This window comes from Avibacterium sp. 20-126 (genome assembly GCF_044358625.1).
Classification (GTDB): Bacteria; Pseudomonadota; Gammaproteobacteria; order Enterobacterales; family Pasteurellaceae; genus Avibacterium.
In genome coordinates, this window is sequence record NZ_CP091457.1 from 438701 (window position 1) to 496371 (window position 57671).

Sequence of the window (57671 nt, forward strand, 5' to 3'; positions counted from 1 at the left end):
AGTAGATGAAATTGCAGAGCGTATCCTTACTTTAGGCTACACCCCAAGCAATGCTTTCAGCGAATATTTAACAAAATCGTTAATTAAAGAACATACTGGTGTAAGCGTGGCGCAAGAATGCTTAAGCGGTACCTTATCTGGCTTTAAAACATTACTCAAACAACAGCGTGAAATCTTGGCGTTAGCCGCTGATGCTGATGATGAAGGTACAGCTTCACAAATGAGTGATTACATTAAAGAGCAAGAAAAATTAGTTTGGATGTTTACTGCTGCTTGTGAAACCTGCAACAGCTAATTTTCCAATAAAAAAGCTAACAAAAACCACCGCTCTTTTAAAGTGCGGTGGTTTTTTCATTGATTTTGCTGATTAATACAGATTTACGTCAATCAGCGTTATAGTCAATTAATATTGGCTTGGATCGTAACCGTAGTAGGCATTGGTTAAAATCACTTCCATATCTTCCACTAATGGCAAGCGTGGGTTAGCTGGCGAGCATTGATCTTCAAAGGCAAGCAATGCCACATCGCGACGTGCATCGAGCCAAGTTTGTTCATCAATACCCTGTTCTTTGAAAGACATTTGAATGCCCACGCTAGCTGCTAAATCATAACAAGCTTGCGCGAAAGATTTCACGCCTTCTTCTGGCGTGGCACAAGGTAAGCCTAGCATACGTGCGATTTCTTGGTATTTCACATCGGCTTTATAATGATTATATTTCGGCCAAGTTGCCACTTTTTGCGGACGTGTACCGTTATAACGGATAACGTGCGGCATTAAAATGGCGTTGGTGCGTCCGTGAGGCGTATGGAAACGGCCACCAATTTTATGGGCAAGAGAGTGGTTCATTCCTAAGAACGCATTGGCGAATGCCATTCCTGCCATCGTTGAGGCGTTGTGCATTTTCTCTCTGGCTTCAGGATCTTTTTCTTTTACGGAACGTTCAAGATTTTCAAACACTAATTTAATCGCTTGCAACGCTAAGCCGTCTGTAAAATCGTTGGCTAGTACCGAAACATAGGCTTCCGTTGCGTGAGTTAGCACATCTAACCCTGTATCCGCGGCAACGTGAGCGGGTACGGTCATTACCAGCGCCGGATCGACAATAGCGACCGTTGGGGTGAGTGAATAGTCGGCGATTGGGTATTTTTTATCACCTTCGGTGATCACGGCAAATGGCGTAACTTCAGAACCTGTTCCTGAAGTAGTTGGGATACCGATAAAGCGTGCTTTGCGTCCTAATTGTGGGAATTTAAAGGCGCGTTTACGAATATCCATAAATTTTTGGACGAGATCACGGAAATCTACTTCAGGTTGTTCATAGAATAACCACATTACTTTTGCTGCATCCATTGATGAGCCACCACCTAAGGCAATAATGGTGTCTGGTTTATAGCTACGGATCAATTCAACTCCACGACGTACAGTTTCAATACTTGGATCTGGCTCAACGTCCGCAAATAATTGATAGGTAACGTGGTTGCCACGTGCAGTGATTTGTTTCGCAATTTTTTCTACAAAGCCTAAATCTACCATTGTGCGGTCGGTGATAATTACCACACGTTCCATACCTTTCATTGATTGTAGATATTGGATTGAATCCCGTTCAAAATAGATTTTTGAAGGTACTTTAAACCATTGCATATTATTTCTCCGTCTGCCCACTCGTTTAATATTTAATAAATTCACCGCACTTACGTTGTTACCTACGGAATTTTTACCGTAAGAACCACAACCTAAGGTTAACGATGGCAAGAAGGAGTTATACACATCACCAATCCCCCCAAAGGTAGAAGGTGAGTTCCAAATTACACGAATGGCTTTTACGCATTCACCAAATTCTTTGGCAAGCTCAGTATCTTTTGTGTGAATTGCAGCGGAATGCCCTAATCCGTTAAATTCCACCATTTGCTCAGCTAATTTCACCCCTTCTTCACGAGAATGAGACTTAAGTAAAGCAAGTACAGGAGAAAGTTTCTCGCGCGTGAGCGGTTCTTTTGGCCCAACTTCTTTACATTCAGCTAAAAGAATATTGGTTTTTTCTGGCACTTCAAAACCTGCTTGTTGCGCGATCCAATAGGCGGGTTTACCCACCACATTGGCGTTTAATTTTGCCCCTGCACAGTTTGCACTGTTGGCTTTTGCGCCGAACATAAATTCTTCCAACATTGCTTTTTCTTTTTTATTGACAAGGTAAACGCCGTAAGATTTCATTTCTTTGATGAAGTCATCATAGATTTCAGCATCAACAATCGCCGCTTGTTCAGAGGCACAAATCATTCCATTATCAAAGGCTTTGGACATCACAATATCGTGTACGGCTTGTTGTAGGTCAGCACTTTTTTCGACATAAGCTGGCACATTCCCCGCTCCTACACCAAGGGCTGGTTTACCACAAGAATAAGCGGCTTCAACCATCGCATTCCCACCTGTTGCTAAAATAGTGGCAATACCGGGGTGTTTCATTAGTGCTGATGTGCCTTCCATTGAGGGCGTTTCTATCCATTGCACACAATTTTTAGGCGCACCAGCCGCCACTGCCGCATCATAAACAATACGCGCAGCGTGAGCAGAAGATTGCTGTGCAGAAGGGTGGAAAGCAAAAATAATTGGGTTACGTGTTTTAAGGGCAATGAGGGCTTTAAAAATGGTGGTGGAAGTCGGATTTGTGGTTGGTGTTATCCCACATATCACGCCAACGGGATCAGCAATTTCAGTGATGCCCGTTACATCATCTTCACTAATCACCCCAACGGTTTTCAGATTTCGCATATTATTTACCACATACTCACAGGCAAATAAATTTTTCGTTGCTTTGTCTTCAAACACACCACGCCCTGTTTCTTCATAAGCGTGCATAGCAAGCACACCGTGCTGATCGAGCGCCGCTACCGAGGCTTTCGCCACAATGTAATCAACCTGTTCTTGGTTGAGCTGGAGGAATTCTTCTAAGGCAACTAAGCCTTTTTCCACCAAGGCGTTCACTTCTGCTTGAGCTGGGCTACTTGTGTTTTCAACCACGTTACTCATAATGATTTCTCCTAAAGTTTATAAATTGATAATTTTTTTCTGTGAAAAATTATACCTACTTGGAGGGATAAGTGCTTAAACAATTTTGCATTAAAGACGGAAACGCTGATCTAGATCAAATACTCAAAATACGCTTGTTTTACAATGATTTAACGCTATTTTAACAAATAAAAAATTGCCTTGTTTTTTATAGAGATCCAACCATTCGCAAAGCAAAGTGAAATTAATTTAAAAGATGAAAAAAATAGCTTAAAATTTTAACGCTTGATAATCATTCCTATTTGAGAGAGGTTATGAACGAACGTATTTCTTTTACTAAATTACTCAATTCTTCTATTTTATTCGGCTTTCTAGTATTAGTAGGCTGGTCTGTGGCTTATTGTTATAACTGGGGGTTAGCTTGGTATTATGGTTATCCTTGGGATATCGTTGAAGTGGGCAGAGCAGATATTGCACGCAGCTTATTTCACGTTCTCGGCGTGTCTGCTTTTATGCTTCTTACCTATATTTTAGGTATTAGACTATTGATTTTATTGAAAGATAAGCTCTCTTCATCCCCTTTTAATTTTGTTCGCACCTTATTAACCTGCTTTATTTTAACCTTTCCATTATTTTTGGAAATTACGGTGCTGATCAAAGTGTTTACGCTTTATAGCTTATTAATTTATGTCGCTGGATTGCTTGTAATCAGCCTTCTATTATGCCGTTTTTTCACGCGTTATAATATTTGTATGCTATGGCAATCTCTTGCGAAAAAACAACTCAATATCGTGCCGACCGCAGTGGTGATTTATTTTTACTTTGTGATTCTTGCCTGCCTTGTGGGCTATTTACGCCCTTTCAATAAAGATATGTATCACAAGTTAGAAATTAACGCTGAGCAGTATTTTATTCTGGCTAAAAATTGTAATAGTTTGATCTTAGGTAAAAGCTATGAAAAGGGTGGCAAGGATTTCTATTTAATGCCTTGTCATTATGGTAGCAAAGGTAGCATTTGCCATATTGTTGCAGGAAGTGCAGAAAAATAGCTGATTTCGCTAAAAGCAAAGTGCGGTGGAAAATATCGCACTTTTTTTACTATTTTATGTGTAAAAGTGAGTCTTTTCCTCTTATTATTTACCAATGGTAAAAGAAGTATTCACAGAATTGCGATTTATCTTCTAATTCAGCGGCGTAAAATGCATTTTATAACATAAGTGAATTAAACAGAATTAGGAGCTTCAATATGAATACTGTATTTCATTCAGCAAATAGCCGTGGTAATGCTAATCACGGTTGGTTAAAAAGCCGTCATACTTTTAGCTTTGCGAATTATTACGATCCTAATCGCATACATTTCGGCGCTTTACGTGTAATCAATGATGATTATGTTGAGGGGGCAATGGGGTTTGGCACGCATCCGCACGATAATATGGAAATCATTTCCATTCCATTAAGCGGTGATTTAGCTCACAAAGATAGTATGGGGAACGGCGGTGTTATTCGCCAAGGTGATATTCAAGTGATGTTTGCGGGAACAGGCATTACACATAGAGAAATGAACCCAAATGCGGATATGCCAGTGCAATTTTTGCAAATTTGGGTATTTCCTAATCAACGTAATGTAGCACCTCGTTATCAGCAAATGCGTATTGTGGAAGGGGAAAGACGCAACGATTTCCAACAAATTCTTTCACCAAATGCGGATGATGAAGGCGTATGGATTCACCAAGATGCGTGGTTCTCTCTTGCAAAATTTGATCAGGGTACAAGCAAAATCTATGACCTACATAAAGCAGGCAATGGTGTGTATGCTTTTGTACTAAAAGGTAATGCAACGATTGCTGGAAAACAGCTATCAAGCCGTGATGGTTTAGGTATTTGGGATACCGCAAGTTTTGATGTGGTGGCTGATTCTGATACAGAAATTTTATTAATGGAAGTACCAATGGTATTGCCACAATAAGGGCTTAAAAAATTGCTTATCCCAAAAGATAAGCAATTTTTTTATAAAACATAAGTGCGGTGTAAAATGTTTAATTTTTCTACCGCACTTAATCTCTCTTCATTCGCCCATTAATTAAACGTGTTACATTGACTTGGTTCACCCGTTTGTAAACCGCGTTTAAACCACGTTAAACGCTGAGCTGAGGTGCCGTGGGTAAAGCTGTCTGGTACGGCATAGCCTTGTGAGCGTTTTTGTAAGCGATCGTCCCCTACTGCCTCAGCGGCACGGAAGGCTTTTTCTAAGTCACCTGCTTCAAATAACCCCGTTTTTGCTGCTTGATTAGCCCATACACCAGCAAAACAGTCTGCCTGTAATTCTAATTTAACCGAAAGCTGATTCGCTTGCGCTTGGCTAAGGCTTTGTTGCGCTCGATGTACTTTCGGCAAAATGCCAAGTAAGTTTTGGATATGATGTCCGACTTCGTGTGCGATGACATAGGCGAAAGCGGATTCTCCTTCCGCCCCGAGTTGATGTTTCATATCACGATAAAACGACAAATCCAAATAAACACGCTGATCGTTAGGACAATAAAATGGTCCCATTGCAGATTGCCCTGTACCGCAAGCGGTGGACGTTGCACCGTTATACAGCACCATAATAGGTGGGGCATAACGCTGATTTTTTTGCGCGAAATAATTACTCCACACCGTTTCTGTATCCGCTAATACCACGCGAGAAAGGCTGTTTAGCTCTTGCTCTTCTTGGCTGTTCACTGTCATTTGGTGAGTTTGGCTGCCAAAATCAGGTGTGCCAACAAGCCCTGATAAATCAACACCATAATAAGCACCAACCAGTAAAATAATAAAGCCGAGTACGCCCGTTTTTTTACCACCGCCGAAACTGCCCCTTGCACTTCTTCTGTCTTCCACATTAGAACTTTCTCTACGACCTTGCCAACGCATAATTTTTCCTTAATAACTAAAATTGGCGGCTATTTTAGTATAAAAGAAAGAAAAGTGCGGTGCTTTTTTTGCGAAGAATTTTCAATTAATGTAAAGATCAAGATTATTTATAGAAGGTATATAGACTTATGAAGGTGAATTGGGTAAGGTTAGCAGCCGAACTCAATGTTTTATAAATAAGGAGCAAAAAATGGGTTTATTTGATTTTGTTGGTGACATCGGTCGAAAACTTTTCTCAAAAGAAGAAGATGCCTCTGAAGCCGTGGAAAAACACATTGCAGAAGATAATCCGGGCGTGGAAAATCTTTCTGTCAAAGTCGAAGAGGGGGTGGCGAAAATTGAAGGCAATGCCACATCAGCAGAAGCATTGGAAAAAGCCATTTTAATGGCGGGCAACGTGGTAGGCATTAATTCGGTGAATGTCGAGGGGGTAGCGATTGAGAACGGTGAGCATTTAGCTACTGATGAAGAGTTTTATGTGATCCAAAAAGGCGATACCCTTTGGAAAATTGCAGAAAAAACCTATGGGAATGGTGCAAAATACACCGCGATTGTTGAGGCAAACAAAGAAGTGATCAAAGATGCGGATAAGATCTTTCCGGGACAGAAAATTCGTTTACCAAAATCACTTTAATAACACTAACGCAAAAGCCTTATTTTGTAAGGCTTTTCTTTTTTAGTGTAAAAAATAGCCAGTTGTGGTTTTTTATTTCTCAATATCTCGACGGGCGAGCGTTGTATCGCTATAATTTGATGTCTTTTTAACTTTTATTTACTAACGTGTTCGGTGTTAGTATTCGCCGAGTGCAAATTCATTTTGAGGTAACATAATGTCATTTAATATTGAAACAACTCAAGGTCTTGAGCGTCGTGTCGCTATCACCGTTCCTGCTGAAACCGTAGATCAAGCGGTGCGTGAAGAATTAAAACGTGTAGCAAAAAATGCACGCGTAGATGGTTTCCGTAAAGGTAAAGTTCCCCCACATATTATTGAAAAACGTTTTGGGGCATCTGTGCGTCAAGATGTATTAGGTGATTTATTACAGAAACACTTCTTCAATGTACTTGTTGATAGCAAAGTAAATCTTGCTGGTCGTCCAAGTTTCAACGTTGAACAGTTTGAAGCGGGTAAAGATCTTGTTTTCACAGCAACCTTTGAAGTATATCCAGAAGTGGAGTTGAAAGGTTTAGATCAAATTAAAGTAGAAAAACCGGTTGTTGAAATCAATGAAGCAGACATTGATAAAATGGTTGATGTGTTACGCAAACAGCAAGCAACTTGGGAAGAAACCCAAGAGCCAGCAAAAGCAGATGATCGTGTCACAATCGACTTTGTTGGTACCGTTGATGGTGAAGAATTTGAGGGCGGAAAAGCCACTGATTTCGTATTAGCAATGGGACAAGGTCGAATGATCCCGGGCTTTGAAGAAGGCATTATTGGTCATAAAGCGGGTGATCAATTTGATATTGATGTCACCTTCCCAGAAGAATATCACGCTGAAAACTTAAAAGGTAAAGCGGCAAAATTTGCTATTACGTTGAAAAAAGTAGAAGTGATGGTATTACCAGAATTAACGGATGAATTTGTAGCGAAATTTGGTCCAAATACCAAAACTGTGGCAGATTTACGCACAGAGATTGCCAAAAATATGCAACGTGAGTTGAAAAACGCCTTAACTGCACGCGTGAAAAACCAAGTTATTGAAGGGTTAATTGAACAAAACCCAATTGATGTTCCTGCGGCTGCGGTTGAGCAAGAGATTGAGGTTTTACGTCAGCAAGCGGCACAACGTTTTGGTGGAAATCAGCAACAAGCGGCACAATTACCACGTGAATTATTTGAAGAGCAAGCAAAACGTCGCGTTCAAGTTGGTTTATTACTTTCTGAAGTGATTGCATCAAATGAATTAAAAGCAGACGAAGCGCGCGCTGACGCAATGATTCAAGATATTGCATCTGCTTACGAACAACCATCAGAAGTGGTGGAATATTATAAAAACAACAAAGAATTAATGAACAATATTCGTAACGTTGTTTTAGAAGATCAAGCGATTGATGCCGTGTTAGCGAAATCACAGGTAACTGAAAAACCAGCATCATTTGATGAAGTAATGAATCCACAAGCATAATTTGCTGTAACTCATTGATTTCAAAGTGCGGTCGTTTTTTTTCACAAAAATGACCGCACTTTTGTTATATAATTTATCACAATCAAGTGGATTGAACTTAATTCAGTGTAAGCCAATGGGTTAAATTCAATTTGCTATAATTTTTATAACTTTTTGATAAAAAAGGAAAACCGATGGAGAATACGATGGCTTTAATTCCTATGGTGGTTGAACAAACCGCGCGTGGCGAACGTTCTTACGATATTTACTCACGTTTATTAAAAGAGCGTATTATTTTTCTAAGCGGTCAAGTTGAAGACAATATGGCCAATTTAATCGTGGCCCAACTGCTGTTTTTAGAATCAGAAAACCCAGATAAAGATATTAGTCTTTATATCAACTCACCCGGCGGCGTAGTGACGGCAGGAATGGCAATTTATGACACTATGCAATTTATTAAACCGGATGTGCGTACCCTATGTATTGGACAAGCTTGCTCAATGGGCGCATTTTTATTAGCTGGGGGCGCACCGGGGAAACGTGCCGCATTGCCAAATGCCCGCGTGATGATTCACCAACCTTTAGGCGGATACCGTGGACAAGCTTCTGACATTCACATCCACGCACAAGAAATCTTAAAAATTAAGCGTACGCTGAATGAAAGATTAGCATTCCACACAGGACAGCCTTTTGAGAAAGTAGAACAAGATACGGATCGTGATAATTTTATGTCAGCAGAACAGGCAAAATTATACGGTTTAATTGATGAAGTACTAGTAAAAAGAGAAACGGAATAAGCGATGACAACAGAAAAACAGCCACATTGCTCAATGTGTGGCAAAGAACGCAGTGAAGTACAAAAATTGATCGCAGGAGAAGACGGCGCAATTTGTAATGAATGTATTGAGCTTTGTCATAATTTGCTTGTTGATGCAGAAAAGCAAGAGCAAGCTGAAGCGAATAAAACCACAGAATTACCAACTCCACACCAAATTCGCGCGCACTTGGACGATTATGTGATCGGGCAAGATTATGCGAAAAAAGTGCTTGCGGTAGCGGTATATAATCATTATAAACGCCAACAAGTTGGGTATAAATCTGATGAAGTTGAATTAGGTAAAAGTAACATTTTGCTGATTGGACCAACAGGAAGCGGCAAAACGTTGCTCGCGGAAACGTTAGCAAGAACCTTGAATGTGCCTTTTGCAATGGCTGATGCCACCACCTTAACTGAGGCTGGATATGTGGGAGAAGATGTCGAAAACGTGTTGCAAAAATTATTGCAAAACTGTGATTATGACATCGAAAAAGCAGAAAAAGGCATCATTTACATTGATGAAATTGATAAAATTACCCGTAAATCAGAAAATGCCTCAATCACCCGCGACGTATCTGGCGAAGGCGTGCAACAAGCCTTGCTTAAATTAATTGAAGGCACCGTTGCGTCTATTCCACCACAAGGCGGACGTAAACATCCACAGCAAGAAATGCTGCGTCTTGATACCTCTAAAATCTTGTTCATTTGTGGAGGGGCATTTGCAGGCTTAGAGAAAATCGTAGAAAAACGTGTTCACGTTGGAAGTAGTATTGGTTTTGGGGCAGAAGTGAAAGGGCAGGATAACAAAGCCACCCTAACGGAATTATTCACCCAAGTTGAGCCAGACGATTTAATGAAATTTGGCTTAATTCCAGAATTTATCGGACGTTTGCCTGTCATTGCACCGCTGGCGGAATTGGATGAAGACGCCTTGATCCAAATTCTCACCGAGCCGAAAAACGCACTCACTAAGCAATATCAAGCCTTATTTGGTTTTGAAGAAGTAACCCTTGAATTCACTCACGAAGCCTTAGTCGCAATGGCGAAGAAAGCCATTGAACGTAAAACAGGTGCGCGTGGTTTACGCGCTATTGTGGAAGGGTTGTTGCTTGACACAATGTATGACTTGCCATCAATCGAAAACCTTGAAAAAGTAGTTATTGATGAAAATACAGTCGTCGCTAACGAACCCCCGAAAATGATTTATAAATCTTAAGTGAGATTCGCTTAAAACAAAGTGCGGTAGAAATTTTTCAATTTTTTCTACCGCACTTATTTTTAGCTAAATTTTTGTTGGCGTAAGCGTTTTAAAATCGCTTTGAGCGTATTCTCAAGTGGTGCGGTGATCGTTAATGTTTCTTGAGTTTTTGGATGTTCTAGGCGGATCGAGTAGGCGTGTAAAAATAACCGCTCTAAGCCTAATTCCGCCATTTGGCTGTCAAACTGTTTATCCCCATATTTGCTGTCCAAGGCAATGGGATGACCTGCATATTGCGTATGCACACGAATTTGATGCGTTCGTCCTGTCACAGGAGAGGCTTTCACTAACGTGGCGTTGTCATAGCGTTCTTCAATACTAAATAAGGTTTCTGAGGGCTTTCCTTGTTCGCTGACGCGCACAATTCGTTCTCCACCCGCTAATTCATTTTTCAGTAACGGGGCTTTAATGGCTTTGCAATGAGATTGCCACTGCCCACGCACTAAAGCAAGATAGTCTTTACGCACGGTTTTATTACGCAGTTGCTCGTGCAAATGACGTAGCGCAGAACGCTTTTTCGCTACTAATAAAATGCCCGAGGTATCACGATCCAAGCGGTGTACTAATTCTAAAAAACGGGCTTCAGGGCGTAATGCTCTCAAGGCTTCAATCACACCAAAATCTAATCCACTGCCACCGTGTACTGCAATGCCAGAAGGTTTATTCAGTACCAATAAAGCCTCATCTTCAAAAATAATTTGTTGCTCTAATTGGGCGACTTTATTCAGTTTTTTTGATACGGGGGCTTGGGCTTTCTCACTCACACGAACTGGCGGTACGCGCACAATATCACCACTTTGCAATTTGTATTCAGGCTTAATTCGCCCTTTATTCACCCGCACTTCACCCTTGCGTAAAATGCGATAGATTAAACTTTTTGGCACGCCTTTGAGCTTAGCTAACAGATAGTTATCAATGCGTTGCCCTGCTTCATCTTCACTAATCTGCAACATTGTTACGCGAGGATTTACAATTTTTTCATCAGTTTTGTTAAACATTGGTTTCATTTTATCGTTTGCTAAATTGAGCGGATTATAGCATAAATACGCGGATTTACCTTGCTAAAAAATCCCTATCGTTAGATAATAGAGCGAATTTTTGCCAGCTTACTGGGAAAAATGAGATAACCTTAGGAATAACGCAGTAAACGGCATAAGACGTTGTTTTATAAAATAAATTTGTCCAATTTGATTTTGTTACAGCGATAACAGAAAAATGGACAATTAAGAGTGATAAAAATCATCCACGCTTGCAAAATAATATTTCAATCATTTTGTTTGTATCGAAAATTATGTTTCGATAACGCAATCAATGCACCCAGCAACTGACAGTCGAGAGAATGACATTTTGCGACAGACACGAGGTCGATTGCGAAGCCAAAGTGCGGTGGTTTTTTATGACAAATTTAAAATGAAAATATAAGAGAAAATCGAATGAAAAGAATGTTAATTAACGCAACCCAAAAAGAGGAGTTGCGTGTTGCCCTCGTTGATGGACAACGCCTATTTGACTTGGATATCGAAAATCCGGGTCACGAACAAAAAAAGGCCAATATCTATAAAGGCCGTATCACCCGCGTTGAACCTAGCCTAGAAGCTGCCTTTGTGGATTACGGTGCAGAACGCCACGGTTTCCTACCTTTAAAAGAAATTGCCCGTGAATACTTCCCTGCTGATTATGTTTATCAAGGTCGTCCAAATATTCGTGATATTTTGCACGAGGGGCAAGAAGTCATCGTTCAAGTCAACAAAGAAGAACGTGGTAATAAAGGCGCAGCACTGACCACCTTCGTTTCCTTAGCGGGTAGCTATTTGGTGATTATGCCAAATAACCCAAGAGCGGGAGGGATTTCTCGCCGCATTGAAGGGGAAGAACGTTTAGAATTAAAAGAAGCCTTAAGCTCTCTTGATGTGCCTGACGGCGTAGGGTTAATCGTACGCACTGCCGGTGTGGGCAAATCCCCTGAGGAATTACAGTGGGATTTAAAAGTGCTTTTACACCACTGGGAAGCCATTAAACAAGCCTCTGAAAGCCGTCCTGCTCCTTTCTTAATTCACCAAGAAAGTGATGTGATTGTACGCGCGATTCGTGATTACTTACGCCGTGATATTGGCGAAATTTTGATTGATAACCAAAAAATTTACGAAAAAGCAAAAGCCCATATTAAGTTAGTTCGACCTGATTTTATCAATCGTGTCAAACTCTATCAGGGGGAAGTGCCACTATTCAGCCATTATCAAATTGAATCGCAAATTGAATCAGCATTTCAACGAGAAGTGCGCTTACCATCGGGCGGCTCTATTGTCATTGATGTGACAGAAGCACTCACGGCGATCGATATTAACTCGGCACGTTCAACCCGTGGTGGTGATATTGAAGAAACCGCACTCAACACCAATCTTGAAGCCGCAGATGAAATTGCGCGCCAATTACGCTTGCGCGATTTAGGTGGGCTAATTGTGATTGACTTCATTGATATGACCCCAATTCGTCATCAACGTGAAGTAGAAAATCGCATACGTGATGCGGTACGCCAAGATCGTGCGCGAATCCAAATTAGCCGTATTTCTCGTTTCGGTCTATTGGAAATGAGCCGTCAGCGCTTAAGCCCGTCTTTAGGGGAATCTTCTCACCACATTTGTCCACGTTGTCAAGGTACGGGGAAAATTCGTGATAATGAATCACTTTCGTTATCCATTTTGCGTTTATTGGAAGAAGAGGCAATCAAAGAAAATACCAAACAGGTACATACCATTGTGCCTGTTCAGATTGCATCTTACCTATTAAATGAAAAACGTAAAGCCATTAGTAGCATTGAAAAACGCCATAATGTAGATATTGTGGTTGCCCCAAATGAAGCAATGGAAACCCCACATTTCAGCGTGTTCCGAGTACGCGAAGGGGAGGATGTGAATGAGCTAAGTTATAATTTAGCCAAATTGCATCAAGACAAAGAGGATAGCTTTATTGCAGAAGAATCTTTAGTTACGCGTAATATTGAAACGGCAGCAGTAACCACGGAAAGTGTGTTGGAAAATGCTGCAGTTTCTCTCGCGATAGAAACGCCGGCACCAATGCCTGTGGCGAAGAAGGAAAATAAACCTTCACTTATTTCTCGCATTCTAGCAAAAATTAAAGCGCTCTTTGTGGAAGAAAAAGAAACAAAGAAAACGCCAAATCGTTCCAATAAAAATAACCGCCGCCGCAATCAAGAGCGTCGTAACACGCGACGTAATCGTAATGAAAGCGGGCGTAATATGGAAGATAAGCGTCAAGATAAAGCGCTAGATCAAGAGGCCCGTTCCTCTCGTAAGGCAAAAAAAGCACAGATTGATGACAACTACCAAACTAACCTTGCAGAAACGAAAGTGATCGAGGAAGTGGTTGAACAGGTTCAGCCACGTCGTCAGCGCCGTGATTTACGTAAAAAAGTGCGTGTTGCCGACGTTCAAGCCCCTATTGCCCCAATAACAGAAATGACAGATACGGTGGAAACGCATCCAATAGCAGTGGAAACTGCTCCCAAAGATATGGTTGAAGTAAGCCCCGTAGAAAATAATGTGGTCGCCCCTGTTGTTGATATTGAGGTGAATACAGATAACGGTGAAAAACAGCGTGATAATCGCCGCCGTTTACCACGCCATTTACGTGTGAATAACCCTCGTCGTCGCCGTCAATCGCAAGGTGAAGAAAAATCACCAATGCCATTATTTTCCGCCGTGGCATCGCCTGAATTAGCAAGTGGTAAAGTGTGGATTGATAGTAGTGCCTTCACCAATAATAAAGGCAACGCATTTTTGTCTGTCGATGAATTGCTTGAACAACAAAATAATAAAGCAGAAGCAGAAGTGATCACGCCTGCAACGAAATTAATCGTGCAAAGCAATACTGACGAGCCTAAACCCTTAGCTGGATTTGTTACTCAGCCGGCAAATGAATCTGTGGAGAAAAAAGTACAAGCCTCTTTACAACGTTTGAATTCAGCGAGTGCGGAGCCAACGGCAAATGCAGTAGAAAATTTACCTCAATCAGAAAAAATTGAGGAAAAAACTGACCGCACTTATGAATTTACTGGGCGTTTAGGTACGGTATCAGCCGTTCAACATACTAAAGCACAAATGACATTAGCGAAAGCGATTGAAAGTGAAAATACGGCTTACCCAATCGTTGAATGGAAAGAGTCGCGCTATTATTTTTATGGGCGTGGTTCGGCAGGTCATCATAGTGCGATTAGCCACGTTTATTCCGAGCCAACTAAAGCAGTAGCGGAAGAATAATTCTTCTTTTGGTAGAAATAAAACCGAGCATTAATTGTTTTAATGCTCGGTTTTTTGTTTAAGTGCTAAACAAGTTGCTGTAAAAAAAAGCAATCAAATTAATTTTTTATTTTCCTGCTTGACTTGGTATAGCAAAATTCGTATTATTCACCTCGCTTAAATCACGGAGGAATGGTCGAGTGGTTGAAGGCACCGGTCTTGAAAACCGGCGAGGGTTTACGCCCTCCGTGAGTTCGAATCTCACTTCCTCCGCCAAATTTTTGAAAAAGCCCTCTTAAAGAAGAGGGCTTTTTCTTTACCTAAATTTTCTATTATTTTCTCTTTATCTTTTTTCAATCAAAATAAGGCAATATAGAGACAACTTAATATGCATACCTATACGTCATTTCTTTTGACATAAAGACTTATTTGTATAATAAAAAACCTTTATTCAAAGAAATAAGCAGATTGGAAATTTTGAAAAGTTCTTCAAATGGCAAATATTATTGCCTTAGCGATATTTTTAGTAACCAAACCTTTTCATTCATTAAAAAAATAAGTGCGGTGAAAAATTTGGTCATTTTTCACCGCACTTGATGATTTAATTTAATGCGCTTATTTCTCTTCAGTAAAGCGCATTGCTTTATAACGTGGATTCATTAGGTTTTCTAGCGATAAAATATCATCAAGTTGCGCTTCTGTCAGCAAGCCACGTTCTAGTACTACTTCGCGTACACTTTTCCCTGTCTCAGCACAAATCTTACCGACGATATCCCCATTATGATGACCAATAAATGGATTGAGATAAGTCACAATGCCAATGGAATTTAAGACATAGTTTTGGCACACATCTGCATTGACAGTTATACCATTCACACATTTATCACGTAAGTTCACACACGCATTGTTAAGAAGCTCAATGGATTCAAACATTGCTTGACCAATGACAGGTTCCATTACATTAAGCTGTAATTGGCCTGCTTCGGCAGCGAAGGTTACAGTGGTATCGTTACCGATCACTTTAAAACAGACTTGGTTTACCACTTCTGGTACAACAGGGTTTACTTTCGCTGGCATAATGGATGAACCCGCTTGTAATTCAGGTAGATTGATTTCATTTAAACCTGCTCGTGGACCAGAAGAGAGAAGACGTAAGTCATTACATACTTTGGATAATTTCACTGCAGTACGTTTTAAAGCACTGTGAACCATTACATAAGCCCCACAGTCAGAAGTGGCTTCAATCAAGTTTTCCGAAGGTACGCAAGGTAATTGGCTCACTTCAGCGAGATATTTCACTGCTAATTCTGCATAGCCTTCAGGTGTATTTAAACCCGTGCCGATTGCTGTTGCACCGAGATTGACTTCAAGTAATAACTTTGCGGTGCGTTTTAGATTGCGTACTTCTTCTTCCAATAACACGGAGAAGGCTTTAAATTCTTGCCCTACAGTCATTGGAACAGCATCTTGTAACTGAGTACGCCCCATTTTAAGTACATGAGAAAAAGCTTTTGCTTTTGCATCAAACCCTTTTTGTAGATAACGGATATTTTTCAGCAAGTGCATAATGCTGTTATATACCGCAATACGGAAACCTGTCGGGTAGGCATCGTTGGTGGATTGGCTGGCATTAACGTGATCCATTGGGTTGATAATATCGTATTCCCCTTTTTTATGCCCTAATAATTCCAACGCAAGGTTGGCAATGACTTCATTCGTATTCATATTGACAGAAGTCCCAGCACCACCTTGATATACATCAGTTGGGAATTGATCCATACAACGTCCATTTTCTAGCACTTCATCGCAGGCTTTAACAATGGCATTAGCAATTTTTTTCGGAATCGCACCTAACTCACCATTAGCAAGTGCGGTGGCTTTTTTCACCATAACCATTCCGCGGATAAATTCGGGTACATCAGAAATCGTTTTGTCTGAAATGTTGAAATTTTCCATTGCACGCAAAGTATGAATGCCCCAGTAAGCCTCATTGGGTACTTCACGTTCACCTAATAAATCTATTTCAATACGTGTATTTTGCATCATAATTTCCTTATGTGAGGTTGTTTGTGAAACCATTATAGTGATTTCATTAGACGCAAAAATTGAGCTGGATCACATTGTGTAAAAGGGATCTAAGATATTAATTTATCGTTAGAATTAGATTTTTTTGTGCTTTAATATGGGGAGCTATTTTATGGCGTTAAGACGAAAGCGAAAAAATTTGCTTGAGACTTAACGCAATACCGTCTTCGTCATTGGTTGCGGTGATTTGTTTGGCAAGACGTTTAATTTCATCTGGTGAATTTCCCATTGCGATTCCTAATCCTACATATTGCAGCATATCAAGATCATTAAAATTATCACCAAATGCAATAATATCAGCTTTATCTACCGCTGCTCTTTGTGCCATAAATTGAATGGCATTGGCCTTGGTTGCAGCCTTATTCATTATCTCTAAATATTCTTTCTTAGAACGGTGGATAGCAAGCTGTGGAAATTGTTGTTTGAGTAAGGGTTCAATTCGCTCAATATAGGCTGCGTCTCCCATTAATAGTATTTTATGTATATTGCTTAAATGTCGCGGTTTTTCTTTTGCTATTAGCCCGGTAATTTCGCTTTCTTGCTTAATCCAACTGTTGTTTAGGTTTGTGCTAAACCAATCAAGATGAGAGTAATAGCTCACCGAAAGAGCGGGATTATGGTCTAAGATACGTTCTAGCTGGGGTAAAAGCGTATTTTCTAAGGTAATAGAATAAAGTGCGGTGAGATTTTTATCTAAAATTAATGCGCCACTATAACAAATGATCTCATTATCATTACAAAGCTGCTTCATATAGGGCAAAATGGCATAAGGTGGGCGGGCTGATACGGGAATAAAGGGAATGTTTTTTCGCATAATATTTTGTATGGCTTGGGAGGTTGTTGGACTAATCTGATGTTTGCTATTGAGTAAGGTGCCGTCCATATCCGAGAAAATCATTTTATATGCCATTGCGATTACTCCTTTTCCAGACAAATTGCATTTCCATTCTAAAAATCCCCCATTAAAAAGTAAAGGCTCAATAAATAGCTTATTTCTTCTTTGTTTCTTTTTGTGATGTAGATCATATTTCCAGCAAAAAGACATTTAATCTACTAAAAATTAGGATTACACTTCCAAGGCATTGCAAACGGTTGCATTGTTTTTTTTTATTTTGCTGAAACGTTTTTTCAATTCAATTTGGAGGTTATATGACCCATATTATTGTTGCAACGCACGGTAAATTTTCAGAAGAACTGGTAAATTCAGCGGCAATGGTTTACGGCGAAGATGAAAATACCCACGTTGTAACCTTTTTACCGGGTGAGGGTGGTGAGCATTTAATCGAGAAATACCAAACGATTATTGCGCAATTACCAGAAAATGAACCTGTTTTATTTTTGGTGGATTTATTTGGTGGTAGCCCGTATAACGCGGCAAGCCGTGTTGCCACAACACGTGGAGAAAATACGGATATTGTAACAGGGGTGAATTTACCAATGCTTCTTGAAGTGCTAGATGCTAAAGATTCTGTTGCGCTTGATGAACTGGTAAATACCGCAAAAGAAGTGGGCGTGGCCGCTGTACGATCCTTCCAGCCTGAAAAAACAACGAAAAAACAGGCTGAACCACCGCAGGCTGTAACGGCTGAGGCAACAAAAACAGCAGAAAAAAGCACCGCACCTTCTGGCAATATGAATATTTCATTATTGCGTATTGATAGTCGGTTAATTCACGGTCAGGTGGCAACTTCTTGGGCAAAATCAGTGAAGTGTGAGGCAATTTTTGCAGTGAGTGATGAGGTTGCTGATGATCCTATCCGTCGTGATTTGCTCTTGCAAGTTGCACCAGAACATTTGAAATCCTATGTGATTCCCGTAGAAAAAGCCATTAAGGTTTACCACAACCCTAAATATGCTGGGAAAAATATCCTGTGGCTTGTTACTAATCCGACAGATATTGTTCGCTTAATTGAAGGCGGTGTAAAAGTGGATAAAGTGAATGTGGGGGGGATGACCTACAAAGAAGGCAATCAACAGCTTTCACAAGCAGTGACAGTAAACCAACAAGATGTGGACGCATTTTACAAATTATTAGATTTAGGGGTTGAGCTTAGCTTGCAGCAAGTGGCAAGTAGTCCAAAAGAGCCATTAACTAAACAAAAACTTGATGCATTAAAATTTTAATTAAGAGGACTTATTTATGACAACTATGGAAATTATCCTCGTTACCCTCGTTGCCGCTATTTGCGGTATGGGGAGCGTATTAGATGAAAGACAAACTCATCGCCCGTTAGTCGCTTGTACCTTGATCGGTTTAGTGCTAGGAGATATTACCTCTGGCGTGATTATTGGTGGAACACTTGAGATGTTGGCGCTTGGTTGGATGAATGTAGGGGCTGCAATGGCACCAGACGCTGCATTAGCTTCTGTGATTGCTGCTATTTTGGTGATAAAAGGTGGACAAGATAAAGGCACAGCCATTGCCATTGCAATTCCAGTGGCAGCGGCAGGGCAGGTGCTAACTATTTTTGTGCGAACAATCACGATTTTCTTACAACATAAAGCAGATGATTTTGCCAAAGAAGCAAATTTCAGAGGCATTGAATTGTGCCATTTCTCAGGCTTAGCATTACAGGCATTGAGGGTAGCTATTCCTACTTTCTTTGTTGCATTAGTAGCAGGTACAGATACTGTAACCAGTGCGTTAGACGCAATTCCTGAAGTGGTAACGCGTGGCTTACAAATTGCAGGGGGCTTTATCGTTGTTGTGGGATATGCAATGGTGATTAATATGATGCGTGCTGGAGCATTAATGCCATTTTTCTTTGTGGGATTTGTAATTGCCTCTTTCTCTAATTATAACCTTGTGGGCTTAGGGTTATTAGGGGCTTGTTTAGCATTAATTTATATCCAATTAAATCCGCGTTTTAATCAGGCAACCTTGCCAGTAGGAAAGGTGAAAAAAGAACTTGCTGATGATGAACTTGAAGGTCTATAAGAGAAGGAATTGATTATGTCAGAGAAAAAACAATTAACTAAAGCAGATATTCGTAGCACTTACTGGCGTTCTACATTTTTATTAGGCTCATTTAACTTTGAGCGTATGCAGGCAATGGGATTTTGTGTATCAATGATCCCCGCAATCAAACGGTTATACAGCAAAAAAGAAGAGCAGGCCGATGCATTAAAACGCCACCTTGAATTTTTTAATACTCAACCTTGGGTCGCCTCATCAATCATTGGGGTTACTGCAGCAATGGAGCAAGAACGTGCTAACGGAGCGACAGATATTGATGATGCGGCGATTAGTGGGGTGAAAGTCGGGCTTATGGGACCACTCGCAGGCGTTGGTGATCCGATCTTCTGGGGAACATTACGCCCTGTCCTTGCCGCATTAGGTGCTGGGCTAGCTATTAGTGGCAGCCTGTTAGGACCATTATTATTCTTCATCGGCATTAATATTTTCCGTGCTTTAACCCGTTGGTATGGTTTTCATTATGGGTATGCCAAAGGAACGGAAATCGTGCAAGATATGGGTGGCGGCCGCTTACAAAAATTAACGCAAGGAGCATCTATTCTCGGTTTATTTGTAATGGGGGCATTGGTATCCAAATGGACAACCATCAATATTCCACTTGAATTATCGCGTTATGTAAATTCGCAAGGGCAAGAGGTTGTTACCACAGTACAAAGCGTATTAAATGAACTGCTCCCCGGGCTTGCAGCGTTAGGTTTAACATTCTTATGTATGTACTTATTACAGAAAAAAATTAATGCAATGTACATTATTTTTGCTTTATTCGGTGTAGGCATTGTGGGATATTATTTTGGTATTTTAGCCTAATCAAACGTCACTAAAGAGCGGTGTTAAAAAGCCGCTTTTTTATTATAGTGAATAAGCTAAAAATAAGAATAAATAAGGAATTCCTGATGAAGTTGAAAGATCTTATTAATCCCCCAGAAAATGAAAGTTACCTTAAAAATAGTTCAAAATTAATCACCGCACTTTTTATTATCGGTGGTATCACTTATTATCCAACCAAAGGCTACGGCACAGTGATTGCGCTTGTTATCGCATTAATGATATTGGTTGGGCAAAAATTATTGCTTTCACAAATTAATAAAGATTTTGCTGATATGTATTTTGCTAAAGAACAATTTGAAAAACTTGGCAATAAAACCTATTTAGAATTTATTGTTGCCCGTTCGAGCCAAATTTTACAAGATAATAAAGTGTTATCAGAAAAGGGAAAAAGAGAATTACAGGCATTGCAACAATATGCTACGTCAACCTTGGCAAAGTAAAAATAATATTATGAAAGGAAAAAAATAGGCTTAAAAATTTAAGCCTATTTTTTATTAAAATTTAGAAAAAAAGCACCGCACTTTAGTTTGGTAATTCTGGAAATAGCATTTTAATCACGTCCAAGGTGAGGCGACGAGATTTTCCTGAATAAGGGAAAATGTGCATCATCATCATTGGGTTAAAGTTCGCTTCGATCACGCCCCAAGATTGCAAACTTGGTTCCGCGGGTTTGTGTAGATCAGGAATGATGAGATCCACCCCACAGACTGCTGCGCCCATTGCTTTGGTTATACCAACAGCAAGTGCTTTATAGCTTGGGTGCATTTCATCGGTCATATCAATGCTATCACCGCCTGTGCTAATGTTAGAGTTGGCACGAAGTTGTACAAGACGCCCAGCCTCTGGTACGCTATCTATGGTGAGACCTTGTTCTTTGAGCTGCAGTTTTTCAATATCCCCAAGCGCAATTTTTTTCAATGGCGTACGGCTACCATCGCCACGCAATGGATGATCATTTTTAGTGGCAACTAATTCCGCGACGCTATGTTTGCCATCGCCCACCACATTTGCTGGAACGCGCAATAATACCGCAAGGGTTTCATCACCTAGCACGAAGAAACGGTATTCTGTGCCACTTAGATAGTCTTCCACCATCACTTCTTTATCTTCACGAAAGGCGATTTCAATGGCTTTCGCAAAATCTTCGCGGTTACTTACCCCTTGTTGGAAAATGGTAATCCCTAAGCCGTAATTCGTCGATTTTGGTTTTATCACCACTGCTCGCCCTTCAAATAAGCCGTAATTCGCGATGGCTTGTGCAGCAGAAGTAAATTCCAAACTTTGTGGCACGTTAAAACCGGCTTTATGTAGCACTTTTTTGGTTACGACTTTGTTTTCCATAATTAATGGGGAAATATAACTATCTTTTGAGGTCATATTGCCATTTTTTACATATTCAATATGATCGCCCACGTGCAAGCAAAGGAATTGATCTTGTTCGTCCAAAATTTCTGTTTTAATGCCTTTTTGAATTAAATCAAATAATAGGGCTTGAGTAGATAATTCCATATTATCAAAGGCAGTGAGTGCATAAAAACGTTCAAATGCGTTGGCTTTATATTGCTGTGCTAATTCTGCCCCTAAACGCTGATAATCTCCTGCTTTTTCAATAGCTTGAACTAAGCGTCCAGCAATGGTTAATGCGGGGTCAGCAAATTGTTGCAATTTTTGTTGTACAATTTCACTGATTTCTTGTGGCGCGTCGATGGTGTGTAACATCGCTAATAATTGGTGTAATAATTGCTCACCTTCTGCGGCATATTGCGTTGCTGAAAGTGGGTTTTCTAATGCCACTTCGGCAAGTCTTGCTTTGCCTAGTTCTACGTCATTTTGATCGGCGGTTTCATCAAGCCAAATCATTAATAAAACAAAATAATGAATAAATTTTGCATCAGAAAGTGAAAGACCATATTGCTCAAAAGGATTCAGATCAAACAATCTAAATTCTAAATATTGAATACCGTTATTAAGCAATTCGCGCGCTTTTTTTGCGCCTCGTAAACGAACATTAGAATAAAATTCCTTTTCTGCAATCAGTTTGCCTGATGTTACCCAATGTTCAAGGCTTTCAACATACTGCTCAATGCTATCAAAGGATACTTTGATTTCAGGGGCATTAACATAGCCATATTGGCTGGAACGCAGGCTACGAACATATTGCCCTGCCTTTAATGGGTTACCTTGTTTAAAATAATTATCTTGTACGGTTGGTGTGGCTGCAAGTAAATACAGCAAGACCCATTGATAACGAAGAAAATTCTTCGCCATTTTAAGGTATAAATCATTCTGAAATTGCACCGCACTTTGATATGTTGATTGTGCGTTGAAGAGCGTTTGTACCAATTCAGGATCAAGCTGGAAGTTGTAATGAATACCACTCACCATTTGCTTATTTTTACCATAAGAGGTCACAAGATGCTCACGGTAAGCCACATCCTCCGCATTGTCTAATTGTGCAACTTTAATTTGTTCTTCATCAGGTAAGCCAGCCGGCATACTCAAAGGAAACAGATATTCGGTTTCAGGTAAAGAACGTAGCACAACTTGATGAATTGCAGAAAGCCAACGAATACTATCTTCTAATGTTTTCTGTGGAGGCGTGATAAGTTCCATTTGGCTTTCAGCAAAATCGGTTTGAATATAAGGGTGATACGATCGATTACCAAAAACCTCAGGGTGTGCAGTCGTGACGATAGAACCATCAGCGTGAACACGCTGGCTTTCTTTTTCAATCCCAAATGAGCCTTGTTGGAATAATAGCCCAAGATGGTTTTGTTTAATGGTTTGTTGGATTTTCATATGTTTCCTTCTATTCAGGTCAGGACAATGCTGACTATTATCTAAGCTAAGGGGGAAAAAGGCAAAAACTAAATCTTTATGAATTAGACGATTTTGCTATATAAAATAGTGAGGCGGAGGTAACTCCGCCTTGATAAAGTTTTGCCTGCAATAAAGCGGCTTAATGCTCTTCCCTTGCGTGATTTAAGCTATATTTTGGAATTTCCACCACAAGATCTTCATTACCAATTTGACATTGACAACTTAGACGGCTATCCACTTCTAAGCCCCAAGCCTTATCCAGCATATCATCTTCTGCTTCGGTACTTTCATTTAAACTGTCAAATCCTTCACGGATCACAACGTGGCAGGTTGTGCAAGCACAAGATTTATCGCAAGCGTGTTCAATTTCAATGCCAGCCTCTAATGCCACATCTAATAAATTATCGCCTTCGGCAGCATCCACCACCATTCCTTCTGGGCAAAGGGTTTCGTGAGGTAAAAAAATAACTTTAGCCATAATACTATTCCTTAAAATTCTCAATTTCATCAATCGAATGGCCTGATAGCGCCGTTCTAATTGATTTATCCATACGACGCGCGGCAAATTCTTGCGTCGCACGATCTAAGGCTTTAATCCCTTGCTTAATTGCAAGGCTATCTTGTTGTTGTACTAATTCTTGCAGTGAAACTAACGCATTTTTCACCGCACTTAATTCTTCATCATTAAGTAAACTTTCATCTTGCTGTAACGCGGAATGAACACTTTCGATCACGCGTGTGGCTTCCACTCGTTGCTCTGCTAATAAGCGTGCTTGGATATCTTCTTTGGCATTTTCCATTGAGGCTTTAAGCATTGCTGCAATTTCATCATCCGTTAGCCCATAAGAAGGCTTAACTTGAATAGAAGATTGCACTCCAGTGGATTTTTCCATTGCGGTTACGCTAAGCAAGCCATCAGCGTCCACTTGATAGGTTACACGAATATGTGCCGCCCCTGCTGCCATTGGTGGAATTCCCCTTAAGGTAAAGCGAGCAAGTGAGCGACAATCCGCCACCATTTCACGTTCACCTTGTACGATATGCACACTCATTGCGGTTTGCCCATCTTTAAAAGTGGTAAACTCCTGCGCTCTCGCCACAGGGATAGTGGTATTACGTGGAATAATTTTTTCCACTAATCCCCCCATTGTTTCAATACCTAAAGATAACGGGATCACATCAAGTAATAACATTTCATTATCGGGTTTATTGCCAACCAAAATATCCGCTTGAATTGCCGCGCCAAGTGCGACAACTTTATCGGGATCGATAGCAGTTAATGGTTCACGTTGGAAAAACTCACCGACTTTTTCACGTACAAAGGGGACACGGGTTGAACCGCCTACCATAACCACTTCTCGCACTTCTTGTGGGCTGATACCAGCATCTTTTAATGCTCGGCGACACGCCATTAATGAGCGTTTTACTAAAGGTTCAATCAATTGATTAAAGGTTTCACGCTGAAGTTCACCTTGCCAATCGTAATATTCAATAGGGGCGTTGTGTGCCTCAGACAGATGGGTTTTGACTTGTTTCGCTAAATGCCAAAGCTCACGCGTTTGTTGATCATTTTGTGGGGCAATTGCCGATTGTTGGACAATCCAATCTGCGATGAGATGATCGAAATCATCCCCACCTAACGCGGTATCACCGCCCGTAGCAAGCACTTCAAAGACGCCTTTAGATAAACGCAAAATAGAAATATCAAAGGTGCCTCCGCCTAAATCATAAACCGCTATCACACCCTCTTGTTCGCTATCTAAGCCATAGGCAATCGCCGCTGCAGTAGGTTCATTGAGTAACCGTAGCACATTCAATCCCGCCAGTTTTGCCGCATCTTTTGTGCTTTGGCGTTGTGCATCATCAAAATAGGCGGGAACAGTAATTACCGCACCTTGTAACTCACCGCCTAAACGTTTTTCCGCAAGTGCGGTCAGTTTTTTCAAAATTTCGCTTGAGACTTCAATCGGGCTACGTACACCTTGTGCGGTTTCAAATAAAGGCAAGCCATTTTCGCTTTGTTGAAAACGGTAAGGCAAATTTGCATAGCGATGTTGTACATCAGCAAGAGAACGTCCGATTAAACGTTTCACCGAGATAATGGTATTTTGTGGATCAAGACTGGCTAATTCCCCGGCTTCATACCCAACAAGCACTGGCTGATTAGCTGAAAAATTGACAATGGAAGGTGTTAAAGCACGCTCTTTTTCATCCAATAAAATCTCTGCCATTCCACTGCGTACCGTGGCGACAAGGGAATTTGTTGTACCAAGATCAATGCCTACCGCTAATTTATGTTGATGCGGTGCGCTAGTTTGTCCGGGTTCAGCAATTTGTAATAAAGCCATTGTTTCTCTCTTTAAAAATCCAGTAAGTTATCTTCAATGCGTTCCACTTCAAGCAGTAATTTTTTGATAAAGCGTAATCGATCCGTCAGCATTTGTGCGGTTGCCCAATCTTGAGTCGAAAGTGCGGTGTTTAATTGGGTTAAAATTGCCTGTTGCTGTGTGCTAATTTGATCTGAAAATTGCATTAGCTCATCGCTGTCTTTCTGCTGCTCAATCTCTTCAAGTTGCTCTCGCCATTGCATTTGTTGCATTAAAAATGCCATATCGTGATTGGTTTTTTCTTCCACATTTTGACAACCTAAATGCAAAGCAATAATGCTATCCGCACGGGAAATGGGATCTTTTAGAATTTGCAAGGCATCATTAATTTCCGCTGATTTTTGCATAGCTAAACGCTGTTCTTGCGTTGAACGATGTGCAAAATTATCGGGATGAAGAGATTTTTGCAATGCCAAATAACGGTTATTCAAGCGATCAAGATCAAGAGAAAATGCCACTGGCAAGTCAAATAGTGCAAAAGGATTGCTCATTGATGTTCCTATTAAACGTTAAAACTCTCACCGCAGCCACATTCATCTTTCACGTTAGGATTGGTGAATTTGAACCCTTCGTTTAAGCCTTCTTTGACAAAATCAAGTTGGGTGCCGTTGAGATAGACCAAACTTTTGGTATCTACGATGACTTTCACACCGTGATCTTCAAACACTTGATCATCTTCATTTAAGCTATCTACAAATTCAAGCACATAAGCTAAACCTGAACAGCCTGAGGTTTTTATGCCTAAGCGTAACCCAATGCCTTTGCCACGATTAGCAAGGAAGGTTTTGACGCGATTTGCTGCACTTTCGGTTAATGTTACGCTCATAAGGTTCTCCACAAAATGATGAAAAGTGCGGTTAAATTCCACCGCACTTTTATTTGCTTAAATTATTCGCCACGTTTTGCTTTGTAATCGGCAATGGCTGCTTTAATGGCATCTTCTGCCAAAATTGAGCAATGCACTTTTACTGGGGGTAATTCTAATTCTTCTGCAATTTGGCTATTTTTGATGGCTTGTGCTTCGTCAAGGGATTTGCCTTTTACCCATTCGGTAATAAGTGAGCTTGACGCAATCGCTGAACCACAGCCGTAAGTTTTGAATTTTGCATCTTCAATAATGCCTTCATCATTCACTTTAATTTGTAATTGCATTACATCGCCACAAGCAGGCGCGCCCACCATTCCACTTCCTACGGTTGGATCTTTTTTGTCGAATGAACCTACGTTACGTGGGTTCTCATAATGATCGATAACTTTGTCGCTATATGCCATTTTTCTGTTCCTTTTGCTAAATTAATGGTGAGTCCACTCAATTGAGTTAAGATCAATGCCTTCTTTAAACATATCCCATAATGGGGATAATTCACGTAATTTTTCTACCGCACCTTTGACTAAATTAATGGTGTAGTCAATTTCTTCTTCTGTGGTATAACGTCCAACAGTAAAGCGAATTGAGCTATGTGCAAGCTCATCATTTAACCCTAACGCACGCAATACATACGACGGCTCAAGACTTGCAGAAGTACAAGCAGATCCTGATGAAACCGCAATATCACGTAATGCCATCATTAAGCTTTCCCCTTCCACATAGTTGAAACTGATGTTGAGGTTGTTGTCTACACGGTGTTCCATTGACCCATTCACATAGGTTTCTTCAATATCTTTTAATCCATTGTATAGACGATCACGAAGGGCTTTTAAGCGAGGCATTTCGGTTGCCATTTCTTCTTTACAGATACGATAAGCTTCGCCCATTCCTACAATTTGGTGAACAGGTAATGTGCCTGAACGCATACCACGTTCGTGGCCACCACCGTGAATAATTGCCTCTAAACGCACACGCGGTTTACGGCGTACATATAATGCCCCGATTCCTTTTGGTCCATAAAGTTTATGGCTAGACATTGAGAGTAAATCCACATTTAATTCTGCAAGGTTAATTGGTAATTTACCCACACTTTGGGTTGCGTCGGTATGGAAAATAATTTTTCTTTCACGGCAAAGATCACCAATCGCTTTAATATCTTGGATCACACCAATTTCGTTATTCACGTGCATAATTGAGACTAAAATGGTGTCATCACGCATTGCATTTTTTAATTCTTCTAAGTCAATTAAACCATCTGATTTTGGTGATAAATAAGTTACTTCAAAACCTTCACGCTCTAATTGACGGCAAGTATCCAACACCGCTTTATGCTCTGTTTTGCAGGTAATAATATGCTTGCCTTTTGTTTGATAAAAATGTGCCGCCCCTTTAATTGCAAGGTTATCAGCTTCCGTTGCGCCCGAAGTAAACACGATTTCACGGCTATCCGCGCCAATTAAATCCGCAATGTGGTTACGTGCCACATCCACAGCCTCTTCCGCTTGCCAACCAAATTTATGCGAACGGGACGCAGGGTTGCCAAATGTGCCTTCGATGGTTAAAAATTCCATCATTTTTTTTGCCACACGCTCATCCACAGGACAAGTTGCTGCATAATCCAAATAAATAGGTAATTTCATTCTACACTCCTAAAAAAATCGTTATTTTTTACCGCTCTTTTAATCTTAACGTTAAGCGTTGTCATCAATGATGACTAAATTAGAAAAATCTTGATGCTGATTATGGGTTTTATGGCGATGATGATGTTTATCAACTAATTCCGCCAAAGTAATTTGGTTAAGAAAATCCTCAATTCGTTGGCTTAGCTCATCCCATAAGGCATGAGTCAGACATTCTTTTCCACCTTGGCAATTTGCGCCCCCTAAGCAACGCGTTACCGCAATATTTTCATTTACTGCGGCGATAATCATCGCAATAGAAATCTTATCGCTTGGCTGTCCTAATTTATACCCACCACCGGGGCCACGTACACTTTCCACTAAGCCGTGGCGGCGTAATTTTGCGAATAATTGCTCTAAATAAGAAAGGGAAATATGCTGTCTTTCTGAAATATCCGCCAAACTGACGGGGCCATTTTCAGTATTTAATGCAATATCTAAAATCGCAGTAACAGCATAACGACCTTTTGACGTTAATTTCATTATACACTTCCTTCTAAGTAATTAGGTGGCTATCTTACATAACCTTCTAAATTAGTCAACTATTATACTTTTGCGATTTTACCTTTTTTTCTACCGCACTTAACATTCCGCGTAGAATATTGAGTTCGTTTTTTTCTACTTCCGCACGCTGATATAAACGCCGTAATTTCTGCATAACCCCTTGATTTTGAATAAATCCAAGTTGTTTATAAAGACGTTCGGTGTGGTCAAAAAAGTATTCTAATTCCTGTGTGGTTGGATAGATGTTTTCTATTGATGAAAGTGATAAATCCACGTCTTTTTTACCATTTTCTAACCAAGCCATTCGCAATTCATAACAAACTAATTGCACTGCCATCGCTAAATTTAATGAGGAATAATCAGGGTTAGCGGGAATGGTTAAATGATAACGGCATTTCAGCAATTCTTCATTGGTTAGTCCAATACGTTCCCGTCCAAACACGATCGCCACCTTATGCTGTTTCGCAAAGGCGACGGCTTTTTCTCCACAAGCACGGGGTTCAAGTAAGGTGCTTTGCAAATGACGTAAGCGCGCACTTGTTCCAATCACTAGCTCACAATCAGCCACAGCTTGATCAAAGGTTTGCACGACAACGGCGTTTTTTACCACATCATCAGCCCCTGCGGCCAAGGCGATCGCTTGCTCATCAATACCTTGCTTGGGGGCAACGAGATAAAGCTGGCTTAATCCCATTGTTTTCATCGCCCGTGCTGCTGAGCCAATATTTCCACTGTGAGAGGTTTCAATTAACACAATGCGAATGTTATCTAGCATTTTCTATTCTGCTTTATCTGACTACAAATTGTGGGTATTCTAGCACAATACCCACAAAGTGCGGTCGGAAATATGAAAATTTTCTTGCTAACCGGGTTTTTCTCGCTTTTTATCAAAAATATCACTATAATCTCGCATTCAATTTTGTTCTTTAAAATCTGGTGGAAATATGAATCCAATGTTAAATATCGCTATTCGTGCGGCACGAAAAGCGGGCAATATTATTGCTAAAGGGTATGAACGCCGCGATGATATTCAAACGGTAGCTAAAAGTGCAAATGACTTTGTTACTAATATTGATAAAGCCTCTGAAGCGGCGATTATTGATGTAATTAGAAAAGCGTATCCTGATCACACGATTATCACAGAAGAAAGTGGTGCATTAGAAGGTCAAGATAGTGATGTGCAATGGGTGATTGATCCACTAGATGGGACGACAAATTTCATCAAAGGATTACCGCACTTTTCTGTGTCTATTGCTGTGCGTGTGAAAGGCAGAACAGAAGTGGGGGTGGTGTATGATCCTATCCGTAATGAGCTTTTCACTGCCGTACGTGGACAAGGTTCAAAAATCAATGAACTCCGTCTGCGTGCAGAAAATATCAAACGTGAATTACAAGGCACAATTTTAGCCACTGGTTTTCCATTCAAAAAACTCTCTGCAATGCCGATCCAATTTGCAATAATGAGCAATCTTGTTAATGAAGGTAAAGTAGCCGATTTCCGCCGTACAGGCTCAGCTGCATTAGATATGTGCTATGTTGCGGCTAATCGAGTGGATGCTTACTTTGAAATGGGCGTCAAAGCGTGGGATATTGCTGCAGGTGATCTTATCGCCCGTGAAGCAGGTTGTTTAGTGACTGATTTTGAAGGCGGACACAGCTATTTGACCTCAGGTAACGTGGTTGCTGCACCGGCTCGTTTGGTGAAAGAAATTTTAACCCACATTCAGCCTTGTTTCGCGGTTTCTCGCTAAGCAACGCATTTTTAATCTCATTTAATCTTTTTAAATTATGCTCGTTTCAGTTGGAATAGGCTAAGTGAGCTTAACGCCAGAGAGCAAGACAAGCCGATGTGGCTTTATTTCAAACTTGATCGAGTATAACTAAACTGGGCAAATAGGTGAGTGAATAACTTGCCTATTTTTCTATCAAAAAAGTAAAAAAATCCCCTCATTAAAGAGGGGATAAGATGAAATTTATTATTGAATAATGAATTAGATAGGCTCTGTTTTAACAATGTGTTGATAACCATGTTTGAAATTAGGCACAACGAAAAAATATACCGTTGCACCTAATCTAGTTTTACAACTTTAACAACTGATTTAATTTATCTGTCTCCGTGTTTAATAAATCACCCATAAATTTTTCCATATATTGCCAATCGGGGGAGTTTTCATCTGTTACAGGTAGTGGAACTTGTATATCCAAACTTTTAGCACTTCTTAATTTGTCAGAGAAATCATAATTTTTTTGTATAGTTTTCTGTATAACGCTCGTTAAGAAAAGCATTACATTTTGGGAATAATTTTTTTCCGTATTCCAATACACGCCAGTATCATCTCCTGCACTAAATTCATATTCTCGGTAAAATGTATTCCCAAAAATATCAATCGTAATAGCATTTTTAGGGAACATTACAATAGGATTGGAGATACGATTGGCAACACCTGCATTAGTTCTGCCAGCCATAACAAAAGGAATATGACCTTCAACTTGGTCGTGCTTTTTTAACCGCTTACCTTGTTGTATGCAATTAAATAATTTACCTAGTGTAAATGTTCCCCATTTCGCTACATTTAACTTTCTGTCTGTTTCCCTTGTTACATATTTTGCAACAGTAGAGATACTCTCTCTCTCTCTAGAATATAAGGCTTTGATGTAGTTTTCCATATATTCCCAGTCTGGTTTACCGCACGATGTAACAGGCAGTTTTATAGCTTCCTTTTTGAGTAAATCAGGGAACAATCCATTATTATATGAATACTTATGCGTTATTGTATTTAGGCAAGTAACGAGAAATAAGCAAGTTTCTTTTGATAGAGAGCTTGTATCTATATAGTAAATATCTCTACCTGATACAAATTCTTTTTCTTGATAAAAGAAAGATGCGTTCTCAGCTCCAAATGAAACAACACCAGAAATAGCAGGTTTCATTATCTCTGTTCTAATTACATTACATTTTATTCCATTATTAAATTTAGTTCGAACTACATAAGGGATGCTATTAGTATCATCTCTTGCATTACTTTCTTGAACTCCTTTGGAATGAATAACGTTAGGCTTTTTAATCTCAAATAACTCACCAACAATAAATTCCTTCCAACTTGAAATATCTAACTTATTCATCATTTTTTCCTTGTAAATTTAAAATCAATTTGTTGTTTTCAATCTCGGATTGATATAGCACTTTATTAAGTAGATTGTCATTAAAAACTTTCACATCTACACCATCTTCAAACAGAATATAGTCCAAGATAACTTTTTTGAAATCTTCTTCAAAAATTTCAAATGCTTGTTGTGGCTTTTGATACGACAAACATTCTTTTGAATCTAACCATTGATGTGTTTGGTATTTTTCGTCTGTTTTCATTAAAACAACATCTAACCAGTAGCGCTCAATCTCTGTCCAGCGATTTTTAATATCGTGTCGCCCTTGGTTTTTCACTCGTTCTAAGCCATCATCTTCCATATAACAGGCAAAAATTTTCCGGTCATTCTGTGCTTTACCCGTTTCAAAAACAAAAATGCTGGTGGTCACACCCGCATCAAATAGATTTTCAGGGAGTTTGATTATACTTTCTAGCGTATGCTTTTTAAGTAAGCCACTCATTTTATCTTTTTCTAGCTTTTTATCAGGCAAAATAAAAGCACATTTTGTTCCGTTCGGCACATTATTCAGTACATTTTTCACAATCTGTTTACAGCCGTATTTTCGCTCATAAGGGGGGTTCATTAACACTTTGCTGATATTTTTAGATTTAATCCATTCACAGGCTTGATTTTCTCGCATATCTAATTGTTCGAGATTGGTTTTACCATCTTTATGAATCAACATATTGGCACAGGCAAGAGCGAAAATTTCACGGTCGAACTCAATACCAAATAACTGATTTTGTTTAATGCTTTCAGCTTCAGTGGTATTCACACCGCCAACTTCTTTAATCATATTTGCCATTGCTTTGACCAAAAAACCACCACTACCACAGGTCGCATCCAACACACGGTCATTATGATTAACGCCAATTAAGTCATACATAAAGGAGGTAATGTGTTCAGGGGTAAATACCTGTCCACTTTCCGATTTTTTCTTATAGCGATTAAACTCGTTAAAGAAAATCCCCATCACATCTTCACCGTTCCAATTGTCCGAATTAACCGAGTGAGAAATATCAATCACGCAATCAATAAAGGTGTTAATATCATCTTGATTTTCTACGATATTCATGCGAATTTCGCTGTACACCTCGAGCAAAATACTGATTTTTAAATTTTGTTGTTTATGTTCTTCTAGCGATTTGGCAAGCGTGTTATAGATTTTATTTTGGAATGGTGCGTAACCGTTATTTTTAATCGCTTCTAAATTTCCACCAAATCGCTCTACCACTAATGCAGAAGCGGTAAAAATCATACGATGGTATAAATTTTTAATACCAAATTTAAAGTGTAATAGGTCATTAATTTTCTTTGTGAGTGAATAGATTTTATTTTTGTCTATACTGTTATCTTTGAATAAATCTAGGTAGTATTGCTTAGCTTGCAATGTTTTAGCACAAGGGATTAGCTCTTTGTTTTTGTACACCATCACATCGTTGCCATTGTAAAGAATCCCAACCGTTTTCTTATATTTTTGGCTAATAATATCGATGTTTTTTAATAATTCATCAACAAAGACTTGCTTGCTAATGTCCTTATCTTCAGATTTTGTTTCGAGAATAATTGCTACATCATTGATATTTTTAGGTAAATACCAACCGTCAGGCTTGTCATTTATGCCTTTAAACCCTAATTGGTTAAATGTGGTAATTTGACCTACGCCTTGTTTAATATCTTTTTCTCCTTTATTAAATTCCAAGATGAGTTTAGCTTCATCTCTTACTTCATCTTCTGTTTTATAATCAGACATCTCAAATCTCCAAATCAAGTATTGAAAGTTTAAAAACAAGATTGAACTAGGCTTGCAGGGACATAATTAGACCTTAATTTTCAAAGTCAAGTTAATTTACACGGGAATAGCAGGACGTTTAGGCACGTCTGCCGACCTTACGAGACACATGGTTTTGCGAATGAAGTCTAGCAAAACCGCTTCTTTATTTGCCAACGTATCTTTGGCAAAATTCACAAAGTTGTGATAAGTCAAATAATTGTTTAAGTATTTGGTTGCCACACCTTTGAACCGATGAACAATCATGTTTTTCAATAGGCTGTGATAGCTGTTAATCGTTTGAATATTGAATGTACCGACTGTGCGTTTACCGCGTGGAATACGGATATGGCTTAAATTCATATCCAGTGATAATTTTTGATACGGTCTTAATGAATCGGTAACGAATACAGAATCTTTGGCAACTCTACCATTGAGAACTTTTTGCAAATCTTTTAGAGATGGTTTACCTAAATTACTGATTCTAGCAACAGATTTACCATCTAAATTGATACCGCAAGGAACACAAACTTGTTCTTTGGAAATACCGCGCTTAGTCGCCCTTGTTCCTCGTTTGTGAGACAGGCGCGGCAATTTAAAAGATTTGTGGTTTCCTTTGTAAGAGATGGTTGAATAAGTTTCGTCAGCTTGCACAATGCCGTCTAACTCAACTTCATTCATCATCTTTTGAAGTGCGTCTAAAATTTTGTGTCGCCAAGTAAAAGCAGTCGCAAGATTGATTTCACAAATTTCAGCACATTTACGAAGTGGATATTTTTCAATCATACAATGAATGTATTTTTCCCAAACTTCAATGTCTTTTTGTGTGTTGTAGAGAATAGTGCCTGTTTGCTCAACAAAAGATTTTTTGCAATCACGACACAAATAGCGTTGGTTGTCGCATTTCGTACCATTTTTAACGAAATGCGTAGATTGACAATGTGGACAATTCGTAATTTTTCTTGGTTCAATTACTTTTTTAACCTGTTCTTTTTGGCTAACAGAAGTCAAAAAAGCCTGTTTATCCGTGTCGGATAAATTCTCAAAAAGTTGTTTTAAAATGTCTAACTCTTTTGTTACACCTGACATGATAAAATCCCTTGTAGTTAATTGAACCAAAAGGGACTTTATCAAATTTCAGTGGAAGCATCAACACAAAATTAAAACACAGCTATTAGATATTAACTTTTTTCTCAAAACGTTCTGCGGCGTAGTCCCAGTTCACGACATTCCAGAATTCTTTAATATAATCTGGACGGCGGTTTTGGAATTTTAAGTAATAGGCGTGTTCCCAAACATCTAAACCAAAAATTGGATAGCCTTCGCAACCCGCAATTTCTTTCCCCATTAATGGGCTGTCTTGGTTTGCAGTTGAAACCACTTCTAATTTACCGTTGTTTAACACTAACCACGCCCAGCCTGAACCAAAGCGTGTTGCGGCTGCTTTTTCAAACTCAGCTTGGAACGCTTCTACCGAGCCAAAATCACGGATAATCGCATCTTTTAATGCGCCTTGTAATGTTGTGCCTTTTTTCAAGCTTTTCCAGAATAAGCTATGATTCACGTGGCCACCCGCATTGTTACGTAACCCCGTACGTTTATCTGCAGGCACTTCTGCTAATTTAGTGATTAACTCACCCGGGCAAAGATCAGCAAATTGCGGTAAGGTTTCCAAAATCGCATTGGCATTATTCACATAAGCTTGATGATGTTTGCTGTAGTGAATTTCCATTGTTTGTGCGTCAAAATGTGGTTCTAAAGCATCGTAGGCATAGCCTAATTCTGGTAGTGTGTAAGCCATAAAATTTTCCTTCTTCAAATAATCATTAGGTACTAAATTCAGGGGTATTCTAGCAAGAAACTTGATTAAGATCATTAAAAGTTTAAATTTCTAGCGAAAAATAAATAGGGCAGTGTTTCTGCCCTAAATGACTTTTCCTGATCAAATTTCTTGCTGTGCTTTTACTGCCGCAACTGCCACCATATTGATAATACGGCGAACAGAAGATGCCGAAGTTAAAATATGGACTGTTTTATTGATCCCCATTAAGATCGGGCCAATGGTAATTGGCGTTGCAGTGCCTTGTAGCAAGTTCAGACTGATTCGTGCAGCTTCCATTGTTGGCATAATTAGCAAGTTTGCCGCCCCTTTTAACGGGCTATCTGGCATAATTTCATTACGTAAACTTTCAGAAAGTGCAACATCACAATGCATTTCCCCATCAATCACTAATTCAGGCGCTTTGTTACGCACTAATTGCAAGACATTACGCATTTTTAGCGCATTTTCATCATTTGCGCTACCATAATTGGAATGAGAAACTAACGCAACTTGCGGTTCAATACCAAAACGGCGAACTTCTGCTGCAGACATTAAGGTAATTTCGGCTAATTCTTCTGCGGTTGGATTTGGATTAACGAACGTATCAGCGATAAACAGATTGCCTGTTGGCAATACCAAGCCATTTACGGTGGCAGGAATTGCGCCAGCTTTCACACCGGTAACATCTTTGATAGCGGCTAAGTGAGAAGCATAAGGCCCGACTAACCCACACAGCATTGCATCAGCTTTGCCGATTTCTAATAGTACAGATCCAAGTGCGGTCGGATTATGTAACATTTTTCGTTTCGCACCAGCGGGGGTCATTCCTTGGCGTTTCAGTTTGTCGTGATAATGTTGCCAACATTCTTCATAATAAGGGTTATTTTCAATGTCGATGACCTCAAAATCACGCCCAATTTCAAGGTGCAAACCGAGTTGCTTGATTTTTTCTTCAATAATGTGTGTACGCCCTAATAGCACAGGTTGTGCAATGCCTAATGTAGCAATTTCTTGCACTGCGTGTAGTACGCGAGTTTCTTCACCATCTGTCAGCAAGACCCGTTTTTTATCTTGTTTTGCTTGGGCAAATACAGGTTTCATAAATAAATTTGTTTTATACACAAACTGCGTGAGCTTTTCTAAATAAGCATCAAAATCCTCAATAGGACGGGTTGCCACCCCACTTTCCATTGCCGCTTTTGCGACCGCTGGGGCGATTTTTACGATAAGACGTGGATCGAACGGTTTTGGGATCAGATAATCTGGACCAAAAGACACTTCTGTCCCCCCATATGCGGAGGTAACCACTTCGCTTTGTTCGGCAAGCGCAAGATCCGCAATGGCATAAACCGCAGCCAATTTCATTTCTTCATTAATGGTGGTTGCACTTACATCTAATGCCCCACGGAAAATGAATGGGAAGCAAAGTACGTTATTTACTTGGTTTGGATAGTCAGAACGTCCCGTACAGACGATCGCATCTGGGCGAACTTGTTTCGCTAGAGGGGGTAAAATTTCAGGTTCAGGATTTGCCAAGGCAAGAATAAGCGGATTTGGTGCCATCATTTTTACCATTTCTTGGGTTAAGGCACCTGCGGCGGAACAACCAAGGAAAATATCGCAATTTGGCATTGCGTCTGCCAATGTTCGCGTGCCGTTGTCATCAATGGCATAACGTTTTTTGGTTTCATCCATTCGCTCATCACGCCCTTTGAAAATCACCCCTTTGGAATCACACACAGTGATATTTTCAGGTTTCATTCCAAGGGAAACAAGTAAGTTCAAGCAGGCAATAGATGCAGCCCCCGCGCCTGAAGCCACTAATTTTACCTCTTCAATTTTTTTATTCACAATGCGTAAACCGTTAATGACTGCAGCAGCTGAAATAATCGCTGTACCGTGCTGATCATCGTGGAAGACGGGAATATTCATTCGTTCACGCAATTTTTGTTCAATATAAAAACATTCTGGGGCTTTGATGTCTTCAAGATTAATGCCACCAAAAGTCGGTTCAAGTGCGGCAATAATTTCGACTAATTTATCGGGATCTTTTTCATCAATTTCAATATCAAACACATCTACGCCGGCAAACTTTTTAAATAGCACGCCTTTCCCTTCCATTACCGGTTTACCCGCTAACGCGCCAATGTTACCTAAGCCAAGTACCGCAGAACCATTAGAAATAACTGCCACAAGGTTACCGCGTGAGGTATATTTATAAGCCGCAGCGGGATCTTTTTCAATTTCTAAACAAGGTTCAGCCACACCGGGGGAATAAGCTAAGGCAAGATCTCGTTGGGTTGCAAGAGATTTCGTTGGCGTAACTTCAATTTTTCCCGGTTTTGGGAATTCGTGGAAATCAAGTGCTGCTTGACGTAGTTGTGCGTCCATAAAACCGTCCTTATAATAAGTTGAAAGTTTGTGAGAAAAATTTAACGCTATTATAGGCGAAAAAATCAGAAAATCTGTGATTTACAACACATTATTTACAATTCATTCACAAAATCAACCGCACTTTTGTTTTCGGTTCAACTAGGGTTTTATGCCGAGATGTTGTACAATATGCCGTTTTTATTAATGAGAAAATCACGCAATGAGATTAGATAAATTTTTAGCCGAGCAAACCGGGCTAACACGCTCTCAAGCCAATAAAGCCCTGCGTCAAAGTGCGGTGCAAATTAACGGAAAAATTGAGAAAAGTGGCGCAACCAAAGTCAGTGCGGAAGATGAAATTTATTTTGAGGGCGAACGCCTTACTTGGTTTGAGGCGGGGCATTACATTATGTTGAATAAACCGCAAGGCTATGTCTGTTCTAATGATGACGGTGATTATCCGACCATTTACCAATTCTTTGATTATCCCCTTGCGACTAAATTGCATAGTGCAGGACGGCTAGATGTGGATACTACGGGGCTAGTGTTGCTCACCGATGATGGGCAGTGGTCGCATCGTATTACTTCGCCTAAACATCATTGCGAGAAAACTTACCTTGTTACCCTTGCCGATCCTGTTGAAAATCATTACCAGCAGGCTTGTGCAGAAGGCATTTTATTACGTGGTGAGAAATCCACAACTAAACCCGCAAAACTTGAAATTATTGATGATTACAATGTCAATTTAACCTTAAGCGAGGGGCGTTATCATCAAGTGAAGCGAATGTTTGCCGCCTTAGGTAATAAAGTGGTTGCGTTGCACCGCTGGAAAATTGGTGATGTGGTGCTAGATGAACAATTAGAAGAGGGAGAATACCGCCCTTTAACTGATGAAGAATTAGCGACCTTAAAATAAGGATAAAATTGTGAGTGAAAAAACGATACATAAACCCAGCTTTATTTTTATTTTGACTCTTGGGCTGCTTTCAATGCTGCCACCACTTGGGGTGGATATGTATTTGCCTGCTTTTTTGCGTATGTCGCAAGATTTGCACGTCAGCCCTGAAAAAATTCAACACACCCTCACCTTCTTTGCTTATGGTATGGCATCAGGGCAGCTTTTCTGGGGGCCTGTGGGGGATAGCTATGGGCGTAAACCCGTTATTTTACTTGGTGTGATCGTGAGTGCCATTGCGGCTCTTATTCTTACGACCATTAATCAAATTGGTAGCTTCACGCTGTTGCGCTTTATGCAAGGCTTTTTTGGCGCTGCACCGGTGGTTTTAGTCGGGGCATTATTACGCGATTTATTTAGTAAAGATCAACTTTCTCGTACAATGTCAACGATTACGCTGGTATTTATGCTCGCCCCTTTAGTCGCCCCCATTATTGGTGGTTATCTTGTTACTTATTTTCATTGGCATTCCATTTTTTATGTTATTGCGGCGATGGGATTATTTAGTACATTGTTAGTCTTCTTTATTATTCCTGAAACCCATAAGAAAGAAAATCGTATTCCATTACGCCTAAACATTGTGGTGCGTAATTTTGTTAATTTATGGCGAAAAAAAGAAGTGCTAGGTTATATGTTTATGAGTGCCTTTGGCTTTGGCGGGTTATTTGCGTTCTTAACCGCAGGCTCGATTGTGTATATCGGTATTTATGGCATTCCAGAACAAAACTTTGGTTATTTCTTTATGTTGAACATTAGCGTGATGACCTTCGGTTCGTTCTTAAATGGACGTTTGGTTACCAAAGTTGGCACAGAAAAAATGTTACAAACAGGCTTAATCATTCAATTTATTGCGGCAATCTGGTTATTATTAGTGGTGTTTTTCGATCTTGGTTTTTGGTCAATGGCAATCGGAGTGGCACTATTTGTTGGACAGAACTCTTTAATTAGTTCCAATGCAATGGCGTCTATTTTAGAAAAATTCCCTGCAATGGCAGGAACGGCGAACTCAATGGTGGGGAGCGTCCGTTTTGGCACGGGGGCTTGTGTGGGTTCACTTGTTGCATTGATGAAAATTGACAGCGCCGCCCCAATGCTTTTAACAATGGTGGGTTGTTCATTTTTAGCCGTAAGCTGTTATTATTTTCTCACTTATAAACGCCTATAGTACCGTCTTTTCTGTTAGCCCTGACAAAATCGAACAATCAGGGCTATCATTTCCTTGGCAAGAACAATGCCAACGTTGTAATAAATCCAACATTTCTTGCAAGCTCGCAATTTTCTCTTTTAGCTCGGTAATATGTTGCTCGGTAATCGCTTTCACTTCGCGACTTGTGCGATTAGGATCGCGATTGAGCCTTAATAATTCGCGAATTTGTTGCAATGAAAAGCCGACTTTACGGGCATTACTGATAAAGCGAAGTTGGTTTAAATCTTGCTCAGAATAAAAGCGATAACCTGATAAGGTACGTTGTGCCTCTGGCAATAACCCTGCTTTTTCATAATCCCGAATTTGCTTGGCGGACAATCCAGTTTTCTCGGCGGCTTGGCTGATGTTCATTTTTTATCCCATTTTATTTATAAGTTTCTGTAAAGAACTTTTCTACGTTTTATTTGACTAATCCCCTGATGATTTATCAATGATTTTCAAAACAAGGATATTATTTTTATGCTATTTTCACGGTTTAAATTAAAAAGTTCAACGCTTATTGCTCTCGTTGCGCTTTATTTTACTTGTGTACTTAATGTTGCATTTTATAAAAAAGTGTGGGCATTGCACCCATTTGTAGGACAGCCTGAAGACTATTTTCTTCTCACTGTGCCTTTTTTTGTTTTTTTCACCCTCAATGCGGTATTTCAACTCATTGCCTTACCTATTTTACACAAAGTGATTATTCCACTTTTATTAATTATTAGTGCTGCCATTGGCTATCAAGCGTTATTTTATGACGTGCATTTTTCTACCGATATGCTTGAAAACGTCCTACAAACTACGCCTGCAGAAAGTGTTCGTATGCTCACTTGGCAATATCTCACTTGGATTGTCGTTTTTGGTGTGTTACCTGCCATATTATATATAATGACAAAAATTGACTACCGCACTTGGTGGAAAGAATTTGCGGTAAGATTAGGATTAATTGCTTTTTCAGGGATAGTGATTTTGGCGATCGCAAAAGGCTTTTATCAAGATTACGCGTCCTTTGTGCGTAATAATAAACCAGTAGTAAGTTTACTTGTGCCTTCAAATTTTATTAGTGCGGGCGTCAATGAAATTAAGCGTGTGCGTGAAGCTAATCGTCCTTATGTTCAAATTGGGTTAGATGCAAAACAAGATAAACCTGACGAATTTCAGCATCTTACTGTCATTGTTGTGGGGGAAACAACGCGGGCGCAAAATTGGGGATTAAATGGTTACGCACGGCAAACCACACCAAAACTCGCCGCCCGCGGACAGGAGATTATCAATTTCAATTCTGTGTCTAGTTGTGGTACATCAACGGCGGTTTCCGTGCCTTGTATGTTCTCTTATTTAACCAAAGCCGACTACGATGGTGCAAAAGCACAAAAAATGGATAATTTGCTTGATGTATTACAACGTGCTGGTGTGAATATTTTCTGGTTAGAAAATAATAGTGATTGTAAAGGAGTCTGTTTACGCGTACCTAATGAAACCATTCAAGCTAATCAGCCGACATTAAAAAATTACTGTACGGAGGGCGAATGCTTAGATACCGTTATGTTTTCTGATATAGATAAGATTCTTGAGCAAGCAGGTAAAGACGGTAAAGACACCGTATTAATTTTACATACTATTGGTAATCACGGTCCTACCTATTATGAACGTTATACCCCAGAATATCGACGTTTTACCCCAACCTGTGATACAAACCAAATTCAAAATTGTAGCAATCAAGAATTAGTGAATACTTATGATAATAGTATTTTATTTATTGATCATTTTCTTGATACGTTAATAGACAAGGTATCCAAACGTGATGATTTAGAAAGTGCGGTATATTATGTGTCCGATCACGGCGAATCACTTGGCGAAGACGGTATTTATCTACACGGCACACCTTATGCCATTGCGCCAATCTACCAAACGCGCGTCCCAATGATTTTCTGGTTTTCAGATAAATGGAAGAAAAATGAAGGCGTCGATTTAGACTGTCTACGTAACAATGCAAAGACGAAATCCTATTCTCACGATAATCTATTTAGCACCGTAATTGGAATGATGGATATGGATTTGAAAACAAACGTGTATCAAAAGGAATTAGACATTTTATCAAGTTGTAAAAAAGCACACGAATAAAAACATTCAAAAATAAAGTGCGGTGGAAAAATTGAGAAAATTTACACCGCACTTTAATTTGTGCTAATCAGCAATTATTTTTGGCTCAAATAATCCAACACGACTTGATGATGTTCCCCTGTTTTAAACTTCTCAAAGACCTTTTCGATTTTGCCTTGTTCATCAATTAAGAAGCTAATGCGATGAATGCCATCATAGGTTCTGCCCATAAATTTTTTCTCCCCCCATACGCCAAATTGCTCAGCTACTTTGTGATCTTCATCAGAGAGTAGAGTGAAATTCAAGGCTTTTTTCTCCACGAAATTGGCAAGCTTTTTCGGGCTATCAGGGCTGATGCCAAGAATGACGACATTTTGTTTTTCAAGCTCTGTTTTACTATCTCGTAAGCCACAAGCTTGGGTCGTACAACCGGGGGTAAGGGCTTTCGGATAAAAATAAACCAGCACTTTTTTGCCTTTAAAATCGCTAAGTGAAACAGGTTGTTCATTTTGATCAAGTAAAGAAAAGTGTGGTGCAAAATCGCCCGCTTTTAATGTTTGCATCGTAAATATCCTTAAAAATGTGATGTGATTGAGAAAAAATGCAAAAAATCACTTGCAAAGTTGGGCTATTTTAGCGATCTTAAACAAACTTTTTCAAGCAAACTCAATAGAGATAACAAAAATAATTCGGAGGTCTTTATGTCAGCAACGAATCCTTTATTTTACGGGAGTATTACCGCTTTAATTACCCCAATGGACTTACACGGTGAAGTGGATTTTGAGGCATTAGAAAAATTGGTTGAATACCATATTGCAGCGGGAACACACGGGATTGTGTCAGTGGGAACAACTGGGGAATCAGCGACATTAAGCATAGAGGAAAACGTTAAAACTATTTTAAAGACCGTTGAATTTGCCAAGGGACGTATTCCAGTAATTGCAGGGACTGGGGCAAATGCCACGAGTGAAGCAATCACAATGACAAAATTATTAAACGGCAGCGGCGTTGCAGGGTGTTTGTCTGTTGTGCCTTATTACAACAAACCAACGCAAGAAGGAATGTATCAACATTTTAAAGCCATTGCAGAATGCACCGATTTACCGCAAATTTTATATAACGTACCGGGACGCACAGGCAGTGATTTGCAACCTGAAACCGTGGGACGTTTAGCACAAATTGACAATATTGTGGCGATTAAAGAAGCAACGGGTGATGTGAGCCGTGTGGCGAAAATTAAACAACTTGCCGGTGAGGATTTCATTGTGTTAAGTGGTGATGATGCCACGGGCTTGGAAAGTATGAAAGCGGGTGGTGAAGGGGTGATCTCGGTAACCAACAACGTTGCAGCTGCAGAGATGGCGAAAATGTGTGAGCTTGCTTTGGCAGGAAAATTTGATGAGGCGGAAGTGATCAATCAACGTTTAATGGCGTTACATAAAGATCTTTTCATTGAATCGAATCCTATTCCCGTGAAATGGGCAGCGTATAAATTAGGCTTAATTCCTGAGTTAGTGCTACGTTTACCACTGACGACATTAAGTGAAACGGCACAACCAAAAGTGCTTGAAGCCTTGAAAATCGCAGGCTTAGTTTAATTCTTTTATTGCATAAAAGAGGGGCGTTGAGCAGTCAATGCCCCTTAAACTTTTCGGCATTCTGGTTGTCAAAACAGGCAATGAAATTTGTTTAATCTTGAGGATACATTGATGAAAAAGTGGTTGTTAAGCACACCAATTCTAATGACACTCGTGGCTTGTTCTGCAAGCAATGAAAGTAAACAGCAAGCGAATGATAACTTTGAAAAATATGCGCAGCAACAAGTGAGTTTTGCGCCGTTAGCAAGCGGTGGCGTAAATTTACCAGCACAGGATAACACTTATGCGTTGCCACAGCTTAATCAACAAGCACATCAAAAAGTAGATATTCGTCCACCAAGCACGCCGATTGCAATGATTAATAATTCTATTGCGCAGTTTGATGGTGAACGTGCTTTGATTGCGTATCCCTCCTCAAAAGAGGCGGTTTATAGCTTAAACCAAGTAGCACGTTTATTAAAAGAACAAGGCATTCATTACCAATATCAAGACAATCGTATTGAAACTAATTGGGCGGCAACGGGGCGTGCTGATGACATTGGTGATACACAAATTCGTTATTTGATCGAACAAGTGCAATATCAAGGCACAAGTGCTTTAGTTGTGTCTATTTTGCAAATGAAGCGGGATAATATTATTTTCACCCCAACAATGGCACAAAAGCAACGTTACACCTCTGATCGTTTAAACCAATTGATTGGCGAGTTAAACCGCGCTTATCGCAAGCAGCAAAATGAATTAAATAGCACGGCGATCACGCCAATTCAAACGCAATTAACCACCGATATAAATGGGCGTACCGCATTAGCATTAAATGCCCCTTTTAAGCAAGCGTGGCAACGTTTGCGTGGCGCGTTAAATCAAGTAGGATTTGAAACTTCGTCAGAAAATCCGGGGCGAGGCTATCGTGAATTAAAATATCGTCCGTTAGAAAAAACAGAATGGGCGAGATTTGGTGTGGCTGCACCTGAATTAGAAAAAGGCGAGTATGCTATGCAACTTGCTGATTTAGGCAGACAAAGTGCGGTGGTGATTACAGATGAAGACGGCAATGCCCTTTCAGGTAATCAAGCACAGTCTATTTACCAAGCTTTACAAGCTATTTTCGCGAAATAAAGTCTCATCAAAAATATATTTGATGAGCAGGGCGAGCCAGTATGTTCGCCCTTCGTTTTAATCTCTTAATCCGTAAAAATAAAGTGCGGTCTTTTTTTATCAAATTTTTAAGGGCAAACTGATGCTGAGTTATCGTCATAGCTTCCACGCAGGCAACTTTGCCGATGTGCTAAAACATATCGTGCAAATACTGATTATTGAAAGTCTGCAACAAAAAGACAAAGGCTTTTATTATTTAGACACTCACGCTGGTGTCGGGCATTATCGTTTATTCGGTAATGAAGCTGAAAAAACAGGGGAATATAAAGAGGGGATCGGACGTTTGTGGGAGCAAGCAGAAATGCCAGAAGAAGTGGCACGTTATGTTGCCCTTATCAAAAAGCTGAATTATGGCGGCAAATCGCTACGTTATTACGCGGGATCACCGCTTATCGCCGCACATTTATTGCGTCCACAAGATCGTGCGTTATTAACCGAGCTTCACCCCGCGGATTTCCCATTATTACGCAATAATTTCAAACAATTCGACAATGTGACCACTAAGCGTGATAACGGTTTTCAGCAAATTAAAGCCACACTGCCACCAAAAGAAAGACGTGGGTTTATTTTGATTGATCCCCCTTATGAATTAAAAGAGGATTATGATTTGGTGGTCAATGCCATTGAAGAAGGGGTAAAACGTTTTGCCACAGGCATCTATGCGATTTGGTATCCCGTGGTGTTACGCCAGCAAACAAAACGTATGATCAAAGGCTTGGAAAACACCGGCATTCGTAAAATTCTGCAAATTGAAATGGCCGTGCGCCCTGATTCAGACCAACGTGGAATGACCGCAAGCGGAATGATTGTGATAAATCCCCCTTGGCAATTAGAAGCCCAAATGAAAAAAATCCTGCCTTACCTTACTAAAACACTTGTTCCAGAAGGCACGGGAAGTTGGTCGGTGAAATGGATCACACCAGAGTAAGAATTTACCGATTGGATTAATTAGTCGCTTTGAGCCCGATTTTTCGGCAAAATACGCGCAGATTTATGATGGGCTTTTTTATCTTTCACAGCCCAATTTAGTAATTTAGGGAGTTAATAAAATGACAAAACATTATGATTATATCGCCATTGGTGGCGGAAGTGGCGGTATCGCCTCCATTAACCGTGCAGCAAGCTATGGAAAAAAATGTGCCATTATTGAAGCAAAAGAACTTGGCGGAACCTGCGTAAACGTGGGCTGTGTGCCAAAAAAAGTGATGTGGTATGGGGCGCAAGTGGCAGAAGCCATCAATCTATATGCCCCTGATTATGGCTTTGATGTTGCGGTAAATCATTTTGATTTCAGTAAGTTAGTGGAAAATCGTCAGGCTTATATTGGACGCATTCACACCTCTTACAATAATGTCTTAGCTAAAAATAATGTGGATGTGATCAAAGGCTTCGCCAAATTTGTTGATGCGCATACTGTCGAAGTGAATGGCGAAAAAATCAGTGCTGATCATATTTTAATCGCAACAGGAGCTTACCCTGCGCGTCCTGACATTAATGGCGCAGAATACGGGATTGATTCTGACGGGGTATTTGAATTAAACGCCCTACCAAAATCCGTCGCCGTGGTAGGCGCGGGCTATATCGCGGTAGAATTAGCGGGCGTGTTAAACAGCCTTGGCGTGGACACCCACTTATTCGTGCGTAAACAAAGCCCATTGCGTAGTTTTGACCCGCTAATCGTCGAAACCCTTGTGGAAGTGATGGCGCAAGATGGCATTCACTTACACACTCACGCTATTCCAAAAGAAGTGGTGAAAAATGCTGACGGTTCTTTCACCTTAAAATTAGAAGATGGACGTGAGCAAACGGTTGAAAAAGTGATTTGGGCGATTGGCCGCAAGCCAAATACGGCGAATATCAACCTTGTTGCGGCAGGCGTGGAAACCAATGACAAAGGTTTTATCAAAGTCGATAAATATCAAAATACCAATGTGAAAGGGATTTATGCCGTAGGCGATATTATCGAAGGTGGCATTGAACTTACGCCTGTTGCGGTTGCCGCAGGTCGCCGTTTGTCTGAGCGTTTGTTTAACAATAAACCAAACGAACATTTAGATTATAATCTCGTGCCAACCGTGGTATTCAGCCACCCACCAATCGGTACTGTGGGATTAACTGAACCACAAGCCATTGAGCAATATGGCGCAGAAAATGTGAAAGTGTATAAATCCTCATTTACACCAATGTACAGCGCGGTAACTCAGCATCGCCAGCCTTGCCGAATGAAATTAGTTTGCGTCGGCAAAGATGAAAAAATTGTCGGCTTACACGGCATTGGTTTTGGGGTAGATGAAATGATCCAAGGCTTTGCCGTTGCAATTAAAATGGGAGCAACCAAAGCGGATTTTGATAATACTGTTGCTATTCACCCAACGGGTTCAGAAGAATTTGTAACGATGCGTTAATCTTCAGTGCGGTATAAATTTTCATCATTTTTAGTTAATCCAACCTTTCGCGGTTGGATTTTTTATTTCTTCAAGCATAAATTGAATGTTTTTTATTCTTTTTCTTGTCAGAAAAGCGAAAAAATAAAATTTGTGTGAAAAAATGACCGCACTTTTAATTTGAATGGAGTACACTGAAAGAAATCTGATTAGCATAGTTGATGTGACGAACTTGAACTTTGCTAAATTGCCCCAATATGGAAGAGTAATTTCGAGTTTTATAGGAAAGAGAGAAAATATGAACGCCAGACGAACAAAACAAAAAACCATACCTGTTTTACCATTACGAGATGTGGTGGTTTTTCCTTATATGGTGATGCCATTGTTTGTGGGACGCGAAAAATCCATCGCAAGTCTTGAAGAGGCAATGGAAAACGGCAAACAATTATTATTAGTTTCACAAAAAGCAGCCGAGTTAGAACAGCCTACTGTGGATGATGTGTATGATGTAGGAACGGTGGCAAATATTATTCAATTATTGAATTTGCCAGACGGCACGGTAAAAGTGCTGGTGGAAGGTCAGCAACGGGCTAAGATTTCCCATTTAGAAGATAATGGGCGTTTTTTCGAGGCAAAAATTGCCTTAATGGATACCCAATTTGGCGATGAAACAGAATTGGAAGTGATACAGAATATCACGTTAGAAGAGTTTGAAAAATACATTGAACTCAACAAAAAAGTCCAGCCAGATGTGCTTTCAGCCTTAAAAAGTATTGCTGATCCAGAACGTTTAAGCGACACAATGGCAGCCCATATGCCTGTTCCTGTAGCGCGTAAGCAGGATGTATTGAGCATTGCAAATGTCACAGAGCGTTTTGAATATTTGCTCGGTTTAATGATTAACGAAGCGGGCATTTTAGAAGTCGAAAAGCGTATTCGTGGGCGCGTGAAAAAACAAATGGAAAAAAGCCAGCGTGATTACTATCTTAACGAACAGATCAAAGCCATTCAAAAAGAACTCGGCGAAACAGATAGCACGCTGGATGAAGTCGAACAACTGCGCCAAAAAGTAGAAGACGCCAAAATGCCGAAAGAGGCAAAAGAAAAAGTGGAAGCCGAGTTGCAGAAGCTGAAAATGATGTCGCCAATGTCAGCCGAAGCGACGGTGGTGCGTAGCTACATTGACTGGATGCTACAAGTGCCGTGGCATAAACGTAGCAAAGTAAAAAAAGATATTGTCAAAGCACAAGAAATCCTTGATGCGGATCACTACGGCTTAGAGCGTGTGAAAGATCGCATTTTGGAATATTTAGCGGTTCAAAGTCGTTTAAATCAACTTAAAGGCCCTATTCTTTGTTTAGTTGGACCACCGGGGGTAGGAAAAACCTCTCTAGGGCAATCTATTGCAAATGCGACTGGGCGGAAGTATGTTCGTATGGCACTCGGTGGCGTGCGCGACGAAGCCGAAATCCGTGGGCATCGTAAAACCTACATCGGTTCATTGCCGGGTAAATTGATCCAAAAAATGGCAAAAGTAGGGGTGAAAAATCCGCTCTTTTTACTTGATGAGATTGATAAAATGGCATCAGATATGCGCGGCGATCCGGCTTCCGCACTGCTAGAAGTGCTTGATCCGGAGCAGAACGCGAACTTTAACGATCATTATTTAGAAGTTGATTATGATCTGTCTGATGTTATGTTTGTGGCAACATCAAATTCAATGAATATTCCGGGACCATTGCTTGATCGTATGGAAGTGATTCGTTTATCGGGTTATACAGAAGACGAAAAACTCAATATTGCGACACGCCATTTGCTTAACAAACAAATTGAGCGTAACGGCTTGAAGAAAAGTGAATTAAAGATCGAAGAAAGTGCCATTTTAGATATTATCCGCTATTACACTCGTGAAGCGGGCGTGCGTGGACTTGAACGTGAGATTTCTAAAATCTGCCGTAAAGCGGTGAAAAATTTATTGCTGAATCCAAAATTAAAATCGATCACCGTAAACAGCGATAATCTTGATGAATATTTAGGTGTAAAACGCTTTGAGTTTGGTCGTGCCGATACACAAAACCGCGTGGGGGAAGTTACCGGCTTGGCGTGGACACAAGTGGGCGGTGATTTGCTTACCATTGAAGCCACTTCGGTTATTGGGAAAGGCAAATTAACTTATACGGGATCACTTGGTGATGTGATGAAAGAATCAATCCAAGCGGCGATGACTGTTGTGCGTTCTCGTGCCGAAAAATTAGGGATTGCCACTGATTTCCACGAAAAACGTGATATTCATATTCACGTTCCAGATGGTGCAACGCCAAAAGATGGACCAAGTGCTGGGATCGCAATGTGTACCGCATTAGTTTCTTGCTTAACGGGGAATCCCGTGAAGTCTGAAGTGGCAATGACGGGAGAAATCAGCTTGCGTGGTAAAGTGTTACCTATTGGTGGTTTGAAGGAAAAATTACTTGCTGCACATCGTGGCGGGATTAAAACTGTGATTATTCCAAAAGACAATGTGAAAGATTTGGAAGAAATTCCAGATAATGCGAAAAATAGCTTGGATATTCGAGCCGTGGAAACCATTGATGAAGTATTAAGCATTGCTTTAGAAAATCCACCTGAAGGGATTGATTTTGCTCACTTAATTGCAAAAGAAGAAAAAACAACGCCACGCCGTAAAAGTAAACGTGCAGAAAGTGCGGTGAATTAATTGCCTATTTTTTAATGATAAAGTCGGTAAAGTGCAATCTTTGCCGACTTTTTTATTTTTATACTGGTAATCAAAGCGCTTTCGATTATAATTCTTAAAATTTGTCTTAATCTTACCTTTAAGGATAACGTCAATGTTAATGGAAAAACTCAGTGATGCGTCAAACAGCATCTTGTGGAAGATCATTTTCGCCCTAATTGTGGTGTCATTTGTCTTAAGTGGTGTAGCAGGCTATATGTTTACACGCGTTGATACCTCGGCGGCGAAAGTGAATGGGGAAGAAATTTCACAACAAACTTTCTTAGAACAATATAATCAAGAATATCAACGCTTTAGTGAACAACTGGGGGCGCAATTTACCGCAGTCGCGGATTCCCCTGAATTTGTTAATGGCTTACGTAGATCGGTTTTAGATCGTTTAATCGATCAAGAATTATTGCGTCAATATGCAGCAGAATTAAAACTTGATGTGAGTGATAGCCAAATTCAACAAGCCATTGTGACCAGCCCAATTTTTCAAAAGGATGGCAAATTTGATAACGCACTTTATCAACAAATGTTATCAGCCAATGGATTAAGCGGTAATCAATATGCTCAGTATTTACGTCAAGGTTTAACCTTGCAGCAACTTAATGACGGAATTGTGCGTTCCGCATTTACCGTGCCTAGCCAAAATGCACGTTTAGCACAACTCTTTTTCCAACAACGGGATGTGCGTTTAGCGGAGTTTCCACTTGCCGCGACAATCGCACAACAACAAGTCAGCGAAGCTGAAATTAGTGCTTACTACAATGCCAATAAAGGGGCATTTGCCGTACCTGAATTAGTGAAAGTGCAATATTTGGATTTAACTCACCAAGCAGCGGAAAAAAATGTGAAGGTGACGGATGTAGAAATTGCACAATATTATCAAGATAACAAAGCACAATATATGACTCAGCGTTTAGCCCATATTCAGCTTCCAACAGAAAAAGAAGCACAGGCAGTTTATGCGGATTTACAAAAAGGCGAAAGCTTTGCTGCTTTAGCAAAACTTTATTCTAGCGATAAAATTTCTGGCGCAAATGGCGGTGATTTGGATTGGGTTGTCGCAGGTATGATGCCACCACAATTTGAAGCCGCAGCCCGTGAGTTGAAAGTGGGGGAATATAGCCAACCAGTCAAAGTGGATAATGCTTACCATATTATCAAAGTAGAAGAAGAAAAATTCCTGCCATTAGCGCAAGTGAAAAACGATATTGCGGCGAAACTTCGCAATGAATTAAGCACGAAAGCGTTTTACGCAATGGAAAAACAAGCCAATGAGAAAGCCTTTGAACAACCTGATTCCTTACAAGCAGCCGCGCAAGCTTCAGGCGTAAATGTACAAGAAACAGGTTATTTCTCACGCAATGATATTCCAGCCGCACTCAATTATGGCAATGTGGTCTCAGCGTTATTTGATTCTGAATTAACCCAAGGCGGAACAAACTCAGAAGCAATTAATGTGGGGGAACAACATTCTTTGATTGTTCGTGTGGTAGAACATAAACCAGAAGGAGTGAAAACGCTTGATGAGGCAAAAAATGACATTGCACAATACCTAAAACAGCAAAAAGCGGAAAAAATTGTGATAGCTCAAGCTGAAAAAGTGGCACAGGCACTTAATGCAAATAACAATGCGGCTCTGCCAAATGGCATTCAATTTGGTGAGAAAACGCAATGGGTTTATGCTGAAAATAAAAATCCACAGCTGCGTGATGTGATTTTTGCAATGAAAAAAGCAACGGATAAACCTGTTTATGCCGCTGCGAAAAACGGCGATAACAGCGTTATAGTGATTGAACTAACGAACATTAAAGACGGGGAATTAACCCCTGAACAGCTTAAACAGTTCGATGCACAGCTAAACCAAGCACAACAAACAGAATTACAGCAAGCACTATTGCAGGCGTTACGCACAAAAGCGAAAATTGAAATTAATCAAGAATTTTTAACTCAGCAAGAATAATGTTGAATAGAAAATTTACTGCGGCAATTTGTGATGACAAATTGCCGCTTTTGTGTTGGTTTCTAAAAATTTGCTAGTTTTTTACCGCACTTTATGGTATAAAGTGCGGCGTTATTTTGGCTAGACTAAGAAAGTCATTTTTATTTTAGGCAAAATAAGTTCAAACTTAATTTTTTAATAATAAATCACACACATATCACAGGGATAAATCGGGGTGCCAAACGGTCGATTTATTTGGTATGTGGAGGCTAAACCCCAAAACAAAAGGAAAATTATTATGGCACAAGTTTCAATGCGCGAAATGCTACAAGCTGGCGTTCACTTCGGTCACCAAACTCGTTACTGGAACCCAAAAATGAAACCATTCATTTTCGGACCACGCAACGGTGTTCATATCATCAACCTTGAAAAAACCGTTCCAATGTTTAATGCTGCACTAGCAGAATTAACTCGCATTGCGGGCAACAACGGTAAAATCTTATTTGTTGGTACAAAACGTGCAGCAAGTGAAGCAGTGAAAGCAGCAGCATTAGACTGTCAGCAATATTATGTAAACCACCGTTGGTTAGGTGGTATGTTGACTAACTGGAAAACAGTGCGTCAATCAATCAAACGCTTAAAAGATTTAGAAACCCAATCTCAAGATGGCACTTTCGATAAATTAACTAAGAAAGAAGCATTAATGCGTAGCCGTGAGATGGAAAAACTTGAATTAAGTCTTGGTGGTATCAAAGATATGGCGGGGCTTCCTGATGCATTATTTGTTATCGGTGCAGATCACGAACACATCGCAATCAAAGAAGCAAATAATTTAGGAATTCCTGTATTTGCTGTAGTCGATACAAACTCTACACCTGATGGTGTTGATTTTGTTATCCCAGGTAACGATGATGCAGCGCGTGCAATTCAACTATATCTTGCAGCAGCAGCGGCAGCAGTAAAAGAAGGTCGCCAACAAGAAGTGGTAACCGAAGAAAAATTTGCTGAAGCAGAAGCGGCTGAATAATTCAGGTGAATGCGGCGAAAGCCCTTATTAATCACAACGATTAATTGGTTAGCAGGGGGCTTATGTTCCCTGCTTTTTTACATAAGTGCGGTCAAAAATCGCACCAAATTTTGTGGATAGAGGATTTTAAAATGGCTGAAATTACAGCATCTTTAGTAAAAGAACTTCGTGATCGTACTGGCGCTGGTATGATGGAATGTAAAAAAGCGTTAGTAGAAGCAAATGGCGATATCGAATTAGCAATTGATAATATGCGTAAATCAGGTCAAGCAAAAGCGGCGAAAAAAGCAGGCCGTGTTGCAGCTGAAGGGGTTATTATCGCCCGTGTTGCTGGTGACTATGGTGTAATGATTGAAATGAACTGTGAAACTGACTTCGTAGCTAAAGATGCAGGTTTCTTAGGTTTAGCGAATGAAGTTGCAGATTACGCATTAAACAACAAAGGCGTTACAATCGAAGCGTTACAAGCTGAATTTGAAGAAAAACGTGCAGCATTAGTTGCAAAAATCGGTGAGAATATGACAATCCGCCGTGTTGGTTCAGTGCAAGCGCCTGTAGTAGGTTCATACTTACATGGTGCGAAAATTGGCGTATTAGTGGGTGCTGCAAACGCTGATGAAGAATTAGTAAAACACGTTGCAATGCACGTTGCAGCAAGTCGTCCAGAATATGTTAACCCAAGTGATGTACCTGCAGACGTAGTAGAACACGAGCGTCAAATCCAAGTGGATATCGCAATGCAATCAGGTAAACCACGTGAAATCGCTGAGAAAATGGTTGAAGGCCGTATGAAGAAATTCACAGGTGAAGTTTCTTTAACAGGCCAACCGTTCGTAATGGATCCATCTAAATCCGTTGGCGATCTATTAAAAGAAAAAGGCGCAGAAGTTGTTTCATTCTTACGCTTTGAAGTCGGTGAAGGTATCGAAAAAGTAGAAACTGACTTCGCCGCAGAAGTTGCAGCAATGACTAAATAATTATTGCTGAGAACAGAAAAAGCAGATCTTTGTTGGATCTGCTTTTTCATTATCATTCACTAGATCTTATGATAAAAATTCTACTTGATGTTTATACATCAATCATTTGATCTTTGAATAAAAAAATCGAATATCCCATTTTCAGCTTAAAATAATACCACCCCTCACTTTGCTTTATCCTCCCTATCTTCTTTATTTTACGCTCCTTGTTTGATGTTTTAGTGGCGATCTTAACAAGATAAGATTTTTATTTTATGTGATTTTTTATTCAAATTATTTGATTAAATATTTACTTTGGCTTATGCTAACCTACATCTCTGGCAGTGAATTTAAGGATCGCAAATGAACACTTATAATAGACAAATTTTTGATGAGGTGATGATACAGAATTATGTTCCCGCAGAGTTTATTCCAGTAAAGGGAAAGGGAAGCAGAGTTTGGGATCAACAAGGGCGAGAATATATTGATTTTACAAGTGGTATTGCGGTGAATGCGTTGGGGCATTGCCCTGATGAGATTGTGGCAGTATTAAAAGAGCAAGGTGAAACACTGTGGCATTCTAGCAACTGGTTCACCAGTGAGCCAACGTTGGCATTAGCAACAAAATTGGTACAGAAAACCTTTGCTGAACGCGTAATGTTTGTTAATTCTGGGGCGGAAGCTAATGAGGCTGCACTGAAATTGGCTCGCCGTTATGCGGTAGATCATTTTGGGGCGCAGAAAAGTAAAATTATTGCGTTTAAGCAAAGCTTTCATGGTCGCACATTATTCACGGTAAGCGTTGGTGGGCAAGCAAAATATTCTGACGGCTTTGGGCCGAAACCGGCTGATATCATTCACGTCCCCTTTAATGATCTTGCAGCAGTGAAAGCCATCATTGATGATCATACTTGCGCAGTAATAGTTGAGCCGATTCAAGGCGAAGGCGGGGTGAAACCTGCTGATCCTGCATTCTTACAAGGCTTACGCCAGCTTTGTGATGAGAATAATGCCTTGCTGATTTTTGATGAAGTGCAAACAGGCTTATCGCGTACAGGTTATTTTTATGCCTATATGAAATATGGTGTGGTGCCTGATATTCTGACCTCTGCTAAAGCGTTGGGTAATGGCTTTCCGATTGGTGCGATGCTGACGACGGATAAGATTGCGAAAAGCTTTTCTGTTGGCGTACACGGCACCACTTTTGGCGGTAATCCTCTTGCTTGTGCCGTAGCATCAAAGGTGGTGGATGTGCTTTCTGATGAGAAATTCTTAGCAAAAATTCACCGCACTTCTGAGCGCTTTATGCAGAAGTTAAATGAGATAAATCAAGATCTCAATCTATTTAGTGAGATTCGCGGTGCAGGTTTATTGATTGGGGCAGAGCTGAATGCGAAATATCGTGGTAAAGCCAGTGAATTTGTGAAAAGTGCGGCTGAAAATGGACTAATGATTTTAGTCGCCGGTCCCGATGTTTTGCGTTTTGCACCAGCCTTGAATATTGATGAAGAAGCATTACAAGAAGGGTTTGTACGCTTAGAAAAAACCTTAGGCAAATTTTTATAATAGATTAAATAGCAAAGAAAAACCTCGTATTAAACGAGGTTTTTTAATCGATTTACGAACGTTTCATAATTTCAAAAAACTCTTCGTTAGTTTTGGCAACGGCGAGCTTATCAATAAGGAATTCCATTGCTTCCACTTCACCCATTGGGTTAAGGATTTTGCGTAGAATCCACATTTTTTGTAGTTCATCAGGGGTAGTGAGTAAATCTTCTTTACGTGTACCTGAGCGGTTAAAGTCAATGGCTGGGAAGACGCGTTTTTCAGCAATTTTACGTGAAAGATGTAACTCCATATTCCCCGTTCCTTTAAATTCTTCAAAGATCACTTCGTCCATTTTTGACCCTGTATCCACAAGTGCGGTCGCGATAATGGTTAAACTTCCCCCTTCTTCTACATTACGGGCCGCACCGAAGAAACGTTTTGGGCGATGTAATGCGTTGGCATCTACACCACCAGAAAGAATTTTACCTGAAGCTGGCGTTACGGTGTTATAAGCTCGGGCAAGGCGAGTGATACTATCTAATAAAATCACCACGTCTTTTTTGTGTTCGACTAAGCGTTTTGCTTTTTCGATAACCATTTCAGCTACCTGAACGTGGCGAGAAGCGGGTTCATCGAAGGTTGATGCAATCACTTCGCCTTTTACTGAACGTTGCATTTCAGTTACTTCTTCTGGACGTTCGTCAATTAATAAAACGATAAGCTCACACTCTGGATAGTTGTGAGTGATGCTTTGTGCAATGTTTTGTAGCAACATTGTTTTACCCGCTTTTGGTGGAGCAACGATTAAGCCACGTTGTCCTTTTCCAATCGGGGAGGCTAAATCTAAAATACGTGCGGTGAGATCTTCGGTTGAACCATTACCACGTTCCATTCTTAAACGAGAATTGGCGTGAAGTGGAGTTAAATTTTCAAATAAAATTTTGCTACGTGAAACTTCAGGTTTGTCATCATTTACTTGATCGACTTTTAGCAAGGCAAAATAACGTTCGCCTTCTTTTGGTGGGCGAATTTTCCCTTCAATTTTATCCCCAGTTTGTAAGTTGAAACGGCGAATTTGGCTTGGAGAAACATAGATATCGTCAGGACCTGCGAGGTAGGAGCTATCGGCGGAACGTAAGAAACCAAAACCATCTGGAAGGATTTCTAACACTCCGCCACCGAAAATATCTTCACCGCTTTTAGCGTGTTGTTTTAGGATAGCGAAAACAATATCTTGTTTACGTAAACGAGCTAGATTTTCTAAACCCATTTGTTCTTCACCGAGTTTCACAAGATCAGAAACGGGCGTATTTTTTAGTTCTGTTAAATGCATAATAATTTGAAATGTTGGTTAGATTGGAAAATGAATTTTTATGAAGATGTTTGAATATTGAATGGGTGTAAAATTACCATTAAATGACGGTGATGTCTAGATAATAAAGGGATAAATAATAAAAAATTGTGTGAAAATCATTTAGTGATATTAATTCTAGTTAAGTGCGGTGAAAAATATTGAAATTTTCTACCGCACTTAATATATGCAGAAAATGCAAAAGTGTCTGTGAAATTATTTTACTAATTCCCCTTTTGCTTGTAAGTCTGCGTGGTAAGAAGAACGCACGAAAGGCCCACAGGCAGCGTGTTCAAAGCCCATTGCGTTGGCTTTATCACGAAACGCATCAAATTCCTCAGGAGGAACATAGCGTGCCACAGGTAAATGATGGCGGCTTGGCTGCAAATATTGTCCCAAGGTTAGCATTGTTACACCGTTAGTGCGTAAATCTTGCATCACTTGCAAAATTTCTTCGTTGGTTTCGCCTAAGCCGACCATTAAGCCTGATTTGGTTGGAATATCAGGGAACATTGCTTTAAATTCACGCAATAATTTAAGCGACCATTCATAATCTGCCCCCGGGCGGATATCACGATATAAGCGTGGTACATTTTCCAAGTTGTGGTTGAACACATCAGGCGGATTATCTTTTAATTTTTCAAGCGCCTGTTCAATACGTCCGCGGAAATCAGGTACAAGGATTTCAATTTTGATTCCGGGATTGAGCTGGCGGATTTCTTTCACGCATTCTGCAAAATGACCTGCACCGCGATCTGGTAGATCATCACGATCCACTGAGGTAATTACCACATAACGCAATTTCATATCCTGAATTGTCTCTGCGAGTTTACGCGGTTCTTCTGGATCGGGTGGCAAAGGTTTACCGTGTGCCACATCACAAAATGGGCAGCGGCGGGTACAAATTGCGCCTAAAATCATAAAGGTTGCCGTACCGTGGTTAAAACATTCGTGCAAGTTAGGGCAAGATGCCTCTTCACATACAGAATGCAAACCGTGGCGACGCATTCCATTTTTGATACTGTCAATTTTCGCTGAATTGGCTGGAAGTTTGATTTTCATCCACTCAGGCTTTTTTAATAAAGGCTGGTTGGGATCAATATTTT

General features: G+C 40.1%; 48 protein-coding genes and 1 tRNA gene (2 of these 49 running past the window's edge). 26 read left to right on the forward strand and 23 right to left on the reverse strand.

Features of this window, described 5'->3' with window-relative positions; genetic code table 11:
- On the forward strand, positions 1-295 hold the 3' portion of the coding sequence (locus L4F91_RS02160; protein WP_265762244.1) for a Dps family protein. It extends 185 nt beyond the left edge of the window; the window shows 295 of its 480 coding nt (coding positions 186-480); the start codon falls outside the window, past its left edge; it ends in the stop codon at positions 293-295.
- A 108-nt stretch (positions 296-403) separates the two neighbouring features.
- Here the strand turns inward: L4F91_RS02160 and adhE are convergent, their stop codons facing one another.
- Positions 404-3028, reverse strand: coding sequence for a bifunctional acetaldehyde-CoA/alcohol dehydrogenase (gene adhE, locus L4F91_RS02165; protein ID WP_265762243.1), 2625 nt, complete (start codon positions 3026-3028; stop codon positions 404-406).
- Between the two features lie 293 nt (positions 3029-3321).
- Between adhE and L4F91_RS02170 the strand changes: the two genes are divergently transcribed.
- On the forward strand, positions 3322-4056 hold the full coding sequence (locus L4F91_RS02170) for a hypothetical protein (RefSeq protein ID WP_265762241.1): 735 nt from the start codon (positions 3322-3324) through the stop codon (positions 4054-4056).
- A 197-nt stretch (positions 4057-4253) separates the two neighbouring features.
- Positions 4254-4973: a pirin family protein gene (locus L4F91_RS02175; RefSeq protein ID WP_265762239.1), complete on the forward strand. Its 720-nt coding sequence runs from the start codon at positions 4254-4256 to the stop codon at positions 4971-4973.
- A gap of 110 nt (positions 4974-5083) precedes the next feature.
- Here the strand turns inward: L4F91_RS02175 and L4F91_RS02180 are convergent, their stop codons facing one another.
- Complete coding sequence (locus L4F91_RS02180; protein ID WP_395897023.1) at positions 5084-5917, reverse strand: neutral zinc metallopeptidase; 834 nt, start codon at positions 5915-5917, stop codon at positions 5084-5086.
- A 190-nt stretch (positions 5918-6107) separates the two neighbouring features.
- Here L4F91_RS02180 and lysM point away from each other — a divergent pair, with 190 nt between their 5' ends.
- The 4 genes from lysM (at position 6108) to clpX (ending at position 10058) form a co-directional block, all read left to right on the forward strand.
- Complete coding sequence (gene lysM, locus L4F91_RS02185; RefSeq protein ID WP_250364157.1) at positions 6108-6551, forward strand: peptidoglycan-binding protein LysM; 444 nt, start codon at positions 6108-6110, stop codon at positions 6549-6551.
- A 196-nt stretch (positions 6552-6747) separates the two neighbouring features.
- Complete coding sequence (gene tig / locus L4F91_RS02190; RefSeq protein ID WP_395897025.1) at positions 6748-8046, forward strand: trigger factor; 1299 nt, start codon at positions 6748-6750, stop codon at positions 8044-8046.
- Positions 8047-8219: 173 nt separating this feature from the next.
- A complete protein-coding gene (gene clpP / locus L4F91_RS02195; RefSeq protein ID WP_265748358.1) occupies positions 8220-8822 on the forward strand; it encodes an ATP-dependent Clp endopeptidase proteolytic subunit ClpP in 603 nt (200 codons plus the stop codon).
- A gap of 3 nt (positions 8823-8825) precedes the next feature.
- Positions 8826-10058 (forward strand): ATP-dependent protease ATP-binding subunit ClpX, encoded by a 1233-nt coding sequence (gene clpX, locus L4F91_RS02200; RefSeq protein ID WP_250350841.1) that lies wholly within the window; start codon positions 8826-8828, stop codon positions 10056-10058.
- Between the two features lie 62 nt (positions 10059-10120).
- Here clpX and rluC read toward each other — a convergent pair whose 3' ends face one another.
- On the reverse strand, positions 10121-11098 hold the full coding sequence (gene rluC, locus L4F91_RS02205) for a 23S rRNA pseudouridine(955/2504/2580) synthase RluC (protein WP_250350840.1): 978 nt from the start codon (positions 11096-11098) through the stop codon (positions 10121-10123).
- 435 nt (positions 11099-11533) lie between these two features.
- Here rluC and rne point away from each other — a divergent pair, with 435 nt between their 5' ends.
- Together rne and L4F91_RS02215 are read left to right on the forward strand one after the other, a co-directional pair.
- On the forward strand, positions 11534-14377 hold the full coding sequence (rne, locus tag L4F91_RS02210; RefSeq protein ID WP_395897028.1) for a ribonuclease E: 2844 nt from the start codon (positions 11534-11536) through the stop codon (positions 14375-14377).
- 165 nt (positions 14378-14542) lie between these two features.
- A tRNA-Ser gene (locus L4F91_RS02215) sits at positions 14543-14632 on the forward strand.
- 339 nt (positions 14633-14971) lie between these two features.
- Here L4F91_RS02215 and aspA read toward each other — a convergent pair.
- Positions 14972-16399 carry an aspartate ammonia-lyase gene (gene aspA / locus L4F91_RS02220; protein WP_250364536.1) on the reverse strand — a complete coding sequence of 476 codons (1428 nt, stop codon included), beginning with the start codon at positions 16397-16399 and terminating at the stop codon, positions 14972-14974.
- A gap of 160 nt (positions 16400-16559) precedes the next feature.
- Positions 16560-17351 carry a Cof-type HAD-IIB family hydrolase gene (locus L4F91_RS02225; RefSeq protein ID WP_250364161.1) on the reverse strand — a complete coding sequence of 264 codons (792 nt, stop codon included), beginning with the start codon at positions 17349-17351 and terminating at the stop codon, positions 16560-16562.
- Positions 17352-17590: 239 nt separating this feature from the next.
- Between L4F91_RS02225 and L4F91_RS02230 the strand changes: the two genes are divergently transcribed.
- From L4F91_RS02230 to L4F91_RS02245, 4 genes are all read left to right on the forward strand, one after another.
- The gene (locus tag L4F91_RS02230) at positions 17591-18565 is read left to right on the forward strand and encodes a mannose/fructose/sorbose PTS transporter subunit IIB (protein ID WP_250364162.1); all 975 of its coding nucleotides are present in this window, start codon (positions 17591-17593) and stop codon (positions 18563-18565) included.
- A gap of 16 nt (positions 18566-18581) precedes the next feature.
- Positions 18582-19379, forward strand: a complete 798-nt coding sequence (locus L4F91_RS02235; RefSeq protein ID WP_250364163.1) for a PTS mannose/fructose/sorbose transporter subunit IIC — start codon at positions 18582-18584, stop codon at positions 19377-19379.
- 15 nt (positions 19380-19394) lie between these two features.
- Positions 19395-20225, forward strand: a complete 831-nt coding sequence (manZ, locus tag L4F91_RS02240; protein WP_250364164.1) for a PTS mannose transporter subunit IID — start codon at positions 19395-19397, stop codon at positions 20223-20225.
- A gap of 86 nt (positions 20226-20311) precedes the next feature.
- Positions 20312-20686 (forward strand): hypothetical protein, encoded by a 375-nt coding sequence (locus L4F91_RS02245; RefSeq protein ID WP_250364165.1) that lies wholly within the window; start codon positions 20312-20314, stop codon positions 20684-20686.
- 82 nt (positions 20687-20768) lie between these two features.
- On the opposite strand, the gene gshAB is transcribed toward L4F91_RS02245, so the two are convergent.
- The 9 genes from gshAB to trmJ all read right to left on the reverse strand — a co-directional run bounded on the left by gshAB (position 20769) and on the right by trmJ (position 29279).
- A complete protein-coding gene (gene gshAB, locus L4F91_RS02250) occupies positions 20769-23045 on the reverse strand; it encodes a bifunctional glutamate--cysteine ligase GshA/glutathione synthetase GshB (RefSeq protein ID WP_395897031.1) in 2277 nt (758 codons plus the stop codon).
- Positions 23046-23205: 160 nt separating this feature from the next.
- Entirely contained in the window at positions 23206-23544 is a 339-nt protein-coding gene (gene fdx / locus L4F91_RS02255; protein ID WP_250364167.1) for an ISC system 2Fe-2S type ferredoxin, read from the reverse strand.
- A 4-nt stretch (positions 23545-23548) separates the two neighbouring features.
- On the reverse strand, positions 23549-25414 hold the full coding sequence (gene hscA / locus L4F91_RS02260) for a Fe-S protein assembly chaperone HscA (protein ID WP_250350833.1): 1866 nt from the start codon (positions 25412-25414) through the stop codon (positions 23549-23551).
- Between the two features lie 11 nt (positions 25415-25425).
- The gene (gene hscB / locus L4F91_RS02265; protein WP_395897034.1) at positions 25426-25944 is read right to left on the reverse strand and encodes a Fe-S protein assembly co-chaperone HscB; all 519 of its coding nucleotides are present in this window, start codon (positions 25942-25944) and stop codon (positions 25426-25428) included.
- A gap of 11 nt (positions 25945-25955) precedes the next feature.
- Positions 25956-26279: an iron-sulfur cluster assembly protein IscA gene (gene iscA, locus L4F91_RS02270; RefSeq protein WP_250350831.1), complete on the reverse strand. Its 324-nt coding sequence runs from the start codon at positions 26277-26279 to the stop codon at positions 25956-25958.
- 62 nt (positions 26280-26341) lie between these two features.
- Positions 26342-26725, reverse strand: coding sequence for a Fe-S cluster assembly scaffold IscU (gene iscU / locus L4F91_RS02275; RefSeq protein WP_265762228.1), 384 nt, complete (start codon positions 26723-26725; stop codon positions 26342-26344).
- 21 nt (positions 26726-26746) lie between these two features.
- Positions 26747-27961: an IscS subfamily cysteine desulfurase gene (locus L4F91_RS02280; protein WP_250350829.1), complete on the reverse strand. Its 1215-nt coding sequence runs from the start codon at positions 27959-27961 to the stop codon at positions 26747-26749.
- Positions 27962-28012: 51 nt separating this feature from the next.
- Entirely contained in the window at positions 28013-28483 is a 471-nt protein-coding gene (gene iscR / locus L4F91_RS02285) for a Fe-S cluster assembly transcriptional regulator IscR (protein WP_250350828.1), read from the reverse strand.
- Between the two features lie 55 nt (positions 28484-28538).
- Positions 28539-29279, reverse strand: coding sequence for a tRNA (cytosine(32)/uridine(32)-2'-O)-methyltransferase TrmJ (gene trmJ, locus L4F91_RS02290; protein WP_395897037.1), 741 nt, complete (start codon positions 29277-29279; stop codon positions 28539-28541).
- Between the two features lie 169 nt (positions 29280-29448).
- On the opposite strand from trmJ, the gene suhB reads away from it, so the two are divergent.
- A complete protein-coding gene (gene suhB / locus L4F91_RS02295; protein ID WP_250364174.1) occupies positions 29449-30255 on the forward strand; it encodes an inositol-1-monophosphatase in 807 nt (268 codons plus the stop codon).
- A 328-nt stretch (positions 30256-30583) separates the two neighbouring features.
- On the opposite strand, the gene L4F91_RS02300 is transcribed toward suhB, so the two are convergent.
- From L4F91_RS02300 to L4F91_RS02320, 5 genes are all read right to left on the reverse strand, one after another.
- Positions 30584-31630 carry a restriction endonuclease subunit S gene (locus L4F91_RS02300; protein ID WP_395897040.1) on the reverse strand — a complete coding sequence of 349 codons (1047 nt, stop codon included), beginning with the start codon at positions 31628-31630 and terminating at the stop codon, positions 30584-30586.
- Positions 31620-33404: a class I SAM-dependent DNA methyltransferase gene (locus tag L4F91_RS02305; RefSeq protein ID WP_250364176.1), complete on the reverse strand. Its 1785-nt coding sequence runs from the start codon at positions 33402-33404 to the stop codon at positions 31620-31622. Before L4F91_RS02305 ends, L4F91_RS02300 begins: the two co-directional genes overlap by 11 nt.
- 96 nt (positions 33405-33500) lie before the next feature.
- Entirely contained in the window at positions 33501-34511 is a 1011-nt protein-coding gene (locus tag L4F91_RS02310) for an IS1595 family transposase (RefSeq protein WP_250364177.1), read from the reverse strand.
- Between the two features lie 85 nt (positions 34512-34596).
- Positions 34597-35223: a superoxide dismutase [Mn] gene (gene sodA, locus L4F91_RS02315; protein WP_250350825.1), complete on the reverse strand. Its 627-nt coding sequence runs from the start codon at positions 35221-35223 to the stop codon at positions 34597-34599.
- 141 nt (positions 35224-35364) lie between these two features.
- Complete coding sequence (locus L4F91_RS02320) at positions 35365-37635, reverse strand: NADP-dependent malic enzyme (RefSeq protein WP_395897044.1); 2271 nt, start codon at positions 37633-37635, stop codon at positions 35365-35367.
- Positions 37636-37837: 202 nt separating this feature from the next.
- On the opposite strand from L4F91_RS02320, the gene rsuA reads away from it, so the two are divergent.
- Both rsuA and L4F91_RS02330 read left to right on the forward strand, forming a co-directional pair.
- Positions 37838-38533 (forward strand): 16S rRNA pseudouridine(516) synthase RsuA, encoded by a 696-nt coding sequence (rsuA, locus tag L4F91_RS02325; protein WP_395897045.1) that lies wholly within the window; start codon positions 37838-37840, stop codon positions 38531-38533.
- Between the two features lie 7 nt (positions 38534-38540).
- Positions 38541-39737, forward strand: a complete 1197-nt coding sequence (locus L4F91_RS02330; RefSeq protein ID WP_250364538.1) for a Bcr/CflA family multidrug efflux MFS transporter — start codon at positions 38541-38543, stop codon at positions 39735-39737.
- On the opposite strand, the gene cueR is transcribed toward L4F91_RS02330, so the two are convergent.
- A complete protein-coding gene (cueR, locus tag L4F91_RS02335; protein WP_395897047.1) occupies positions 39732-40130 on the reverse strand; it encodes a Cu(I)-responsive transcriptional regulator in 399 nt (132 codons plus the stop codon). The two genes, L4F91_RS02330 and cueR, sit on opposite strands and share 6 nt — an antisense overlap.
- Before the next feature lie 108 nt (positions 40131-40238).
- Here cueR and L4F91_RS02340 point away from each other — a divergent pair, with 108 nt between their 5' ends.
- Positions 40239-41885 (forward strand): phosphoethanolamine transferase, encoded by a 1647-nt coding sequence (locus L4F91_RS02340; RefSeq protein ID WP_395897049.1) that lies wholly within the window; start codon positions 40239-40241, stop codon positions 41883-41885.
- Positions 41886-41959: 74 nt separating this feature from the next.
- Here the strand turns inward: L4F91_RS02340 and bcp are convergent, their stop codons facing one another.
- A complete protein-coding gene (gene bcp, locus L4F91_RS02345) occupies positions 41960-42427 on the reverse strand; it encodes a thioredoxin-dependent thiol peroxidase (protein ID WP_395897051.1) in 468 nt (155 codons plus the stop codon).
- A gap of 138 nt (positions 42428-42565) precedes the next feature.
- Here bcp and dapA point away from each other — a divergent pair, with 138 nt between their 5' ends.
- The 9 genes from dapA (at position 42566) to L4F91_RS02390 (ending at position 55232) form a co-directional block, all read left to right on the forward strand.
- Positions 42566-43462: a 4-hydroxy-tetrahydrodipicolinate synthase gene (gene dapA, locus L4F91_RS02350; RefSeq protein WP_250364181.1), complete on the forward strand. Its 897-nt coding sequence runs from the start codon at positions 42566-42568 to the stop codon at positions 43460-43462.
- Between the two features lie 111 nt (positions 43463-43573).
- Positions 43574-44578, forward strand: a complete 1005-nt coding sequence (gene bamC / locus L4F91_RS02355) for an outer membrane protein assembly factor BamC (protein WP_395897053.1) — start codon at positions 43574-43576, stop codon at positions 44576-44578.
- 121 nt (positions 44579-44699) lie between these two features.
- A complete protein-coding gene (locus L4F91_RS02360; RefSeq protein ID WP_395897055.1) occupies positions 44700-45545 on the forward strand; it encodes a 23S rRNA (adenine(2030)-N(6))-methyltransferase RlmJ in 846 nt (281 codons plus the stop codon).
- Between the two features lie 121 nt (positions 45546-45666).
- Complete coding sequence (gene gorA, locus L4F91_RS02365; RefSeq protein ID WP_250364184.1) at positions 45667-47022, forward strand: glutathione-disulfide reductase; 1356 nt, start codon at positions 45667-45669, stop codon at positions 47020-47022.
- Positions 47023-47299: 277 nt separating this feature from the next.
- Positions 47300-49714: an endopeptidase La gene (gene lon, locus L4F91_RS02370; RefSeq protein ID WP_395897056.1), complete on the forward strand. Its 2415-nt coding sequence runs from the start codon at positions 47300-47302 to the stop codon at positions 49712-49714.
- 133 nt (positions 49715-49847) lie between these two features.
- Positions 49848-51704, forward strand: coding sequence for a peptidylprolyl isomerase (ppiD, locus tag L4F91_RS02375; protein WP_395897058.1), 1857 nt, complete (start codon positions 49848-49850; stop codon positions 51702-51704).
- Positions 51705-51981: 277 nt separating this feature from the next.
- The gene (gene rpsB, locus L4F91_RS02380) at positions 51982-52710 is read left to right on the forward strand and encodes a 30S ribosomal protein S2 (protein WP_250350813.1); all 729 of its coding nucleotides are present in this window, start codon (positions 51982-51984) and stop codon (positions 52708-52710) included.
- 131 nt (positions 52711-52841) lie between these two features.
- Positions 52842-53687 carry a translation elongation factor Ts gene (gene tsf / locus L4F91_RS02385; RefSeq protein ID WP_250364187.1) on the forward strand — a complete coding sequence of 282 codons (846 nt, stop codon included), beginning with the start codon at positions 52842-52844 and terminating at the stop codon, positions 53685-53687.
- A 342-nt stretch (positions 53688-54029) separates the two neighbouring features.
- Positions 54030-55232 (forward strand): aspartate aminotransferase family protein, encoded by a 1203-nt coding sequence (locus L4F91_RS02390; RefSeq protein WP_250350811.1) that lies wholly within the window; start codon positions 54030-54032, stop codon positions 55230-55232.
- Positions 55233-55284: 52 nt separating this feature from the next.
- On the opposite strand, the gene rho is transcribed toward L4F91_RS02390, so the two are convergent.
- Together rho and lipA are read right to left on the reverse strand one after the other, a co-directional pair.
- A complete protein-coding gene (gene rho, locus L4F91_RS02395) occupies positions 55285-56547 on the reverse strand; it encodes a transcription termination factor Rho (RefSeq protein ID WP_250350810.1) in 1263 nt (420 codons plus the stop codon).
- A 234-nt stretch (positions 56548-56781) separates the two neighbouring features.
- Positions 56782-57671, reverse strand: the 3' portion of a protein-coding gene (lipA, locus tag L4F91_RS02400) for a lipoyl synthase (RefSeq protein ID WP_250350809.1). 73 nt of this gene lie beyond the right edge of the window; the window shows 890 of its 963 coding nt (coding positions 74-963); its start codon lies off the right edge, out of view; it ends in the stop codon at positions 56782-56784.

Coding starts and splice junctions, on each gene's coding strand:
- adhE (WP_265762243.1), bottom strand. CDS start 3,028: ATGAGTAACGTGGTTGAAAACACAAGTAGCCCAGCTCAAGCAGAAGTG.
- L4F91_RS02170 (WP_265762241.1), top strand. CDS start 3,322: ATGAACGAACGTATTTCTTTTACTAAATTACTCAATTCTTCTATTTTA.
- L4F91_RS02175 (WP_265762239.1), top strand. CDS start 4,254: ATGAATACTGTATTTCATTCAGCAAATAGCCGTGGTAATGCTAATCAC.
- L4F91_RS02180 (WP_395897023.1), bottom strand. CDS start 5,917: ATGCGTTGGCAAGGTCGTAGAGAAAGTTCTAATGTGGAAGACAGAAGA.
- lysM (WP_250364157.1), top strand. CDS start 6,108: ATGGGTTTATTTGATTTTGTTGGTGACATCGGTCGAAAACTTTTCTCA.
- tig (WP_395897025.1), top strand. CDS start 6,748: ATGTCATTTAATATTGAAACAACTCAAGGTCTTGAGCGTCGTGTCGCT.
- clpP (WP_265748358.1), top strand. CDS start 8,220: ATGGAGAATACGATGGCTTTAATTCCTATGGTGGTTGAACAAACCGCG.
- clpX (WP_250350841.1), top strand. CDS start 8,826: ATGACAACAGAAAAACAGCCACATTGCTCAATGTGTGGCAAAGAACGC.
- rluC (WP_250350840.1), bottom strand. CDS start 11,098: ATGTTTAACAAAACTGATGAAAAAATTGTAAATCCTCGCGTAACAATG.
- rne (WP_395897028.1), top strand. CDS start 11,534: ATGAAAAGAATGTTAATTAACGCAACCCAAAAAGAGGAGTTGCGTGTT.
- aspA (WP_250364536.1), bottom strand. CDS start 16,399: ATGCAAAATACACGTATTGAAATAGATTTATTAGGTGAACGTGAAGTA.
- L4F91_RS02225 (WP_250364161.1), bottom strand. CDS start 17,351: ATGGCATATAAAATGATTTTCTCGGATATGGACGGCACCTTACTCAAT.
- L4F91_RS02230 (WP_250364162.1), top strand. CDS start 17,591: ATGACCCATATTATTGTTGCAACGCACGGTAAATTTTCAGAAGAACTG.
- L4F91_RS02235 (WP_250364163.1), top strand. CDS start 18,582: ATGACAACTATGGAAATTATCCTCGTTACCCTCGTTGCCGCTATTTGC.
- manZ (WP_250364164.1), top strand. CDS start 19,395: ATGTCAGAGAAAAAACAATTAACTAAAGCAGATATTCGTAGCACTTAC.
- L4F91_RS02245 (WP_250364165.1), top strand. CDS start 20,312: ATGAAGTTGAAAGATCTTATTAATCCCCCAGAAAATGAAAGTTACCTT.
- gshAB (WP_395897031.1), bottom strand. CDS start 23,045: ATGAAAATCCAACAAACCATTAAACAAAACCATCTTGGGCTATTATTC.
- fdx (WP_250364167.1), bottom strand. CDS start 23,544: ATGGCTAAAGTTATTTTTTTACCTCACGAAACCCTTTGCCCAGAAGGA.
- hscA (WP_250350833.1), bottom strand. CDS start 25,414: ATGGCTTTATTACAAATTGCTGAACCCGGACAAACTAGCGCACCGCAT.
- hscB (WP_395897034.1), bottom strand. CDS start 25,944: ATGAGCAATCCTTTTGCACTATTTGACTTGCCAGTGGCATTTTCTCTT.
- iscA (WP_250350831.1), bottom strand. CDS start 26,279: ATGAGCGTAACATTAACCGAAAGTGCAGCAAATCGCGTCAAAACCTTC.
- iscU (WP_265762228.1), bottom strand. CDS start 26,725: ATGGCATATAGCGACAAAGTTATCGATCATTATGAGAACCCACGTAAC.
- L4F91_RS02280 (WP_250350829.1), bottom strand. CDS start 27,961: ATGAAATTACCTATTTATTTGGATTATGCAGCAACTTGTCCTGTGGAT.
- iscR (WP_250350828.1), bottom strand. CDS start 28,483: ATGAAATTAACGTCAAAAGGTCGTTATGCTGTTACTGCGATTTTAGAT.
- trmJ (WP_395897037.1), bottom strand. CDS start 29,279: ATGCTAGATAACATTCGCATTGTGTTAATTGAAACCTCTCACAGTGGA.
- suhB (WP_250364174.1), top strand. CDS start 29,449: ATGAATCCAATGTTAAATATCGCTATTCGTGCGGCACGAAAAGCGGGC.
- L4F91_RS02300 (WP_395897040.1), bottom strand. CDS start 31,630: ATGATGAATAAGTTAGATATTTCAAGTTGGAAGGAATTTATTGTTGGT.
- L4F91_RS02305 (WP_250364176.1), bottom strand. CDS start 33,404: ATGTCTGATTATAAAACAGAAGATGAAGTAAGAGATGAAGCTAAACTC.
- L4F91_RS02310 (WP_250364177.1), bottom strand. CDS start 34,511: ATGTCAGGTGTAACAAAAGAGTTAGACATTTTAAAACAACTTTTTGAG.
- sodA (WP_250350825.1), bottom strand. CDS start 35,223: ATGGCTTACACACTACCAGAATTAGGCTATGCCTACGATGCTTTAGAA.
- L4F91_RS02320 (WP_395897044.1), bottom strand. CDS start 37,635: ATGGACGCACAACTACGTCAAGCAGCACTTGATTTCCACGAATTCCCA.
- rsuA (WP_395897045.1), top strand. CDS start 37,838: ATGAGATTAGATAAATTTTTAGCCGAGCAAACCGGGCTAACACGCTCT.
- cueR (WP_395897047.1), bottom strand. CDS start 40,130: ATGAACATCAGCCAAGCCGCCGAGAAAACTGGATTGTCCGCCAAGCAA.
- L4F91_RS02340 (WP_395897049.1), top strand. CDS start 40,239: ATGCTATTTTCACGGTTTAAATTAAAAAGTTCAACGCTTATTGCTCTC.
- bcp (WP_395897051.1), bottom strand. CDS start 42,427: ATGCAAACATTAAAAGCGGGCGATTTTGCACCACACTTTTCTTTACTT.
- dapA (WP_250364181.1), top strand. CDS start 42,566: ATGTCAGCAACGAATCCTTTATTTTACGGGAGTATTACCGCTTTAATT.
- bamC (WP_395897053.1), top strand. CDS start 43,574: ATGAAAAAGTGGTTGTTAAGCACACCAATTCTAATGACACTCGTGGCT.
- L4F91_RS02360 (WP_395897055.1), top strand. CDS start 44,700: ATGCTGAGTTATCGTCATAGCTTCCACGCAGGCAACTTTGCCGATGTG.
- gorA (WP_250364184.1), top strand. CDS start 45,667: ATGACAAAACATTATGATTATATCGCCATTGGTGGCGGAAGTGGCGGT.
- lon (WP_395897056.1), top strand. CDS start 47,300: ATGAACGCCAGACGAACAAAACAAAAAACCATACCTGTTTTACCATTA.
- ppiD (WP_395897058.1), top strand. CDS start 49,848: ATGTTAATGGAAAAACTCAGTGATGCGTCAAACAGCATCTTGTGGAAG.
- rpsB (WP_250350813.1), top strand. CDS start 51,982: ATGGCACAAGTTTCAATGCGCGAAATGCTACAAGCTGGCGTTCACTTC.
- tsf (WP_250364187.1), top strand. CDS start 52,842: ATGGCTGAAATTACAGCATCTTTAGTAAAAGAACTTCGTGATCGTACT.
- L4F91_RS02390 (WP_250350811.1), top strand. CDS start 54,030: ATGAACACTTATAATAGACAAATTTTTGATGAGGTGATGATACAGAAT.
- rho (WP_250350810.1), bottom strand. CDS start 56,547: ATGCATTTAACAGAACTAAAAAATACGCCCGTTTCTGATCTTGTGAAA.